Below are 57671 nucleotides of genomic sequence, written 5' to 3' on the forward strand. Positions count from 1 at the left end.
CTCTAGCTTTTACTGCCGAGTTGTTTTCCTCGTACTAATCGACGTACCCACATCCGCCCTGGGTGTAGGGCATTGAGCACGGTATGAGGCAGTGGTAATGGGTCGCCACAAATTTGAGATGCCAGTAGTTCGCCCAGTAGTGGGGCTGAACTTAACCCACGAGAGCCTAATCCTACGATGGAATACAAATTCGCATAGATAGGCACTGTTTCGGCAGTTGCTTGGTTATCTCTTAGATCTTTATACTGCTCAATCAACGCTTCATATCGACAAATATTCCCGACAAAAGGTAAGTGGTCACGACTGGCACAGCGCACACCTGCACGAGACTGATTAGCAGAGATATCAACGTTTTTAGGCCATTCAACATCTGGGATGCAATGCACTAAACGTTGCTTATTGTCTTGGTGTTCTGCTTTACAAAAGGCTAAGTCAGCGCTGTTACGACGGTAACTTGCGCCAATACAATGTGTTTTTGTGGCTGTATTTTGTGGTGTTAAATACCCGTCATAACACAGTACGGTTTTTAACGTTGATAATGTATCGTCGGTGGGGATGTGGCTGACTTGCCCGCGCACAGAATAAGCAGGGATCTGCTTGGCTTGTTCAAACTCAGAAAAACGATGACCATTGGCAATAATTACTGTGTTATGAGTAAATTGATTACCCGTTGAATCGGTTAATTGCCATTGCTCATTAGTCGGTTCTAAACCACAAATATCCACATCAGACTTTAACGCAAGTCGGCCTGTGTCTTGCGCTTGTTTTATTAAGGCTCGGGTCAGTTCTTGAGGGCATAACCAGCCACCAAATGGGTAGTAAACACTCGAAAAATTCGATGTTATTGCCGTTTTCTGTTTTGTTTGCTCTATATCTAATGCGTACACCAGCTCTTGAGGGAAGTTACCTGACAGCATTTTATTAATTTTGTTGGTGGATTTTTCATCCCATGCTAGCTGTGTAACACCGCACCAATCGTGTGAAAAGGTGCTATTCATTGCGGCTTGTTCAACAAATTGACGAGCATAGAAAAATGCAGGACCAAAGAATCGGGTTAAACAATCATTCGATCCATTGAGCAGTGGGTAAACAGCGCCTTGTCGGTTCCCAGATGCACCTTCAGCAGGTAAAGGATCGGCACAATACAGTGTGACATTCACCCCTCGTCGAATTAATGCGAGTGCTGTTGTCGCAGAAGCAACACCGCCCCCGATAATTGCCACGTCATTTGCATCAGTTGCAGAGGTACGTGTAAACCATGGCTTTGAATTGGCTTGGTATTGACGGTTTTTCACGCAGCCTACAAGTAAACAGTGTGTAGGGTAATTGCTATGATTATGGCTTTCTGTTACCTCAAAACCAGCTTCAGTGAGACTTTGTTCGAGCATGCCTTGTTGATGAGTGCTTAGATCAGACGTTATCGCCTTAATCGTGCCGCTTTCTCGAGTCAGTATTGCAATATTTTTTATTAATGCCGCCGTGCTTTCATTAGCTTGGTGTGTATCTGCTGCTTCTATTTGACTGAAGTCAGTAAACCAAGCATCTACAATTCCGTCATCATTCGTCCATACTTGAGGTATAGAGTCACTTATATCGCCAAACCATAAATCAAGGGTAATTAGACCATCATCAAGCACAATGCGATGGCAATCTGAAACCGCAGGAGGATAGTGAGCATGAAGTTGTTGTGAAAAGTGGGCGAACTCAGGCCACTTTTCAGTTGCTTTTATGAGGTCACTTTTTGTTAGCGGATGTTGTTCAAAGCTGATGAAATGCAGCTCTTTCACTGTCGCGGTAGGGTTTGCTTGACGAAATTGTGTAAATTGTTGGCAAGCAGTAAGAAAGCTAAGGCTAGTACCAAAGCCTGTTTCTGCAATCACAAAGCGACGGCGCGTAAAGGCTTTCCAGCGTTCTTGTAATCCATTTTGTGGTAGAAATATATCGCATACATGGGATGGCGATATACGATTATCATTAGAATTAAGAACAGTTTGTTCAATGTGCTTGTCAGACAAGGGGAAAGCCTCGGTTACTTTTACGATATGTTTCTGAGTTTCATCTAATTTTTCATCTGTTAGTTGATAATTAGTGAAAAATCAGAGAGTGTATACCGTTAAAAATGAACGTTAATAACGAAATTATCGGCGATTGTACCCGATTGAGGGGAAAGCTGACCACTTTCTGTGAATAAACCCGTTATTATCGTCAACGTTAAATGACAGTAGGAATTCATCATGAAACGAGCCGTAATTACAGGCATGGGTATTGTATCCAGCATTGGTAACGACGTAAAAGAGGTGTTGGCATCTCTTAAAAGTGGTAAGTCAGGAATTAACTTCTCTGAGCAATTCGCAGAAAATAAACTGCGTAGTAATGTTTGGGGCGATTTGAAAATGAATCCGGCTGAACACATCGATCGTAAAAAAATGCGTTTCATGGGCGATGCAGCAGCATTTGCGTATTTGTCGATGGAACAAGCAATTGAAGATTCAGGTTTATCTGACGATCAAGTTTCTAATGACCGAACTGGCCTTGTAGCGGGTTCTGGTGGTGCGTCATCTTATAATCAGGTGGCAGCAGTAGATATTATTCGTAATAAAGGTGTGAAGCGTGTTGGCCCTTACATGGTACCTCGTACTATGTCTTCAACTGTTTCAGCTTGCTTAGCAACACCGTTTAAAATCCGTGGCGTGAACTACACAATGAGTTCAGCATGTGCAACATCAGCACACTGTATTGGTCACGCGGTAGAGCTTATTCAACTGGGTAAGCAAGATGTTGTTTTTGCTGGTGGCGGTGAAGAGCTTGATTGGTCGTTAACAATGATGTTTGACGCAATGGGCGCTTTATCAACCAAATACAACGACGACCCTTCAAAAGCGTCTCGTACCTATGATGCAGACCGTGACGGTTTTGTTATCTCTGGTGGCGGCGGTATGTTAGTGATTGAAGAGTTAGAGCATGCTCTTGCTCGCGGTGCGAAAATCTACGGTGAAGTGGTAGGTTATGGTGCAACGTCTGATGGCTACGATATGGTAGCACCATCAGGTGAAGGTGCCGTTCGTTGTATGAAAATGGCAATGCAAGATCTTGATGTGCCAATTGATTACATCAACACTCACGGTACATCAACGCCAGTTGGAGACGTGAAAGAGTTGGGTGCAATTCAAGAGTTGTTTGGTGAAAATAGCCCAGCAATTTCGGCAACCAAGGCGATGACTGGTCACGCGTTGGGTGCTGCTGGTGTTCACGAAGCAATTTACTCTACGCTAATGCTGAATAATAACTTCGTTGCGCCAAGCATTAACATCGATAATCTAGACCCAGCAGCGGAAGGTTTGGATATCGTAACTGAAACCCGCGAAACTGAACTAAAGACAGTAATGTCAAATAGCTTCGGCTTCGGTGGCACTAACGCGACGTTAGTGATCAAAAAATACGAAGATTAATAATGTAAATTGGAAGTAAGAGTCTATACATAACGTTATAGATTCTTGTTTCTAAACACGATTTTCCGGGGTAGACACTGGCTAACCGTTTCTATTTTTACAGTAGAAGCGGAACCACTCAAAGAGACGGCTTTTAGCGGAGACATCTTTCGAGTGATTATATAGCCAGTGCCTTAAATAAACAGACGCAACATTAGTTAGCACGAATGATATTTTCTTTTTAGGGAAGTGTCTATCTCTAGCTGCTAATGCTTTTACCTGGATTTTTTCAACCCGGCTATATGCCGGGTTTTTTTATGGTTTTTATTCGGGGGCGTGTACTGTGTGAGGTTTGTGTAATAAATATTTTATTTCGCAATTATTTGAACACTTGTTTATTCCGATTGGTATTATGTCAATGGTGCCTTTTACCACATCAATCTCATTTCTTTTTCCGGAGATATAATGAAAATCCTTATCGATGAAAACATGCCTTATGCGGCAGAATTGTTTGGTCAGCTTGGTGATGTGATTACTAAGCCTGGGCGCACGTTGTCAGCCGATGATCTCATTGATATCGACGCATTAATGATTCGCTCTGTTACCAAGGTAACCCACAATCTAATCAGCAAGGCGAATAAGCTTAAATTTGTTGGTACAGCTACCGCAGGGCAGGATCATGTTGATCAGGCTTTACTTGCTGAACGAGGCATCATATTTACAGCAGCCCCTGGTTGTAACAAGGTCGGCGTTGCAGAGTACGTACTGAGTGCGCTTATGGTAATCGGTCAGCAGCAAGGCTTTTCAATTTTTGATAAAACCATTGGTATTATTGGTGCGGGTAACGTGGGCAGTTATTTGGCGCAATGTCTTGATGCGCTTGGCATTAGTTATTTACTGAATGATCCAATAAAAGAGCAAGAAGGGGATACACGACAATTTCATTCATTAGAGGCAATTCAAGCCCAATGTGATGTCATAACGCTGCATACCCCAATCACGAAAGATGGTGAATACCCAACCCATCATCTTATTAATGATGCTTTTCTTGACGCTTTGCAGCCTGATGCGATTTTGATCAATGCGGCACGTGGCCCCGTTACCGATAATCAAGCCCTCAAGAAAGCGCTTCAACTATCGAAATCTGGTTTAGGTAAAAAATTAACGGCGGTGTTAGATGTTTTTGAGTTTGAACCACAAGTCGATTTAGAATTGTTACCTTTGTTAGCATTTGCAACACCACACATAGCGGGCTACGGTTTAGAAGGCAAAGCTCGTGGGACTACTATGGTGTTTAATAGTTATTGTGCCTTTCTAAATATAGAGCAGGTGGTGGAAGCGTCTAGCTTATTGCCAATAGCCCCAGTGCCAAATGTATCGTTAAGCCGTAAGTGGGATGATGCGACGTTATTTAGCTTGATCCAGTTGATTTACGATATTCGAAAAGACGATGCCTTGTTTAGACGAAATATGTTAATGACAAAAGATAATGAAGCGCAAATGGCGATGGCGTTTGATCAGATGCGTAAAAATTACTGGGATCGACGTGAATATAGTGCGATTACAGTAACAGGTAAGGTCGGTTTTGGGGTAGAGTCGCTGGCTAAATTAGGTTTTACAGTCGTAGAGGACATTCAATGAGTCAGGAATTTGATATAGCAGTACTTGGCGCAACAGGCGCTGTCGGTGAAGCTATTGTTCAGGTGTTAGAAGATCGCAATTTTCCTGTTCGTAATCTTTACCTGTTAGCAAGCGAAAATGGCGCAGGTAATGCGTTACGTTTTCATGGCAAATCAAAGTTAGTGAAGAACGTTGACGATTTTGATTGGAGCCAAGTACAGATCGCATTTTTCTCTGCGGGTGAAGAAGCGTCTGAACATTGGGCGCCAATTGCGACTGATCATGGCGTCATTGTAATTGATAACACCTCACTTTTCCGTTACGACCACGATGTACCACTTGTGATCCCAGAAGTTAATCCTCATGCGATTGCTGATTACCGTAACCGTAATATCATCGCGAACCCAAACTGTTCGACAATTCAAATGCTGGTGGCGCTTCAACCTATTCATGAGGCTTACGGTCTTGAGCGTATTAACGTTGCGACTTATCAATCGGTATCAGGTTCAGGTAAGAAAGGGATTGATGAGCTTGCTGGCCAAACGGCAAAATTGTTAAATGGCCTTGCAGCAGAAACGAAAGTATATGATAAGCAGATTGCATTTAACTGTTTGCCACATATCGATGAATTTATGGATAACGGCTATACCAAAGAAGAAATGAAAATGGTGTCGGAAACACAGAAAATTTTGGGTGACGGCAATATCCGTGTTAACCCGACCTGTGTGCGTGTACCGGTTTTCTATGGTCATGCAGAAGCACTACATGTTGAAACAAGCCAACCTGTAAACATCGATGAAGCAATCCGTTTATTAGACGATGCAGAAGGCATTGAAGTGTTCCATAATAACGATTATCCAACGCAGGTGAGTGATGCGACGGGTAAAGATCATGTAATGGTGTCGCGTATTCGTGAAGATATCAGCCACCCATGTGGTCTAAACATGTGGGTTGTTGCTGATAATGTCCGTAAGGGTGCTGCGACCAACAGCGTTCAAATCGCCGAACTACTGATTCGCGATTACATGTAAATAGAAATAGATGTGGGTAGCACGTGATGTGCTGCTCACAACTTCATTTTCATGATCTTTTAGGTAAAAGCGCTTTGACTGCCTTGACATTCGTTGTGTACAAGCAACAATCGTTAAAATCGACTTCAGTTATTTTTTGAAATGCCGATAGAAATTTGGATGAAAGCTTTTGCTTTAATTATTAGAAATAGCTTTCAATTTCATACCCTGCCAGAGAGGATAGCGGGCAGTGCCTAACCTACCTAAATTCGTAACACGTTTCATTTTACCGGTTGCCTTCGTAACAACAGTTTTTCAACTACCGGTGCAAGCGAATACCGTACGTATCATTGGCCCATCTGATGATGATCAGCCGTTTACTGTTTCTGATCGTTATCGTGATACTGGGGTGGCAAATAGCTATTCCTCGAATCAATCCGCGTCAGCGAATAACCTTTATGGCCCAACAACAGCGAATGAGACGTTATGGGGAATAGCCTCTCGTTATCGTCCGAACAATTCAGTTTCTATTTACCAAGTAATTGGTGCTATTCATCGTGCAAACCCGCAATCTTTTGAAAATAACAATATTCACGGGTTAGTGCCTGGTAGTCAGCTAAGCATGCCAACCATGGCGCAGATTCAGCGTGAAGACGTTGCAAGTGTTAAGCGTCGTTTAGAGGCAGATCAACGTCGCCAAACACGCTCAGTCTCGACAACGTCTAGAACCACTAAAGCGGTAAAATCGTCGACGCAATCAACGGATCAGGTTGTCGCAACACCAATAGAAAAACCTGAAAAAGCAAAAGTGGAATCGGTTACGCCACCGAAAGCCCGTTCTACATCGAAAACCAGTGCATCGCAAAAAAGCACAACAGAACGGGCAGTGATACCTCCGAAACCTGAACCGACAGAGTTACAGGAACAGCTTGATGCCTCTGATGAACAGATGACTAAGCTGTTAGAAAGTAATCATTTGCTTCGTGTGCGTTTATCTGAGATGCAATATGAAGTCTCGGCATTAAAAAGCCAAATCACTGACGATGAAGCATTACGTGGTGAAATTATTGGTTTCCTTGAGCAGCAAAAAGAACAGGCTCAAGTACAAACAACAGATACAGAACCATCATGGTTTGATCAATTTATTTCTAATCCTTGGATGTTAGCAGCTGCAGGGTTGATCCCAGGTGGTTTGATTGCGGGTGCAATAGCATTCTTTATATTACGTCGCCGTAAGGATGACGAAGATTCAGATATTAAATCATTAGAAAATCAGGAAGGTAAAGAGTTACCTACTGCACCTACGCCATTAATGACAGAGGCAACAGACAGTGAATCTGATTTAATGTTAAGTGAAGATCAGGATATTGATGATCTATTTGCTTCTGATGAGTCTTTGTTTGGTAACCCTGAAGAAAGTTTGTTTGATAATGATACCAATCCTGCATTCAGTGAAATGCTAGATGATACGACAAGTTTAGATTTATCTTCTGAACTGGATGATGAGTTTGGTTTAGATCTTGATAGCAATAGTGGGCTTTCATCGCGAAGTATTTCCGTTAAAGGTGATGATCAGGCAATTGGTCTTGAAGATATGGAGCGTGCTCTTGATCAAATGGAGCCATCTTCAGAGCTAAGTTCAGATGAAGCTCTTGCCGCAATGTGGGAGAAATCACTGCAAGAGCAAGCGGATGATGAGCCTGATTTTGATTTATCTGATGATGCAGACAACGAATTTGATTCTGATTTGATGAGCAGTAATAGTATTGAGGATGGTTTATTAGATCAGTCGATTCTTGATGACCTATTAGCAGAAGTTGAAGCAGAAAATGAAAACGAAGATACAAAGAATAATACGACTGCGTTTTCAGAAACGCTAGAAGCGAATATAGAAGAAAGTGCAGCATCTAATGCTGAGCAAGTTGTCGATCAAAGTGAATTGGATGCCTTATTCGATTCGTTTGATAGTTCAGATACTGATTTGTCATCAATAAATGATAACAGTGATGAAGCAGAACAAGCTGCAGTTGATCAAGCGCTTGCTGACGCTGAAGCCATGTTTAACCCGGAAGTGGTTACTGAAAGTGACTATTTTTCAGCACAAGAAAGTGATGTAGTAAAAGAAAGCACAGCTAAACAGACTGATTTTGATTTGAACTCTGAAGCTGATGTCAGCGATGAACTGGTATTTGAAGAAGGAAGTACTGCATTACTTGATGACATTGTTGAAGATGATGAATTTAGCAGCGATATCGAAATTGAAGAAAATAGTACGGCATTACTCGACGAGTTGTTATCAGATGGCAGTACTGACGACGCAGAATTAACGTCAATAATTGAAATTGATGAAAATAGCACCGCCTTACTTGATGAATTAATTGGTGATGCTGAAGTAGATGCAGATGATGATATCGACGCCAATTCTTTTTATGAAGAAGAGTTAGAAGATAATACTGAACTTGACCAGCTGATCATCGATGAAAATAGCACGGACTTACTCGATGAAATCCTTGAACACAAAAATCACGTAGTAGATGCTGACGATAAGGTTGCCGCTGGTCATCTTACTGAGCCTAACTTGCTCGATGATAGTATTCAGGATGAATTCAGTGATCCTGAGTTTGAAAATGCATTATCAACACCTTTACAAGATCAGCAAGGTTTAGGCAAAGAAGAAGTAACCAATAAGCCTGATGCTGATTTTCCAGAATCAGAAGCTGCTGCATTTGACGCTATTTTGAATGAAGCTTTACAGTCTAATGATGTTAATAATTCTGTCGATGAAATTGATGCTTTGATTGCTGATGTTGACAGTGAAATCAATGAAATAGATAAAAATAAAGATGAATCTGACGGTAATGATGTTGAAACCATTGAGCGCAGTGTTACAGATTTACTTGAAGAGCTAGATGCCGCAGAAGCTCTTGTTGCTGAAAATGAAAGTGAAAGTAAAAGCGAAGAACATCCGATTGTCGATTTAGATGACTTTCCTATTTTTGATGAGGAAGCAGCATTATCTGAATTAGACGAAAGAGCACCAGCTAAAGATTCAAATCCGATTGGTTCTCAGATAGGGGAATCGCTCTCTGTTGAGGAGTTACCTGAATTTGATGAAGATACCGCTTTTAATGATCCTGAAGCTGATGCGTTAGAAGATGATCTTTCATTATTATCAGAAGATGATGAGCGCATTGCGCTCGATAACGTTGTTAGAAATTTGCAACAAGCGGTAGAAGCCTCTGAATCTTACGGTAATAACATTGCTCAACCGCCACGAGCTGAAGCATCCTTAGAGCATGAGCCAACATTTGAAGCTATTGATCCAACCACACTGCCTGAATTCAGTGAAGATGATGCATTACAAGCATCGCTTGAAGAACAGAATGAGCTTGAACAGTACGAGTTAGAACAAGGTCTTAAGGTTAAATCTCCCGTTACACAAACAGCTTCACAGAACGCAATTGATTCCCAAGTGAATGCACACGTTCCAGAACCTGTCGCAGATATGTTCGATGAAGATTTTGTTGACTCAGCAGGGTTAGACATGGAAGCGTTGCTTACTGAACCTGCAACTATGTTTACAGAAACGGTGGGTGAACAAGTCATCGCTGAACAGCAAGTTGAAGATAAGGTACTGAGCCCATCAAAACCTAATATTGAACTTGATGACCCTATAGTGCCAGAGCATACCAAACAGGATGCAAAAGTCAGCGTTAATCAAGAAATTGAAGCAGCAGAACGTGATGGATTGTTATTTGATGAGCCGTTAGATAATACAAAGCAAGATCTAGATTTGGATAGCTTTGATTTTATGAACAGTGACATGATCGAAGATGACTCTGATGATCTATTGCTACCAGAAGAAGACATTCCTGAAGAAGACATTGCCGTTTGGGCTGGATCAACACCTGAACCTGAATTGGAAAGTGAAGATTGGTCTGTTCAGCCCGAGATGCAGGTTGAAGATGTAACGTCATTCGATCCTGAATCATTAATTGCAGAAAGCGAAGAACCTGCTTTAACGTTTGCTGAGCCCGCCAGTGTTTTACTGGATGAAGAAGAACCGCTTGCTTCACCTTACATCAGCATTGATGAGTTAATGAAAGAAGAAGAACTTACTAACTCTGTTGATTTAGATACTGAGCCACTAAATCTTGATGTGGGATTAGATGAATTCCCTGATGTACTTGCTGGTATTGAATCTTACGATGTTGATAGTCATGGTGAATATTCAAGTAAATTGGATCTCGCAAAAGCCTATTTAGAAATGAATGATGCTGAAGGTGCAATAGGTTTACTTGAAGAAGTTGCCCAAAAAGGTGACTCAGTAAGTCAGCGCGAAGCAGCGAATTTATTAACACAATACAAGCGTTAACCCTTTAATATCCCCTTAGGCGAGCTATCAGGCGCCTAAGGGGCTTCTTTTCCTACACTCTATTCCTTATAATCCCTTCCTTTGAAATTGGCCATGCGCCGCTCTGAGAACGAATTTAATTATGCGAATAGCTTTAGGTATTGAGTATGACGGTGCAAAGTACTGTGGTTGGCAGCGTCAAGTCGATGTAGATAGCGTACAAGAACGCTTAGAAAAGGCGCTATCGCATATCGCAAATAAACCGATTGCCGTATTTTGTGCAGGGCGAACTGATACAGGCGTTCACGGTACGGGGCAAGTTGTTCACTTCGATGTTGATGTAGACCGTCAAATGGTTGCATGGACTATTGGGGTTAATGCACATTTACCTCGTGATATTTCAGTTCGCTGGGCAACGCCAGTGAGTGATGATTTTCATGCCCGCTTTAGTGCAACAGCTCGTCGCTATCGTTATATCATCTATAATAATGCACTACGCCCTGCTATTTTTGGGATTGGTGTTAGCCATTACCACGGGCATTTAGATGAAAAGAAAATGCACGAAGCTGCACAGTACTTAGTTGGGGAGCATGATTTTACGTCAGTACGTGCGAGTCAGTGCCAATCTCGTAGCCCATGGCGTGCCATGAAACATGTAAATGTTAGCCGTCAGGGTGATTTCGTCATCATTGATATTAAAGCGAATGCGTTTGTCCATCATATGGTACGTAATATTGCGGGTAGCTTAATTCGCGTTGGTCGTGGCCAAGAAACACCCGAATGGATGAAGTGGGTACTGGAACAAAAAGATCGCCGTGTGGCAGGTGAAACGGCAAAAGCCGCTGGATTATATTTGGTTGCCGTTGATTATCCTGAAGAGTTTGGTTTACCAAGTTCGCCATTAGGGCCTATTTTCCTGCCAGATTAAGCGTTTTTAGATGAATGTTATTACTGGATTACAGGTTAGCATCGTTCGTATAGTTGATAGAGCAGTATATGTTTTTTTGAATTAAGTACTGTTTTTTTGGGAGCTCGCATAAGGTACAACCAGTTTTTTATCTACAGACTGGCAACTTTGTGCTTTAATTCCCCTCTTATAATTATTGAATTTGTATCCTCGGCGTAAAATAGGCGGGGGAATTAAATTAAAGGTCATTCATGAGCTGGCTTGAAAAGATTCTAACTAAAAGCAATATTGTCTCTTCTCGTAAAGTGTCAATCCCTGAAGGGGTTTGGACTAAATGTACTTCGTGCGAGCAAGTGCTTTATCACGCCGATCTGGAACGTAACCTAGAAGTTTGTCCAAAGTGCGATCATCACATGCGAATGAAAGCTCGTCGTCGTCTTGAAACGTTTCTTGATACGGAGAGTCAAGTGGAGTTGGCTGCAGATCTTGAGCCAAAAGACATATTAAAATTCCGTGATTCTAAGAAATATAAAGATCGTATTTCTGCTGCTCAAAAATCAAGTGGCGAAAAAGACGCACTTATCGTTATGAAAGGAACATTGCTAGAGCAACCGATTGTTGCTTGTGCATTTGAGTTCTCTTTCATGGGCGGCTCTATGGGCTCCGTTGTTGGTGCTAAGTTTGTTTGTGCTGTTAATGAAGCCATCGAAAGTAATTGTGCATTAGTGTGTTTTTCTGCCAGTGGCGGTGCACGCATGCAAGAAGCATTGACGTCACTGATGCAAATGGCGAAAACGAGTGCAGCATTAGAGCGTTTATCTGCAAAAGGTCTGCCTTTTATTTCAGTATTGACTGACCCAACAATGGGCGGCGTATCAGCTAGCCTTGCAATGTTAGGTGATATCAATATCGGTGAGCCAAAAGCATTGATTGGTTTTGCTGGCCAACGTGTTATTGAGCAAACAGTACGTGAAAAGCTTCCTGAAGGTTTCCAGCGTAGTGAATTCCTGCTTGAACATGGTGCAATTGATATGATTGTTAACCGTCGTGAAATGCGTCAGCGTATTGGTGGTCTTGTTGCTAAAATGACCAACCATTCTTCACCTTTAGTTGTACCTATTGAACAACCTAAACTTGAAGAAAGTGCACCAGAGCAAACAAAAGAACAAGAATAAGCCATTCGTTTATTATTATTGTTCGAAAATTGTTTAGAATTGAATAGAAAGCGCCTGTTGAATGTATTTAACAGGCGCTTTTTTATATCAATAGTTTGAGGCCTTTTAACAAGAAAATGTTTTAAAATGCTAGCAGTAACAATTTATTAGTTTGTTTGGATTAATTTAACGACAGTTCAGTGTTAGATTAGACGCTCCAATGGGTATCAATAAGTGAATATATCACCAATGTCTGGATTGACTGCACCACATGCCACAGCCTCTTTGCCTTCATGGCTGACCTATTTAGAGAAACTTCATACCAGCGCGATTGATCTAGGGTTAGATCGTGCGTTTGCTGTCGCTCAAAAAGAGCAATTGATCAAACCAGCAGAACGCGTTATTACCGTTGCGGGAACGAACGGGAAAGGGTCTACCTGCGCTATTCTTGAAGCGATATTGATTGATGCAGGCTACAAGGTAGGTGTTTACAGTTCACCTCACCTTATTCGTTACAACGAACGTGTTCGTATTAATGGACAAGAACTTGATGATAGTTACCACAGTGCTGCTTTCGCTCATATCGAACAAGCCCGTGGTGACATCAGTTTAAGCTTATTTGAATTTGGCACATTAGCCGCACTGCATTTATTTAAGCAGCAGCGTGTTGATGTAGTGATTCTAGAAGTTGGCTTAGGTGGACGACTAGATGCAACCAATATTGTTGATCACGATGTGTCTGTTATTACCAGCCTAGCGGTTGATCATGTTGATTGGCTTGGTGATGATATTGAAATTATTGGCTTTGAAAAGGCGGGTATTTTCCGTTCTGAAAAGCCGGCGATTTGTGGGCAGCCGAATCCTCCAGCAAGTGTGCCAGCTCACGCCGATGATATTGGGGCTGAGCTTTATCAGGTTGGCTACCAGTTTAGCTATGAGCAGCAAGGGGATACTTGGAGCTGGAATTGTGGGGCATTTGATTTAACAGATTTACCTATTCCCGCATTACCACTTCCCAATGCTGCGACAGCACTAATGGCACTGGGTACTGCTGATCTTGAGATTAGCGATGAGAATATTGCAGCAGGCTTGGCTAAAGTATCGTTGCCCGGTCGTATGGAACGGGTGAATGAGTCACCACTCGTGTTGATGGATGTGGCACATAACCCTCATTCCGCTGAGTATTTTTCATCACAATTAACGCAGTTGAAAATACGTGAAAACAAAACGCGTATTCATGCGGTTGTGGCTATGTTGCATGATAAAGATATTGCCGCAACAATCGATGAGATGAAAGGGATTGTTGATACATGGTATCCCGCATCTTTAGAAGGTCCGCGTGCTGCTAAAGCAGATGAAATTCTCAGCCATTTATCTGTCGATGTCGCAGGCTTTGCCTCTCCTGAGTTAGCATTTGACGCTGCGTTAACACAAGCTGCACCAGACGATGTGGTAATCGTCTTTGGCTCGTTTTACACTGTCGGTCAAGTATCTAGTTATCTCTCTCATCGTTAGTTTCTTTGTGATTAATGAACAGAGACATTTTTCGCAGAAGATTTTTTGCGATTAGTCCCAGAATAAACAGGAGTATATGTGGCGAGTAAATTTCAAAATCGTCTTATTGGTACCATTGTTTTAGTTGCGATTGGTGTGATTTTTTTACCCGATTTATTTGATGGAAAAAAAGAGCATTACCAAGAGCAATTTGCCAGTATTCCTTTACAGCCTGAAATTGCTGATCAGGAGGAATACGCCGTTATTCCAGAACCTGAATTTGAAGACGTTATACTGCCGCAAGAGCCGGTATCTGCCGTTATAGGTGACGAAGGGTTTGAACTTACGTCTGATTCAAAAATGGCTGCTGTGGTAAAAAGTGCTGAACCTTTAACTGTGAAACCGCAGCCCGTTAAGTCACCAAAGATAAACAATATAAACAGCGGTTGGGTAGTGCAGCTTGGTGTTTTCCGTAATTTTGAGAACGCGCATAAGCTGGTGGCTGATTTACGCAAAGCGGGATTTCAAGCGCATGTATTTCCTAAACAACCCAAATCAGGTGACTTGGCAAGGGTGGTTGTTGGTCCAGATGTATCGAAAGATAAACTTTCTGACCAAGTTGTTCAATTGGAAAAATTAACCGGATTAAAAGGCCAGTTGGTCAGATTTAACCCACTAAATCCTTAGGTAAACGTTTGCGTTCTCATTTTTTCTGTTAGAATACGCATCAACAAGACGATATATATAAATGATGATCTGGATAGATTACGTAATTTTAGGCGTGATTGGCTTCTCTGCACTGGTCAGTTTGATCCGTGGATTTGTTAAAGAAGCCTTATCGTTAGTTATTTGGTTTGCTGCCTTTTTCATTGCAAGCAACTTCTACAATCAGTTGGCAGCTTACTTTACCAATATTCAGGACGACACACTGCGAAACGGTAGTGCAATTGCTGTCTTGTTCATTTCAACGCTGGTTGTTGGCGCGGTAGTGAACTACGTTATTGGGCAACTCGTACAAAAAACAGGTTTGTCAGGTACAGACCGTGTACTCGGCGTTGTATTTGGTGGTGTGAGAGGGGTACTTATTGTATCTGCCATACTATTTTTCATTGATACCTTTACTGGGTTTTCAAGTGCTGATTGGTGGAAATCGTCAGAATTGATTCCTCAGTTTGGTATGGTGATTGAATGGTTCTTTTCATATATTAAAGATACATCAAGTTTTTTACCCGGCGCACTGTAGCGTCGGCTTCTTATCAATTGTATGTGGCAACAGTGTTACTGATGCTATTGCTGCGCACAATCTGATATTTAATGCGTGACGAGGATTTAGGACATGTGTGGTATTGTCGGAATCGTGGGGTCTACCCCAGTAAACCAGTCTATCTATGATGCACTGACCGTGTTGCAACACCGTGGTCAAGATGCTGCCGGTATTGTTACTCTGGAAAGCAATCGTTTCCGTCTGCGTAAAGCGAATGGACTTGTTCGTGATGTGTTTGAAGCTAGACACATGCAACGTCTTCAAGGGAATGTGGGTATTGGTCATGTACGTTACCCAACAGCAGGAAGTTCTAGTGCTTCAGAAGCTCAACCATTTTATGTGAATTCACCTTACGGTATTTCTTTGGCACATAATGGTAATTTAACAAATGCTGCTGAAGTTAAAGAATCTTTATTTACCCATGCTCGTCGTCATGTGAATACAACATCAGACTCTGAAATTCTGTTGAATGTATTGGCCAATCAGCTAGAACTGTCTAACTCTTACCCTTTGAAACCTGAAGATATTTTCACTGCGGTACGTGAAGTTCATCGCAATGTAAAAGGTGCATATGCCGTTGTTGCGATGGTGATTAGCCATGGTTTAATCGCATTTCGCGACCCACATGGTATTCGCCCTCTATGTATTGGTAAGCGTGAAATTGACGGTTCAATGGAATATATGGTTGCTTCTGAATCTGTTGCACTTGATGCGGTAGGTTTTGACTTCATGCGTGATGTTGCGCCTGGCGAAGCCGTATACGTTACTTTTGATGGCCAATTATATACTGAACAATGTGCTGATAACCCTGTATTGAATCCGTGTATTTTTGAATTCGTCTATTTCGCTCGCCCAGACTCATTCATGGATAAAGTGTCGGTTTACAGTGCACGTGTGTGCATGGGGCAGAAATTGGGTGAGAAAATCAAGCGCGAGTGGGATGATCTAGATATTGATGTTGTTATTCCTATTCCAGAAACATCGTGCGACAGTGCATTAGAAATCGCACGTACAATCGACAAGCCATATCGTCAGGGTTTTGTGAAGAACCGTTATGTTGGTCGCACATTTATCATGCCTGGTCAGCAAATGCGCCGTAAATCAGTACGCCGTAAATTGAATGCGATCCGCTCTGAATTTAAAGGCAAGAATGTACTCTTAGTCGATGACTCTATTGTTCGTGGTACAACATCTGAGCAGATCATTGAAATGGCACGTGATGCAGGTGCTAACAAAGTGTACTTAGCATCAGCTGCACCAGAAGTACGTTTCCCTAATGTTTATGGTATTGATATGCCATCAGCAAATGAGTTAATTGCTCATGGCCGTGAAGTCGACGAAATCAGTAAAATGATTGGTGCTGATGGTCTTATTTTCCAAGATTTGGAAGATTTAGTGGCTGCGGTAGCTGAAGGTAACCCTGATATTAAATTATTCGAAACGTCGGTATTTAATGGCAGTTATGTAACGGGTGATATTGATCAACAGTACCTTGAATTTTTAGATTCGTTACGTAATGAAGACTCCAAAACTCAACGTGAAATTCAGCAAGATCTTGCTAATCTAGAGCTTCATAACGAAGGCGTTTAATCTGCGCTGAGTAATAAAGCTTAATATATAAAAAAGCGAAGCCAAGAGCTTCGCTTTTTTGTCTGTGGAATTTAGCTTGTCGTTTGAATAGAGGTGTTTAATGGCTAAATTGTGGACCTAAGCCGTATTCCCACAGGATTACCGAGCCAGCTAAAATTGATACTAATAAAACCAAACCACAGGTCACGATTGAGCTGGAATAAATGAAACCTCGTTCTTCTGGTATATGCATCAGAATTGGCACGCCGGTATATAACAGGTACACCGAGTAAGCAATACCCAGCAAACCAGCAATCATTAGAAACCAGATGTGCGGATATAAGGCAGCGATACTGATCATAAACAGTGGTGTGGCAGTATAGGCTGCAAGCTCAAGTGCTTGTGTATAGGTTGGTGTAGAACCAAAGGTATGACTCATCCAATACGATAAATAGGCGAGTGCAAATACCCCCACAACTAATGCGAAATACATAGCAATCGACATGCTAAGTGCACTTGTCTGGGTTAAGTAGATAGGTTGACCCACACCTATTTTCCAACCAATAAAGACACTAGAAATAAACGCAAATAGAGGTGGTAAGGTGGCAATAATAAGAATGTGGCTGAGACTTTTTGTAACTCCCTCATGTTCCTTGTCAATGGTGCGCCACTCTTGTTTGGGGTGGGCGTAAATTCCAAATAAATGTCCCAAAATCATAACGTTTCCTCGTTAAAAAGTGCTAGCAGCGCACATAACTATCGTTAGATATTCGATGTTGAAAGGCAAAGTCGAGCATTTCACTACTATTAACATTTAGTCGGAGATTGGAAAGTTAGCAAGGAATGGCGTTATTCACTTTTGGTATATATCTAGAAAGATCACTCTAATAACGTTGAAAGTGATTGACGTAACTTTGGCATAAAAAAAGCCAGTTATGGCAACTGGCTTTAATCAAAAATTGAAAATCACGATTAGCTTAATGCAAAAAAGTCGCTTGCAAATTCGATGAATAAACGAAGCTTTTCTGGTTGGTAATCTCGATGGTTATAAAGAATATAGACTTCACGAGGGTTCGCTGACCAGTTATCCAGAATGCGCACAAGCTCACCAGACTCAATGTATTGCTCTAGCATTACATCAGGCATAAGTGTGATACCTAAACCTGCACAGCATGCCTTACGAACGACATTAAGCTGATTTGCTTCAAAGTGACCACGTTCATTGATAGTAACGGTATCACCATTGTGATCTGATATACGCCAACGAAGCAGTGGATTGCCTTTTAGTAAGGTATGATCATGAAGGTCTTGAGCATGTTTAGGTTCTGGATTGTTTTTGAGATAGATAGGGCTCGCAACCAAAATATCTTTTACTGCACTAATACGGCGAGCGATAAGCGTAGAATCACGCTGTGGACCGACTCTAAACATAATATCCCAATCTGTGGGATCCAACTGCTCGGGCTCGCTGCTCATATGCAATTCAATATTGATAGCAGGGTGCTTTAGCATAAATGCATTCAACATTGGCTGTAGCAGCACTTTTGTTAAATTAGATGGTGCAGCTATTTTTAATTTACCAGCAGCACCTTTACATTCTTCACTAATGTGCTCCGTCGTATCAACAAGCTGTTGAAGTAGGGGAGCACAATCATCATAAAACTTTTGTCCAGCTTCTGTTAATGACAGTTTACGAGCGTGACGGTTGAGTAATCGAAGATTCAAACATTCTTCCAGAGCTTGAATACGACGGGTCAGAGTTGCTACCGGCACTTGTGTTTTACGAGAGGCACCAGTGTAGCTGCCATTCTCGACTACCATGCGGAATAAATTTAAATCATCAAGTTTCATATGCGATCATTTTTGAAAACTCATTACAAGGAATTGTATAACAAAATGTTTCAAAAGATGTCGCTTATCTCAAAGTTTTTAATTTAAATGATAGGTGAGCACTTTTATGCTTTCAATTTGTGTTTAAAATGTCTGTTTTTTTGATGTAGGCTGCAGAAATGAGTACTTTTTACTGTTCTTCATCCTCCCTTCCTGACGAATGGGTATTTTGATCCTATGCTTCTGATAGGAAGATTAATAACCTTACCACCTTAATGTACTTTATTATTGATATAGGGATTTGATTAAGCTGCAGTTAATCGAAACTCATTGGGTTGATTGAATTTCACGCTACTTGATGCTTTTCTGTGGAGGATGTACTCATTGCTTGAGGGAAAAGATGTACTCGTTGTTGAGGATGACCCCGTTTTCCGAAATATGATCTGTGGTTTTCTAAAGAGCCAAGGATGCATGGTGCGTGAAGCAGAAGATGGGTTAAAAGGTCTTCAAGCATTACGTGAAGTGATTCCTGATATATTGTTGTGTGATCTTGCGATGCCTATTTTATCAGGCATGGAATTTGTCGAAGAAATATCGATGCAGTATCCGATGGTACCTGTCATTGTTATTTCTGGTACAGGTGATATGGCTGATGTCGCGACGGCATTACGTCATGGTGTTAAAGATTTTTTGATAAAGCCTCTCGATAACATCATGGTATTAAAGGCGTCTCTTTTATCTGTGCTTAGGGCGCAAGACTCTTCTGAAGAAGGCAGAGACTTTACTAATCAATGGTTCGGTGCCGGAGAAGATAAAAGTGTTATTGATGAAGAGCTAGAATGGCACATAAAAGAGTTACAAGACAACCCAATTATTGCCAGAGAGTTATTAGTTGGATTAATGCCCGAAACTGAATCAAGCTTTGGTGATTGGCAACTCAACTATTGCGTGCTTCAATCTATTGATGTGCAACCTGTGTTGTTAGATTACACCTGGTTAATGGATGGAAGGTTAGCGTTTTATTTAGTGGACTCAGCCTCTGATAGTGAGCAAGGTACTGCAACCACATTACTTATTCGCGCATTGTTTAATGATTATATCCGCACTCAAATGGCAGATGAAAATAATTTAAATCATCTCATTCAGCTAATTGAAAAGGGGATGAAGCATTCTGACTATTCTTCACCGATTAAAGGTTTATTCGGAATATTTAGTGCTTATGATCGTAGCTTGAATGTTATTTCTGCAGGCTTAGGCGCTGTATTACAAACCAGTGAAGAAACCACATCTATCATGGCACAACCATGGCTTGGTCAAGGTGCCATAAATAATGACACTATTCATTTATCATTATCAGATTCTGGTGGCAGATTATCTTTAAGTGAAATAGATTCGGCAAGTTTCAGTGTGACACTGAAGCGACTGGAATCGTGATAAACGATATAGAGTAAGGGGCGAGGAAAGTGTCAGTATTATACCAAACGAAGTAGGGCGAGTAGTAAGAATCGGGATTCTAACACTCGCCCTAGTTTAAGCTAAAAACTATGAATTATGCTTCTACAGCTTTACCATTCACATCTTCAACTGCCTTTCCTTCTGCTCCATGCATCCAACGAACAAGTTGGTTTGAGCAAAGAAGCAGTAATACACCTGCAATTGTTGCAGCAATTGCGATACCACTGAATATAGCCATTGGACCTGATTCGCCCATTAATGAACCAATAATACCAGCGACATAGTTAGCAACCGCATTGAAGCCAAACCATGCGCCCATCATTAATGATGCTAAACGTAGCGGCGCAAGTTTAGTAACCATTGATAGACCAATAGGTGATAGGCATAGCTCTCCAAGTGTATGGAAGAAATATGCACCGACTAACCATAGCATTGATGTTTTCACTGTAATGTCGCCACCTTGCTGCATTACTGCGCCCATCATGAATACAAAGCCGATTGCAAGGAAGAATAAACCCATTGCGAACTTGACTGGAGAGTTCGGCTCTTTAGGACCCATCTTCACCCAAAGTGCTGCAATGATCGGTGCTAATGTAATAACGAAGAATGGGTTTAATGATTGGAACCAAGCTGCTGGCACTTCAAAGCTACCAATCATGCGATCAGTATATTGTTGTGAGAAGATGTTCATCAAACCGCCAGCCTGCTCAAAGCCAGCCCAAAAGATAACAACAAACAAGCCCATAATCATGATGACTTTTAGTCGGTCACGTTCTTGTGTAGTTAATGGCTCTTTTTTACCTGATTTATTCATTTCTGCAGCGCGTTTAGCGGCGGGTACTTTACCAATGTTACCAAGAATACGTTCAGCAAAAATAAGTTGAGTTACTAAGCTGATAACCATACCAATACCAGCGGTAAGGAAGCCGGCTTTCCAGCCATAATTCATTGATGCAGTACCAGCAATAATACCTGCTAATAAAGAACCAAGGTTGATACCCATATAGAAAATAGTAAATGCACCGTCACGACGATGATCGCCATCTTGGTAAAGATCGCCAACCATTGTTGAAATATTTGGTTTGAAAAGACCATTACCCACAATTAATAGCGCAAGGCCTAAATAGAATGCCGTTACTGCATTAGGGTCAATCATGCTGTGCGGTAATGCCAGTGTAAATTGACCTAAGGCCATTAATACACCACCAATAATAATTGAACGTCGTTGACCTAAGAAGTTATCAGCAATCCATCCACCAATTAAAGGGGTGATGTAAACAAGGCCGGTGTAGATGCCGTATAGGTTAAGCGCGTCTTGTGTCGACCATCCTAGGCCGCCGTTGATGGTTTTATCTGTAAGGTATAGAACTAAAATTGCGCGCATGGCGTAATATGAAAAACGTTCCCATAATTCGGTACCAAACAGAAGAAACAAACCTTTTGGGTGACCTAATAAGTCACCGCTACTACGATTGTTCATAATTATTCTCTATGTTTTATTATTTATGTGTTTGCTAATGCTGCTAGTTTTATAAAGCACAAATTTTTACTCTGCAAGTTTTCACAATCGCGAAATATAACGCCAACATTTTAACTTGTTGTTTTTTAAGGTTATGCGTGTATTTTATACAAAAGTGGAAACTAAGTTCTATCTAGTTTAAATGAAATGTAATCCTTATTAATAGTGATTTCTTAGACTATTAACCTTAATTTTTGTTTTTATGTGGTGTTATATATTAATATTTTTGATAATTCATATTTGTTACATTTGTAACATCTTGGGAGAGATGAAATCAAAAGTATCAAACTGGATACATATTTTGAGTTGTTCTTTATGGGGGAATTATTATAATTTGATGCAGCGTATATAGATTGCAGAGATTGTTATGAAAGATTGGTTCCTTCTTTACTGTAAGCGAAGTGAGCAAGAGCGTGCAGTTATAAATTTGGACAGGCAAGGTGTCGAATGTTATTACCCTCAGGTTAGCGTGAATAAAATTGTGCGTGGTAAACGAGTTGAAACCAGTGAGCCCCTCTTTCCTAGCTATATTTTTGTGTATTTTGACCCTGAACATTTAAGCTATACAACGGTACGCTCTACGCGTGGTGTTGCAGATTTCATCCGACAAGGTGCTAGACCGCAAATGGTTCAGCAAGAGTTGGTGTATGGTTTGATGATGAATGAAAACTGTGAAGATCACCAAGCTAAACTCTCTAGTTTACCTATTCCTGGTGAGTGCCTACAGCTAAAGCAAGGGCAATTTAAGGGGATAGAAGCAATCTACCAAGAAGCTGATGGTGAGAAACGATCATTTATGTTGATTAATCTATTGGGTAAACCTGTAAAAGTCAGTGTTGAAAATGAAGATATTGTAAAAGATTAATTCTTAATTCTTGAGAGGCCCGTAAGTTTCAAATGAAATTTACGGGCTTTTTTTATATAAGAAAGACAAAAAAGAGCAAGGCTTGTATAGTTGGGACATTAAGCTTGTATAAAGCAGTGACACATATTTAATTACCGCTTATAAAAATCAGCATGATGGCATTGGTGCTGATTTTGGTGTCACCAATATCTTTTGAAAATTAATGGAATTGATAATGACAAAGACTTCCCCTGTTCGTAAAGCCGTTATCCCTGTTGCGGGTCTTGGTACGCGTATGTTGCCAGCAACAAAGGCTATCCCGAAAGAGATGTTGCCTATTGTTGACCGCCCTTTGATCCAATATGTGGTCAACGAGTGTGTTGCGGCTGGTATTAAAGAAATCATCTTGGTTACTCACTCTTCAAAGAATTCGATTGAAAACCATTTTGATACCTCTTTTGAATTGGAAGCGACGTTAGAGAAACGTGTTAAACGTCAATTGCTTGAAGAAGTACAAAGTATTTGTCCAAAAGATGTAACGATCATGCACGTACGTCAAGGTCAAGCAAAAGGTCTAGGCCATGCAGTACTAAGTGCTCGGCCGTTAGTGGGCGATGAACCTTTTGCTGTTGTTTTACCTGATGTTGTTCTTGATGATGCTGCCAGTGATTTACGCACTGAAAATATGGCAGCAATGATTGCAGCGTTCAATGAAACAAAAGTAAGCCAAGTAATGGTAGAGCCCGTTCCGATGGCTGATGTATCGAGTTACGGTGTTGCTGATGTTAGCGGCGTTGACTTAAAGCCGGGTGAAACCGCAGCAATGACTAAAGTGGTAGAGAAACCAGCACTTGAAGATGCACCCTCAAACCTCGCCATTGTGGGGCGTTACGTACTTCCTGCTGAAATTTGGGGAATGCTAGAACGTACACCTGTTGGTGCTGGTGATGAAATTCAGTTAACAGATGCCATTGATATGTTGATGGAGTCTCAGCAAGTTAATGCTTTCCATATGTCAGGTAAGAGCCACGATTGTGGTACTAAGCTTGGTTACATGCAGGCTTTTGTTGAATATGGTATTCGTCATAATAGCCTTGGTGATGATTTCAAAGCCTATTTAAAAGATATGGTTAAAACACTTTAATCATGTAACACATGTTTTCCTTGAATTAAACACGCTGAGAACACTCTGAATCCTGAGTATAGAAATAGAGTTATAAAAAAACCGAGGTAACACCTCGGTTTTTTATTGCCTTTTACTAGAGACTAGAGACTAGAGACTAGAGACTAGAGATTTAGCTATGATATTGCTCGCAAGCTAATAGTGTGTTCTCGATTAATGTAGCAACTGTCATTGGACCCACGCCGCCAGGTACAGGGGTAATGTGTTTCGCTTTTTCACGTGCAACGTCATATTCCACATCACCTGCTAGCTTACCGCTATCTAAACGATTGATACCCACATCAATAACTGTCGCTCCTTCTTTAATCCAATCACCAGGAATGAAGCTAGGCTTGCCCACGGCAACAACCAAAATATCGGCTTGCCTTACATGATGTTCAAGATCTTGAGTGAAGCGGTGACATGTGGTTGTTGTGGCTCCTGCTAGTAGCATCTCTAATGTCATTGGTCGACCGACAATATTGGATGCGCCAACAATAACAGCATGTTTACCACGTACGGGAATATTGTAACGCTCTAGCAGAGTGATAATGCCTTTTGGCGTACACGAACGAAGTTTAGGGATACGTTGGCTTAAACGACCCACATTATATGGGTGGAAACCATCGACATCTTTTTCCGGGTCGATATGCTCAAGTATTTTGGTGGTATCAATTCCTGCAGGCAGTGGTAGCTGCACTAAAATACCATCAATTTCTTTATTGGTATTTAGCTCGTTAATTAGTGCTAAAAGTTCTACTTCTTTTGTGTTTGCAGGCAGATCGAATGATTGGGATACGAAGCCAACCTCTTCACAAGCTTTACGTTTGCTGCCAACATAAATTTGAGAGGCTGGATCTTGCCCTACAAGTACCACGGCTAAACCAGGTGCCCGTAACCCAGCTTCAACGCGTGCTTTAACGCGCGCGGCTACTTCCTGTCGAACAGTTTGGGCTATTAATTTGCCATCAATAATTTGAGCTGCCATGTTTTTCCTTTTGGGTAGGGCTAAGAATAAGCAACGTAATTGTCTCAGATAATGTGAACCAGGTCTACTGCGCAAACGTTTGCTTTTTTTGTTCAAGCGCTTGTCGATCATTAATCGCTAAATGAGAGACATGCCATTGGCTAAAATTACTTCGGAGACAGAAGATAGGGGCGATATTCTAGACTTGAATTAAACCATGTTGTTGGAACTTTGACCGCTCAGCACTTAAAGTGGAAAAATTCAGGAAAAAGCATTGACCTTGTATCGTAGCGACGTATAATTCTGCCCCGTAACGCAATGTTACGTCAGTGATTTCGTTTTTAGTTATCACCGAAATTAGTTATTAAAAATAGTACAGAGCGCCCTTAGCTCAGCTGGATAGAGCACGTCCCTTCTAAGGATGTGGTCGCAGGTTCGAATCCTGCAGGGCGCACCACTTCTTGCTTGCTCATCTCTTTTTTCCATCTCTTTATGAACGTCGTATGATTAAAACATAATTTTTATCGTCTGATTTTATCTTTTCAATATATTATGATTAAGCCGCGTTACACGATCTACGTTGTTTAGCTATAAAACTATTAATAAGTTCGTTTTTTGAACGATAAATTCGCTTCGATGAAATTGAATATTTTGACTAATCTTTATACTTATCTTGTTTCTCGTTCGGTTGTTTTTGCGCCTTTTACGTTGAAAAATCATGCTTAAAGCAGATTTTTTACTTTTCACCCTTGAAAATCGATTTTTTGCCCCTATCTTGTCCTGAAGTTGCATTTGATTGCGGTTTGACATTATCTGCCTCGACGGCAAGTGCTCATATCGTTATAATAGCGCGTTAAATTTCTAGTCCTGTGGCTTTTTGCCCTTTTGAAGATGGTTCATCTTTGGAATTGTTAAGTCAGAAGTACTAGAAATTAGCAGAATTAGAGGTGCTATGGTTTTAGCCGTAGCACGAAAGGATGCCACCGTCTTAAAAGACTGTTCGGCGACATCACTCAGGAAAACTGAGTAAGATTTGAGGTTTAATAAAATGCAAGTTACCGTTGAAACTACTGAAGGCCTAGAACGCCATCTAACTATTACAGTTCCTGCTGCTAACATTGAAAACGCAGTAACTGCAGAGCTGAAAAAAATTGCTAAAAATCGTCGTTTCGATGGTTTCCGTCCTGGTAAAGCACCGATGAAAATGGTTGCTCGTATGTTTGGCGGCTCTGTTCGTCAAGATATCCTAGGCGAAGTAATGCAGCGTCACTTTATCGAAGCTATCGTTAAAGAAAAAATCAATCCAGCGGGTGCACCTACTTTCACTCCAGTAGACATCGCTGAAGGTAAAGATCTTGTATTTAAAGCTTCTTTCGAAGTGTTCCCTGAGATTGCTTTAGCGGGTCTAGATAAAATTGCTGTAGAAAAGCCAGCAGTTGAAGTTAAAGACGAAGACGTGACTAATATGCTTGATACGCTACGTAAGCAGCAAGCAACTTGGTCTGACGTTGATGCAGCAGCAGAAGCTGATAGCCGCGTAACGATCGATTTCATCGGTTCTATCGACGGTGAAGAATTCGAAGGCGGTAAAGCAGACGGTTTCGCTCTAGCAATGGGCCAAAACCGTATGATCCCTGGCTTTGAAGACGGCATCGTTGGTAAAAAAGCAGGCGAAGAATTTACTCTAGAAGTTACTTTCCCTGAAGAATACCATGCTGAAAACCTAAAAGGTAAAGCAGCATCTTTCGCTATCACTCTACATAAAGTTGAAGCGCAGGAATTACCTGAGCTAACTGAAGAGTTCATTGCTAAATTTGGTGTTCTAGACGGTTCTATTGACGGTCTGAAAACTGAAGTTCGCAAGAATATGGAACGTGAACTTAAGCAAGCTGTTAAAGGTCGCATTAAAGAGCAGGTTCTTGACGGTCTTGTTGAGCAGAACGACATCAATGTTCCTGCTGCGCTTATCGACCAAGAAATCAATGTTCTACGTCAGCAAGCTGCACAGCGTTTTGGTGGCGATGCTAAGAACACGCCTGAACTACCACGTGAGCTTTTCGAAGAACAAGCTAAGCGTCGTGTAGTTGTTGGTCTTCTAATCGGTGAAGTAATCAAAACTGAAGAGCTAAAAGCAGACGAAGATCGCGTTAAAGCAATCATCGCTGAAATGGCTTCTGCATACGAAGATCCAACAGAAGTTGTTTCTTACTACGAGCAGAACGAAAAGATGATGAGCAACATGCGTAATGTTGCACTAGAAGAGCAAGCTATTGATGCGCTTCTTGCTAAAGCTCAGGTTACAGAAAAAGAAGTTGGTTTTAACGATTTAATGAACCAACCAGCAGCTTAATTTGCTGAAATTGCTGTAGAGATTTGACTTTGTTTCGAATCATCTGCTAACAATGGTCCGTGTGAGTCATTTCATTCGGGCCATTTATTTTAGGGAAATAACGTTATGAGCTACCAAGAAAGAAACGCAATGTCTCCAATTACGGATGCGCTGGTTCCAATGGTGGTCGAGCAGACTTCTCGTGGTGAGCGTTCTTACGACATCTATTCCCGATTACTAAAAGAGCGTGTGATTTTCTTGACCGGTCAGGTTGAAGATCATATGGCTAATTTAGTGGTTGCACAGCTATTGTTTCTTGAATCTGAAAACCCAGATAAAGACATCTTCCTTTACATCAACTCTCCAGGTGGTTCTGTTACTGCTGGCATGTCAATTTATGACACAATGCAGTTCATCAAACCTAATGTGAGCACTGTATGTATGGGGCAAGCATGTTCAATGGGTGCATTCTTACTAGCTGGTGGCGCAAAAGGTAAGCGTTACTGCCTGCCTAACTCTCGCGTTATGATTCACCAGCCGTTAGGTGGCTTCCAAGGGCAAGCATCGGATATTCAAATCCATGCACAAGAAATTCTAACTATCAAACAACGTTTGAATAACCTACTTGCTGAGCATACCGGTCAACCTTTAGAAATTGTTGAAGGCGATACAGACCGTGATAACTTTATGTCAGCAGATCAGGCGGTTGAATACGGTTTGGTTGATTCTGTTTTGACGCAGCGTGATTAATTCTTTCTGATGGTTTTGTTGTGCAGCTTTACTGCGTAACGGAGCAAAATCGTAAGAATTGTTATACACTCAAAACAAAGCAATGATGGGTGAAAACCCAAAATGAGGTTAGCGAATGACAGATAAGCGAAAAGAGACTGGTAGTGGAAAACTGCTGTATTGCTCTTTCTGTGGAAAAAGTCAACACGAAGTTCGTAAGCTAATCGCTGGCCCTTCTGTGTATATTTGCGATGAGTGTGTCGATCTTTGTAACGACATCATTCGCGAAGAAATCAAAGAAGTGATGCCTAAGCGTGATGGCAATGAACTTCCGACTCCGCAAGAAATTCGTACAAACCTGGATGATTATGTTATTGGTCAAAACCATGCGAAAAAGGTTTTGGCTGTAGCGGTATACAACCACTACAAACGTCTTCGTAATGGCGACACTACAAGTGACGGTGTTGAGCTAGGTAAAAGTAATATTCTACTTATCGGACCTACTGGTAGTGGTAAAACGCTTCTAGCTGAAACGTTAGCACGTATGCTAGACGTTCCATTTACAATGGCTGACGCAACGACGCTGACTGAAGCGGGTTATGTTGGTGAAGATGTTGAAAACATCATTCAGAAGTTGCTACAGAAATGTGACTATGATGTAGCTAAAGCTGAGCGCGGTATTGTTTATATCGATGAGATCGATAAGATTTCTCGTAAGTCTGATAACCCATCAATTACGCGTGACGTATCTGGTGAAGGTGTTCAGCAGGCGCTATTGAAATTGATTGAAGGTACAGTGGCTTCTGTTCCACCACAAGGTGGACGCAAGCATCCTCAACAAGAGTTTTTACAAGTTGATACTTCTAAGATTCTATTTATCTGTGGCGGTGCATTTGCCGGTTTAGATAAAGTTGTTGAGCAGCGTGTCGCAACGGGTACGGGTATTGGCTTTGGTGCTGATGTTCGTTCAAAGAGCGAAGAGCGTACAATCAGTGACTTATTTAAGAAAGTAGAACCAGAAGATTTGGTGAAGTACGGTCTTATTCCAGAGTTTATTGGTCGTTTGCCTGTAACCGCAACGTTGACTGAACTTGATCAAGATGCGTTGGTTCAAATTCTTCGCGAACCCAAAAATGCATTAACTAAGCAGTACGCTGCGCTACTTGAGCTTGAAAATGTTGAGCTTGAGTTCCGTGACGATGCATTAGTTGCGATTGCACGTAAAGCAATGGACCGTAAAACTGGTGCCCGTGGCTTACGTTCAATTGTTGAGGCTGTTTTACTTGATACAATGTATGAACTGCCATCGGCTGTTGGTGTAAGTAAAGTTGTTATTGATGAGTCTGTTATTAATGGCGAGTCAGAACCACTTATGATTTACGAAAACACCGAAAATCAGGCAGCTGGTGCTGAATAAGTGTCTAATAACTGCACATAATGAATAAAAAAAGGAGGCTTTGGCCTCCTTTTTTGTTTTCTGTTACTTCTCCCGTTGAATAATAGTGGGTTACCCCCATATACTCATTAAAGAGACTAAAAGGAAGAGAGAAGCATATGAACCTGGAGCGTTCCGAGCGCCTTGATATTCCGGTTCTGCCACTGCGTGATGTGGTGGTATACCCTCACATGGTGATTCCATTGTTTGTGGGACGGGAAAAATCAATTCGTTGCCTTGAATCAGCAATGGATAACAATAAACAAATTCTACTGGTAGCTCAGAAAGAAGCTGCCACTGATGAACCTGCAATCACAGATTTGTACAATGTAGGTACAGTTGCCACTATTTTGCAGTTATTGAAATTGCCAGACGGTACTGTGAAGGTTTTGGTGGAAGGTCAGCAGCGTGCTGCGGTTGAAAATCTTGTCGATGATGAGTTTTTCAGCGCACAAGCTGAATTTTTGGTTACACCAGAAATGGATGAAAGAGAGCAGGAAGTACTGGTACGTACTGCTATCAACCAATTCGAAGGCTTTATTAAGCTGAATAAAAAGATCCCACCAGAAGTGCTAACGTCCTTAAATGGTATTGATGAAGCGGCTCGCCTTGCTGATACCATTGCTGCGCACATGCCTTTGAAGTTGGCAGATAAACAGAAAGTACTCGAAATTATCGATATCACAGAGCGTTTAGAGTTCTTGATGGCGATGATGGAATCTGAAATCGATTTGCTTCAAGTTGAAAAACGCATTCGTGGACGCGTTAAGAAGCAAATGGAAAAGAGCCAACGTGAGTATTATTTAAACGAACAAATGAAAGCCATCCAAAAAGAATTGGGTGAGCTTGATGATGCACCAGATGAATTTGAATCTTTAAAAATAAAGATTGAAGCGTCTAAGATGCCAGCAGAAGCGAAAGAGAAGACAGAACAAGAGCTTCAAAAGCTTAAAATGATGTCTCCTATGTCTGCGGAAGCGACTGTCGTGCGTGGTTACATCGATTGGATGCTGAGTGTGCCTTGGCATAAGCGTTCTAAAGTGAAGCGCAACTTAGCAAAAGCTGAAGAAGTACTGAATGCTGATCACTATGGCTTAGAACGCGTTAAAGAACGTATTCTCGAGTATTTAGCGGTTCAAAGCCGTATTAATAAACTGAAAGGTCCAATTCTTTGTCTTGTTGGTCCTCCTGGTGTTGGTAAAACGTCATTAGGCCAGTCTATTGCCGCCGCAACAGGGCGTAAGTATGTACGAATGGCGCTAGGCGGAGTTCGTGATGAAGCTGAAATCCGTGGTCACCGTAGAACGTATATTGGTTCTATGCCGGGTAAGCTAATTCAAAAAATGGCGAAAGTCGAAGTAAAAAACCCACTGTTTTTATTAGATGAAATCGACAAAATGTCATCTGATATGCGTGGCGACCCAGCTTCTGCCTTGCTTGAAGTATTAGACCCTGAGCAAAATAACGCCTTTAACGATCATTACTTGGAAGTTGATTACGATCTCTCTGATGTAATGTTTGTCGCAACGTCTAACTCTATGAACATTCCAGGTCCGTTACTTGACCGTATGGAAGTTATTCGTCTGTCGGGTTATACCGAAGATGAGAAGTTAAATATTGCAAAAAACCACCTGCTCGATAAGCAAATTCAACGTAATGGCTTAAAAGTGGGCGAGATTGAAGTTGAAGATTCAGCGTTAATCGGCATTATACGTTATTACACGCGTGAAGCGGGTGTACGTAGTCTTGAGCGAGAAATTTCAAAGCTTTGTCGTAAAGCAGTAAAAGAAATTTTATTGAATAACGACGTTAAGAAAGTCACGATTAATCAAGCTAATCTAAAAGACTACCTTGGTGTTCAGCGTTGTGATTACGGTAAAGCCGATGAAAGCAATCGTATTGGTCAAGTGACGGGTTTAGCGTGGACTGAAGTCGGTGGTGATTTATTGACTATCGAAACAGAGTCAATGCTAGGCAAAGGTAAGTTGACCTACACTGGTTCACTCGGTGATGTAATGCAAGAGTCGATTCAAGCAGCGATGACCGTTGTAAGAGCACGTGCAGAGCGTCTAGGTATTGCTACCGACTTTTACGAGAAGCGTGATATTCACGTTCACGTACCAGAAGGTGCAACACCAAAAGATGGCCCTAGTGCGGGTGTCGCAATGTGTACGGCACTTGTTTCGAGCTTAACTGGTAACCCTGTTCGTGCGGATGTTGCAATGACAGGTGAAATTACCCTACGTGGTGAAGTATTGCCAATCGGTGGCTTGAAAGAGAAGCTGTTAGCAGCCCACCGTGGTGGTATTAAAACAGTCATCATTCCTAAAGAGAATGAACGTGACTTGGAAGAAATTCCAGCTAACGTAATTGCTGATTTGGTCGTGCGGCCAGTACGTTGGATTGATGAAGTGCTAACAATTGCATTGCAGAATAATCCAACAGGTATTGAACTGGTAAATGGCCCAAATAGTGATGTGCAGCAAAGTTAAGTAAAGAAAAGACGCTTTCAAGTGCGAAAAGCCTTGTCAGCGTTTTTTTGTCTGGCTATAAGTTAGGTCTAATTCGCTGTTAGCTCAATAATATCAATGCATACACCCAAACTTGGGTTGTTGTATTGGCATAATAAAGCTTGATAAATATTTTGGTTGTCCGCTGTGAAAGCTCAAACAAAATGGGTTTTTGCAAACAAGGTTGCTTACGGACAATGTTCATAGAGGGGATGAAATCGTGAACAAAACTCAGTTAGTTGATAAAATCGCAGAAAGTGCAGATATCTCAAAAGCGTCTGCTGGCCGTGCTCTAGATGCATTCATTGATGCTGTATCTGGTACATTGAAAGATGGTGATCAGGTTGCTCTAGTCGGTTTTGGTACCTTCTCAGTACGTGAGCGTGCAGCACGCACTGGTCGTAACCCTCAAACGGGTGAAGAAATCCAAATTGCAGCAGCGAAAGTACCAGGCTTCAAGCCAGGTAAAGCACTTAAAGATTCTGTAAATTTATAAGCGTCTGCAATATTAGCTCTGTAATAGAGTTGGGCAATTAGCCTTGTGTTTACGTTGTGTGAAATTACAGCACAAAGATTATTGTCGGTTGTTTATACAATTAGGCAAATCTGATGAGGCGCATCGTGTAGATGCGCTTTTTTTACTTTATACTGGTGTGATTTATATCAGATGATATTGCGGTAGACGATTAGCTAGATTCGTTGATTGTTAGCGCAGGCATTACTCACAGTACCATATCAGCTAGACATGTAGGAGATACGGCAGATTATGATGGAACGATTGCGCGAAGGCGTTAACAGTATTTGGGTTAAGGTTATTCTTGGCTTAATTATTTTTTCTTTTGTTTTTGCCGGGGTCGGTAGTTATCTAGCCGGTGGTAGCCAGCCAGCTGCAGCAAAAATTAATGGCACTGAAATTAGCCAAAACGAATTTGAACAGGCTTACCAAAATGAGCGCAACCGAATGCAGTCACAGCTTGGTGACTACTTCTCGACGCTACTAGGTGATCCTGAGTATGTTAAACAGTTCCGTCAAAGCGTTCTTGATCGCATGATCAATGATGTATTGATTGAACAACGTGCTACAGAGCTTGGTCTTCGCATTAGTGATGAGCATATCCGTAAAACGATTACCTCAATGCCTGAATTCCAGCGTGATGGTAAGTTTGATAATGACTCGTACACCATGTTATTGCGCCGTTCAGGTTTCACTCCTGATCAGTTCGCGGAATACATGCGTACAGACATGCTGCGTACACAATTCTTAACTGCAATTCAAGGTAGTGACTTTGCTCTAGATAGTGAATTAACTGCACTTCGTAAGTTAGAAGCTCAACAACGTGTGGTTCGTAGCCTAACATTAGACCTTGCTGATTTTACTAAAAATGCAACGGTGACTGATGAAGAAGCTAAAGTATTTTACGAGCAAAACCCTCAAATGTTCACTCGTCCTGAACAAGTGAAAGTTGCGTATATCGAGCTTTCTGGTGAAGGTTTAAAAGATACGCTTGATGTATCTGATGAAGATGTAAAAGCGTATTACGAAGAGCATAAAGATAAGTACAGCTCCATTGAGCAACGTCAAGTTAGCCACATTCTAGTACAGGGTGATAATGCGGATGCGAAAGCAAAAGCTGAAGCACTTAAAGCAGAATTAGATGCTGGTGCTGATTTCTCTGAGCTAGCGTTGTCATCATCTGATGATACTTACAGTGCTAAAGATGGCGGTAAGCTAGATTGGTTTGAACGTGGCGTGATGGATCCTGCATTTGAAGATGCAGCATTTGGTCTAGCTAATAGCGGTGATGTCTCTGGTGTTGTTAAATCGTCTTTCGGTTACCACATCATCAAATTAGACGCAGTTAAAGCAAGCCAAGTTAAACCATTTGCAGATGTTAGTGCAGAAATCATTGTAGAGCTTCGTGAACAGCAAGCTGCTGAACACTTCTACGATATGCAGACAAAGTTAGCGGAAACAGCATTCGAGATGCCTGATTCGTTAGACGACGCTGCTGCTGCCGTGAATGCAACGGTTCACACAACAGATTTCATCTCACAAACTGATGCACAAGGTGTATTGGCTACTCCTGCAGTTATGCAAGCATTGTTCAGTGCTGAAGTACGTGAAGATGGTTTAAACTCTGATGTTATTGAGATTGCACCTGAACACGTGGTGGTTGTACGTGTTGATGATTCTCGTGACGAAATGGTATTAGCATTTGATGAAGTTTCTGCAAAAGTGAAAGCACAACTTGCAAGCCAGAAAGGCGAGCAGAATGCACAAATTAAAGCAGACGACCTTATTGCAGCACTTCGTGCAGGAAGTGCAGATGTGCTTGAAGCTGAAGGTTTGAGCTTCGGTGAAGAGCAAACTATCAGCCGTTCAGGTCCTGACCGTATGGTTTCTCAAGTGGCGTTTAGTTTAACTAAACCTGTTGATGATAAATCGGTATATGGCATGACGCGTGATGCTACTGGTAACGTTCAAATTATCGCCCTTGATAAGGTGATTGATGTTGATGTTGCTAAAGAGGCAATCAGTGGTGATTTTGCTAAACAAGTTGAGCAAATGAATGCGCAGCAAGATGTTGCTGCAACACTTCAAGCGCTTCGCGATACTGCAGAAGTAAGTTATCCATAATTGGATATATCTGCAAATTAACTGAAATTGATATTTCTATTAACGGGTCGCCATTGTGCGACCCGTCGTTTTTATATTGTAAAAACGCTTTTAAACCTTTTTCTTCGTTCTTTTCCCATTATTCTTCCTCTCAGTTACAACCAATGTGGTTTATCACCAAAGTACTCAATTGAATATTTAAAGGAATAGAAATGAAGACGATTATTAAAATGGCACTATTTTCAGTTTTGTTACTCTTAGCGCCTTTAAGTCAGGCTGCGACTGAACACGAAGGGATTGAAATAAAAGTTAACATTAATAATGCAAACGCAGAAGAATTAGATAAATTGTTGATTGGTATTGGTCCAGAAAAAGCCGAAAGTATCATTATCTACCGTAAAGAAAAGGGTGATTTTCAGACTGCAGATGATTTGATTAATGTGAAAGGTATTGGCCTTTCAATTGTTGATAAAAACAGAAAAAGAATAGAATTATAAATGACTTGCAGATAACACGAGAAGGAGAGAGGTGTAGTACTCCTTCATGAATGACTGTCCTGTCTCTATAGATCTCCTGGTCGTTTGTAAGCTAGCTTTTCGCCTGCTTAGAGCCCAACAAACTCTCGCTGAAACGAGCATATTGAGGTAACGAGGGTATCAGCCTTCCTTGGCGCCATACTTAAAAAATACAATGACTTACTTATTATTCAAGACATCACTACTTCTTTGCGTTAAATAGTGCTTGGTCAGTTTTATCTTTTTCTGACCAAAAATTAATATTGAATTGGGCATCTTCAGATAACTCGACACGATGCCAGTATTCAGGAGGGCTAGTCGCAAACTGCCCAGCGCGAATAACTACGATGGCTTCTGGTTTTGTCGCATTTACATCTGCAAAACCATAATAAGTGACAGTGCCTTCCATTACACAAAGCTGACCGAAAACACCTTCAGCGGTATTGTGATGAGAAAGCAAAGCGGCTGGTACATTATCTTTGGTAAAGAAAGGAGTCGAACGTTGTATTTTCCAATTGTTCGGAATGCGTAAATGGCTCATGGTTAACCTCTCTGATAACAAAATTTTATTGATCATAGAACGTGATTTGTTTGATCAATTAAGATGCATTAATAATACACCTTAAGGCTCATTGGTCAATAATGATTCTCATTTGCCTTGTTTTTGAGACGTATTAATTAGGGCGGTTATGCTGTTTTTTAGGATCTTGTTGAGAAGAAAAAAAGTTAATAAAGCCTGATGATGTACCTATTAACGCACCTATTAAGTGTGCTTCGGTTGCCACGCGAGCCCCAATGAGGGCTTCTGAGCTGGCGGAACCGCCGTAGGTTTGCTCCCAAGCGATCTTGATGATTAACCCAACCAATAATAACCAGCCACCTTTAGTTTTTGTTCGTATATCATTAATCGCTCCCCAAGCGAATATGCCATGCAGTACGCCAGATAATCCAGCGTACCATTGCATGTTAGTGGCGAATATTCCGCCGCCTATTCCGATAGAAAGCACGATGATTAAAGCGGTGTAACGCTTAGCATTAAAATGGGCACGAAAAATAAAACTAATGATCAGGAGTGCTAATGCATTCATTAACAAATGTGCCCAATTGGTATGCGTTAGATTTCCTGTTAATATCCGCCATATTTCACCCTGAAGAATCGCATCACGATCCCAAGCAAGCCAAGGCTGAAGCATAGGCACTTGTGTAACAATGCAGACTGTGATGACGAGAAATAAATACGTACGAATAGACAAGGCAACCTCATGAGTCGATATTGTGAACAGTGTAAAAAGGCTAAAAAAGCCTGTATTTGTCGCTGGATTCAGGTCATTGATGCTAAAACTGAATTGTGGATTTTACAACATCCATCTGAGATTAATCGAGCGATTGGCACTGCGCGAATACTTACTTTGTCATTACCGAACGCACATCTATGGGTGGGTGAAGATTTTTCTGAACACGATGAAATAAATACCTTACTTAGTGATAAAAATAGAGATGCATGGATAATCTACCCTGGGAAAGGGTCTGTCCCTATCTCTCAGTTAGCAGCTTCGTTACCAGAACACACTGATACGGTGGAAGTGGGCTCGTCGAATAAGATCCGAACATTCATCTTATTAGATGGAACGTGGAAAAAAGCGTTTAAGATGTGGCAATTATCAAATAACTTACAACAATTACCCACCGTTAATCTCGATAATGCCGACAATGGTAATTATCGTATCCGTAAATCACCTAAAGAGCAGGGTGTTTCAACGGTAGAGGCGGGCTACTTGGCGTTAATTGCGATTGAGGAGCCCTCTGAAAAGTTTCAACCATTAATCGATACTTTCAATAAGATGATTGATTTTCAGATTCAACAGATGCCTGAAGGGCTTTATCAGAAAAATTATGGCGCTTCTAGCGACTAGAGGCTTGTATTCTTAGGTTATCTCAAGGTGCTGAAACAAACATCTTGAGATAACGAGGTATACCGTTAACCTTGCCGTTTATCGACTATAAACCATGCCCTTCATTGCCAATCGCAATTGTAGCTGTAGGTTGGAAAAGGGTGCTATACAGGCGTTGAGCAAACCCATCGGTCATTCCTGAAATGTAATCAGCAATTATACGGTGTGAATTTTCATTTTTCTCGACGGCATGTAACCAACGTTCTCGGGTGTTCTCTGGCAGCAAACGTTCTGGATCTGATGCAAAGGCATCGAACAATTCCATCACTAACTGCTGGCCTTTGTATTCAGATAATTGAATTTCTGGCTTTTGCACCACATAAACGCTGACAAATTGCTTTAATACATCAAGTGCACGCTCCATTGGTTCAGTTAGAAAAGCGTTCCATTTCAGTAATGGTTCTTCAAAGCAATGAATGCCATCTTGAATTGTTGGGCCAATATGAATGGATGTAAGCAGAGCATTTACCATTGCACCAATTGCATCTTTGCGTTGGTAATGAGTGCCAAACAAGTTTTCACTCAATAGCGTGATGCGTTCTTCTAACCAAGTGTCACCACATTCTGCCAACTTACTGGCGACAGCATTTTGCCATTGCTCTCGGTTTACAATCCCCATCACGATAGCATCTTCTAAATCATGCACACCATAAGCGATATCGTCTGCCAGTTCCATGATAGAGCAATCAAGCGACTTGAAGCGGGTTTTCTGGTGTTCGAGTGGTGATGATCGTTCAGCGCGCATCTGCTTAAACAATGCTTTGTCGTGATCAGACAAGGCTTCAAGCACCCATTGGAATGCCTTATTATCATCACTGTAAATCCCTTTAGCTGGGTGCCAGTCTTTGGATTTAAGGTGACGGAAATTACTGACGTCGTTAGGGCGATCTGTGGCTTGAGTCTCTTGAATATAAGCCGGATATTTAAGTAAACCCAGTAGGCTACGTCTAGCGAGGTTCATTCCGTGGTGTTCGGTGTAGGGCTCTAGCAAGGTAACAATACGAAATGTTTGAGCATTACCTTCAAAGCCGCCGTGATCGCGCATCATGTAATTTAAAGCGACTTCACCACCATGACCAAAGGGAGGATGGCCAATGTCATGAGCAAGACAGATACTCTCCATTAAGCTATTTGACGGCAATAAATCACGAAAATCTGGTTGTTTGATTTTTAATTGAGCAACAATACCCGTACCGATCTGCGAAGCTTCTAAGGAATGCGTGAGACGAGTGCGATAGAAATCATGATTGCCCGCACCGTGTACTTGCGTTTTTGCCTGTAAGCGACGAAAAGCGGCAGAATGCAGAATGCGGGCGCGATCTCGTTGATACACAGAGCGATGATCGTTACGGCGCATTTTTTGTTCGTTACTCTTTCGTTGTTCCCAATCGGGTGATAAAACAAAAGTAGTCATTAACTGATGTCATCCAGTGTTAAATTAAAGCTCTCTACAAACGTGTTAAGGAAATATTCCATTTCAGGTGTAGAACGTGTTTGTAAGGTTTTTTCTAGGCGCTTTTTTGCTTGGGTAAATTCGTGATTACCAGCATTGAGCTCTTCAAGGCACTTCAGATAGGCGCATAATGAATCCGCTTGTTTCACTATCACATAGTCATCTTTATTGATGCAATGGCTATCAAGCAGTGGCGCATAATCTTCCTGAAATTCTTCTGGTAACATAGATAACAATTTTTGCTCTGCTGCCAATTCGATTTTTTTGTATTCCTCTGCAATCGCAGGGTTGTAATACTTGATCGGGGTTGGCATATCTCCAGTCAATACCTCGCTGGTATCGTGAAACATACCTAAAAGTGCAATACGCTCTGGGTTGGTATTGCCATCAAATTTTTTATTTTTTATCAGTGCGAGAGCGTGAGCAACAAAAGCAACTTGAAGGCTATGTTCTGAAATGTTTTCAGTTGATACACAACGCATTAGAGGCCAACGCTGAATTAGGTTCATGCGTGCTAGGTGCGCGAAGAAATGACTTTTTTCCATATCGGATGATCCTATTTCAGAAAAGAAAGACCAGTGGCTTGGGTATAATATTAAAGGTAACAGAAATAGCTAAAAGCAGGTAAACAAAAGCCCCAGTAATAACTGAGGCTTATAATCTAAAATGATGCTGGTGCCGAGGGACGTTAAACGACTGGGTCGATAATAACGGTCAACTTTTTCGGCTATACCTGTTACTGGTGCTGCCTGTTATTGATCATGTTGCTATTGACGATAGTTATGCAAGAAGCGCTCTAGTCGACCAATTGCCATTTCTAAATCATCGACACGGGGTAAGGTCACAATCCGGAAATGATCCGGTTTTACCCAATTAAAGCCCGTTCCATGGACGATAAGCACTTTTTCTTGTTGTAAGAAGTCCAGTGCCATGCGTTGATCATCAACGATGTTGAATTTTTTCTGATCTAACTTCGGAAATAGATATAGCGCCCCTTTGGGCTTCACACAAGAAACGCCAGGGATTTGAGTGATCAAGTCGTAGGCCTTGTCACGCTGCTCTAATAAACGGCCACCCGGTAAGATAAGCTCATTAATACTCTGATAGCCGCCAAGCGCAGTTTGAATAGCATGTTGCATGGGTACGTTGGCACATAGACGCATAGACGACAGCATCTCTAACCCTTCAATATACCCCTTAGCTTCATGCTTAGGACCAGATAGCACCATCCAACCTGCGCGAAAACCACACACGCGATATGATTTCGAAAGGCCATTAAATGTGATGCAGAAAACGTCTGGCGCAAGTGGTGCGATAGAAGTGTGTTGAGCACCTTCATATAAAATCTTGTCATAGATTTCATCTGCAAAAATGATCAGCTTATGCTTACGTGCAATCTCAACGACTTCGAGCAAGAAATCACGGCTATAAACAGCCCCCGTTGGGTTATTTGGATTGATTAACACGATTCCGCGGGTATTAGGGGTGATTTTCTTTTTAATATCGTCAAGATCTGGATACCAATCTGACTCTTCATCACAAATATAATGTACTGGGTTACCGCCAGACAAAGAAACTGCCGCGGTCCATAATGGATAGTCAGGCGAGGGAACTAAGATTTCATCATTGTTGTCTAGTAAAGCTTGCATCGCCATAACTATTAATTCAGAGACACCATTACCGATATAAACATCTTCAACATCAAGATCGAGTAAACCGCGTTTTTGGTAATGCTGAACAATGGCTTTACGTGCAGGATAAATGCCTTTTGAATCACAATACCCTTGAGATGTCGGTAAGTTACGGATCACATCAACCAGAATTTCGTCTGGGGCATCGAAACCAAATGGGGCGGGATTACCAATATTAAGCTTTAAAATTTTATGGCCTTCCTCTTCCATGCGCTTGGCATGCTTCAGAACGGGGCCACGTATGTCATAGCAGACATTATTAAGCTTGGAGGACATCCCGATGTTATGCATTGTTGTTTTCCTGCGAATTATTGTTTTATAGTGCCAAATTACACTATAAAACAGTATGAAAGGAATACCCGGCAGGTAAAAATCACGCTAAACAATATTTTGTACAATATAACTCTGTTTGTGGGAGTGTGATCAACTGCTTTATGCTTTGTCGTTTAGATAGAAACACCGTTTAAAGCTATAAAGTAAAAACTCCAACCTGTGTGTTTTGATGATTTACCATATTATTTGCTGAAAAATCATCATTTCCAGTCAATATACTGTTGGTGTTATCAATTACTGCAGAGCTTAATTCCCTTTGCCTGATCAAAGCAGCTGTTGTTCTCTATCCACTTTATTATATTGAAGCAAAATATGACCGTAAAAAAGCTGTCTGAGAAGGTATACATTTTGTAATGAAATAATGCCTGATAAACGTTCGATATTTATATTGAGTGGTTACATCAATAGTCAGCGCGTGATTAGTGGGGTAGAATACCTGTTCATTATGAGGTTATAGATTTAACTATCATAAGGGTAGGATTGTGTGCTCAATGATAGGCACATTTTACAATCAGCCAGGGATGACCGTTATGGTGCAATAGAGCTGAGTGAGGTTACCTTGACCGCATTACAAACTGCAGTTGATCTTTTAATTCAGAAAATTCAACAATCTTCAGATACAACCCAACGATTAATGGTATCGCTGGATTTACCAGCCAATACTGATCTAATTGATTGGATGGATTCCCAACCTTTATTTCCCAAGTTTTATTGGCAGTCTCGAGATTGCCGTGAAGAGGTTGTAGCATTAGGACAAGTCAAAACATTTACCGATCCAATGGTGGCAGAGAAAGTACTTGCTGATGAACAACGTATTTGGGGAGGGCGTTCATTCGATGGACGGACTAACCGTAACCGTCGTTGCCTTTCTTCTTTTTTCTTTTTACCTCAACTTGAAGTTATCCGTATGGATGGTAATTGGCAGCTTGCTGTTAATCTGTCTACTGATAAAGAAAAGATGCTAGAAGCTTTAAATAAAATTTCATCAACGGCAACAGAAGTAGCAGAGATCAATAGCCATATTATTGGTCGAACACATGCTCCAGATTATTCGGGCTGGTCATCAATGATCGCTCAGGCGTTAGATTCTATTTCACAAAAAGTGTTTGAGAAAGTAGTACTTGCACGCCGTACAACACTGACGCTAGATGCACCAATTGCCCCTGCGCAATTATTAAAGGCGAGCCGTAAAAGTAACAATCATAGCTTTCACTTTATGATGGCGCTTGATGCTAAACATTGCTTTGTTGGTTCAACGCCCGAGCGATTATTTCATCGCCATGATCGTGAATTAAAAACGGAAGCTTTAGCTGGCACGATTGGACGTGGCTTTGATGCTTCAGAAGATCTTCGTTTAGCGAATTGGCTAATGACTGATAATAAAAACGGCTACGAAAACCGTTTAGTGGTTGATGATATTGTGAGTCGCTTGGTGCCTCGTTGTGAGTCGATGAACGTAGCACAAACTCCAGAACTGATTCGTCTACGTAAAGTTCAACATTTAAAACGTGGCATTGACGCTCAGCTTCACGAGCAAGTGTACAGTGCAGATCTACTTGATAGCCTTCAACCTACCGCTGCCATTGCAGGTTTACCACGAGATAAAGCATTAGCATTTATCAGTGAGCATGAACCGTTTGCACGAGGTTGGTATAGCGGTGCTGTTGGTTTCTTAAGCCGTCAGCGTAGTGAGTTTTGTGTTGCCATTCGTAGTGCGTTAATGATGGGCGATGAAGTTCATTTGTTTGCAGGGGCCGGCATTGTTCCTGGTTCGACAGCAGACAGCGAGTGGAAAGAATTAGATCGTAAAACTGCAACGTTGTGCAGTTTATTAGAATCAGGTCAACCTGATAATGAGTCAAAGCTGGAGCGAAAGACAGCATGACGACAGGATCTATGGCCTCTCAGGTTAATTACCGTGCAGCATTAAATACACTCTGGGCGAGTTTAATGTTGGAGGAATTAGTTCGTCTAGGGGTGAAACATATTTGTATTGCTCCTGGTTCTCGTTCAACACCACTAACGCTAGCGGCTGTTACGAATAATAAGCTTACTATTCATACACATTTTGATGAACGTGGCTTAGGCTTTCTAGCGCTCGGTATTGCGAAAGCTTCACAAGAGCCTGTTGCTGTCGTGGTCACATCTGGTACGGCGGTTGCCAATTTACTGCCAGCTGTAGCAGAAGCCGGCCTTACTGGCGAAAAGTTGGTATTGTTAACATCAGATAGACCCGTTGAGTTGATCCAATGCGGTGCTAATCAGGCCATTGTTCAGCACGGTATTTTTTCGCAGCATGTGACCGCTTTTCATGATATCCCCTCACCGACGTTAGACATTTCCCCCGCTTGGCTATTGTCGACTATTGATGAAGCCATGCAACTGCAACAGCGGCAAGGTCGTGCGGTGCATTTCAATTGTCATTATCCTGAACCTCTATACGGGGATGATGCCGATTTTTCTGATTACCTTGCCCCCGTTACTGGCTGGCAAGGTGATGAGTTACCGTATGTATCGCACCAGCAAGCTTTAGTTCCTCACATTGCGATAGATAAACAGCAATGGCAATCATTAATCCAGCGTAAAGGTGTTGTGATTGTAGGGCGTATTGCGCCAGAAGAACTGGGTCAAGTAACCTTGTTGGCTGAAAAACTGGGGTGGCCATTATTAGTCGATCCACAAGCTGGTGGCAGTAGTGCATGGGCTGGCTTTGATGTTTGGCTGCAAAATGCCGATTGTCAGACATTTCTTCAGCAAGCAGATACGGTTATTCAGTTTGGTGCTCGTATTGTTTCTAAGCGTCTATTGCAGTTTATTGCGACGAGTACCATCAATAACTATTGGTTGATTGATCCTCGTGCAGGGCGTTTAGATTCAACCCATTGTCGTAGTTTGCGTATCCAAGCACCAATTAATGAATGGACAACGTGTGCGTTGCACCTTACTGAAAACAGTGTGCACGCTGGTTGGGCTATGCCTTTACAAGTTGCATCTGAACGTTATTTCGAAATGCTGGTTGAATATTCAGATCAACTTACCGAGTTATCTTTAGCGGTAAATTTAGGGGCATGGTTACCTAATAAAACCGAATTGTTTTTGGGTAATAGCTTAATTATTCGTTTGTTGGATATGGTGGGTAAATTACCCTCAACAGCGACATTCGCCAACCGTGGGGCGTCAGGCATTGATGGTTTGATAGCGACTATAGCTGGCGTTAATAAAGCCAGACAAGCACCAATGGTAGGATTGTTGGGTGATACATCACTGTTATACGATCTTAATTCATTAGCGTTACTGCGTGATGTATCTCAACCCGTTGTGATCATCGTAACGAATAATGATGGTGGTGGCATTTTCGATTTATTGCCGGTACCAGAGCTTCAACGTGATGAGCTCTATCGTATGCCGCATGGGCTTGAATTTAGCCACGCTGCAGCAATGTTTGGTTTAGCTTATCACAGCCCAGAATCATTGCCTCAAGCCGAAGAACAATGCCTGTACGCATTAACCCAGCTAAAAACCACGATCATTGAAATTAAAACCCCAGCAGGTGAGGCGGGTGAAATGATAAAAGCATTATTTGGGAAGGTTAAAAATGCGGCTTTACTCTGAAACCTTTGGTTCGCTAAACAATAAATCAAAGCCCACCTTAGTGTTTCTACATGGTTTATTAGGGTCGGGTAAAGATTGGAACCAAGTGGTGAATGCATTATCGTCAGAGTACCCTTGCATTACGATCGATTTACCTGGGCACGGTAAAAGCCAGATGGTGCAAGCCATCAACTTTGATCACGCTAATCAGCTTATTCTTCAAACCTTGCAACATCGTAATATTGAACAATATGTATTGATTGGCTACTCAATGGGTGCACGATTAGCGATGTACCATGCGGCCTCTATACATTCTAATGCCATCCCGCATTTCGGCGCGAAGTCAGCGTGCAAAAAAACACCACAATTAATGGGTATTGTTATAGAAGGTGGGCATTTTGGGTTGCCACAAGCAGAATGTGCGACAAGGTTTGCAAATGATCAAAAATGGGCGCAGCGTTTTACAGATGAGCCACTGAGCCTCGTTTTACCTGACTGGTATCAACAAGCAGTATTTTCGTCACTGAATCATGACCAAAGACAAAGCTTAGTACTGAAACGCAGTGGTAATCTTGGTGTTGGTGTTGCACGTATGCTGCTGGCTACATCATTAGCGAAGCAGCCACATTTACTACAAATAATGGAAGCATTAGTTTTGCCGACCATTTATGTGTGTGGCGAGCGAGACAAAAAATTTAAACGCCTGGTCGAAGACACCCAGTTACAGTATCAGGTGATCGTATCGGCGGGGCATAATGTGCATGTTGAGCAACCTTATGCATTCAGCATGGCAATCAATAATTTTGTAAAACAGATTGGAATTAATCATGGCTAAAACCGTAGATCTGACAGAAGACGTTATGCGTAGCGCGAAATTATATCAATACCAACTGCCAATGGATTCAGGTGTAATTCTTCGCACTCAACGCTTAGCAACACGTGAAGGTTGGATCGTTGAATTACGTGATGGCGATAAAGTCGGTTTCGGTGAGATAGCACCTTTACCTGAGTTTAGTCATGAAACAGTCGAGCAAGCCGGCGAGCAAGCCAAACAGTTACTTGAACGCTGGATTCAAGGTGAAACTATCGATTTATCACAAGCGCTGCCATCGGTTGCGTTTGGTTTGAGCATGGCAATGTTAGAGCTGGCTTCAGAGTTACCAACGAAAGGTAATTATTTAGTTGCGCCACTATGTTCTGGCGATCCTGATGATTTGATCGTTCGCTTGAACGAAATGCCAGGCGAGAAAGTCGCGAAGATTAAAGTCGGTATGTATGAAGCGGTGCGTGATGGCATCGTGGCAAATATGTTTATTGAAGCGATTCCTGATGTACGTTTGCGCCTAGATGCAAACCGTAAGTGGACGCCAATTAAAGCCCTGCAATTTGCGAAATATGTGAAGCCTGAACATCGTGCTGGTATTGCGTTCTTAGAAGAGCCGTGCAAAACACCAGAAGACAGTTTAGCGTTTTCTTTAGAGACAGGGATCAACATCGCATGGGATGAAACCGTGCGGGATGAAGGCTTTGAGGTTAAAGCTGAACCTGGTGTAGTTGCAATTATCATTAAACCAACGTTAGTGGGCTCTGTGCAGCGTTGTATGGACCTAGTTAAGCAAGCGCATGCGATAGGGCTTACGGCTGTTATTAGCTCTAGTATGGAGTCTAGCCTTGGCTTAAACCAGTTAGCTCGCTTTGCTGAATGGCAAACACCGGGTGTTATTCCTGGTTTAGATACAATGCAATTATTTAAGGCGCAACTTGAAACGTCGTGGCCTGATTGTGATTTACCGAAAACAGCGTTGTCTGATTTAGAGGTGGTATGGCAGAAGTAACTCAATACTTCGCCACATGGCCTTGGCAACATTGGGCAGAGGAGCGACCGTCAGCGGTCGCTCTTTCTTTTGGTGCGCAATGTGTCGACGGTGAATGTATTGGCGAGCAACGATTCAGCTGGGCGGAAATGAGCCATCGCGTTGATGAGTATGCACAAGGTTTAATTGAACAAGGCGTCAAGCGCGATCAAATGATTGCGATCGTTGCGCCTAATTCGATTCAGGTTATATGGCTTATTTTAGCTACGCTACGCATTGGTGCCCGCTATGTTGGGTTAAATCCGAAAAATACAGAAATAGAGTTAAATGAACAACTAGCTCGATTAAAAAATGATTATATTTGGTATCCGGCACGTACTGTTCATCAATTCACAACCGGTAAACGCCTGCATTTATTGCAGCCAGAACAACCTCGTATTGTGCCTGTTACTTGGCAGCAAACACGTGCTGCAACCCTAACGTTAACATCGGGCTCAACTGGTGTACCCAAAGCGGCTGTTCATACTGCCGAGAATCACCTTGCTAGTGCTGAAGGGTTACTTGAAGTTATGGATTTTGGCATCGATGACAGTTGGTTGTTATCTTTGCCTTTGTTTCATATTTCAGGGCTCGCTATTCTTTGGCGCTGGTTATACCGAGGTGCCAAGCTGGTGGTTACTGAACCTGCTTGTTTTGAGCATTCACTGACAATGGTGACACATGCTTCTCTCGTTCCGACACAGCTTCAGCGTTTATTAACCTCTAAGCACAGTGAAGGCAATGGTACTCAAGCCTTAAAGCAAGTGTTATTGGGTGGTGCGGCTATTCCTGTTAGCTTGACTGATGCCGCTGAACGTATTGGTATTAGCTGTTGGTGTGGTTACGGCATGACAGAGATGGGGTCGACCGTCACTGCAAAAAAAGCCGATGCGAGTGGGGGCGTAGGCACGGTTTTAGGCAACCGTCACTTTATGATTAAAGACGGTGAAGTGTATGTTCAAGGGGCAACCTTATGTCTGGGATATTATCGTAATAAAATGATCTTTCCAGCCAGTGATGGTAAATGGTTTGCCACCCGTGATTTAGGCGAATGGCAAGGTAATGAACTGCACATTTTAGGGCGTGCTGATAACATGTTTATTTCTGGCGGTGAGAATATTCAACCAGAAGACGTCGAAAAAGTATTAATGACCCATGCTGGTGTTAGGCAAGCCTTTGTGTTGCCAGTAGATGATGTGGAGTTTGGGCAACGCCCAGTAGCAATCGTCGAGATTGAGACAGAATTATCAAGTGATGTTATTGCATCGCTAGAAAATCACATGGCAGATAACATCGTGAGTTTTAAGCGACCGATTCGTTACCTAGCATTGCCAAAGGAACTAGCAATATCGGGTATTAAAGTGTCACGTAAGCAGTTAAATGAGTGGTTAGCGCAGCAGCTTTAAATGATGTGATATAAAAAACAGGGCGATGATCAGTGTTTTTGATCATCGCCCTTTTTTGTATTATTTCGCTATCTATTGATTATTGCCACGTAAGGCAACGATTTGTTCTCGCAATTCAGAGCTATGAATATTATTTGATGGTGAAATTGGCTTTCCTGCGACTACAGTAACCTTTGACCAAAAACGTTTTGGTACCTTCAATAGAGCACAACCTCGTTCGCGGCTGAAAAGACTGCCCCATAACCCTTGTAAAGCAACGGGAATGACGGGTACTGAAGATCGCTTAATAATGATATCGATACCACGTAAGAATGGGCCGACTTCACCGTCGTAGGTGAGTTGCCCTTCAGGGAAGATACAAACAATATCGCCATTTTCTAAATATTGGGTGACTTGAGAAAAAGCCCTATGCACTGAATGACGTTCATTGGGATCAACAGGAATCACTTTGCAAGCTTTACAAAATACCGAGATAAATGGCAGGTTAGAAATATCTTTATCCATTAGAAAACGAATAGGGCGAGGGTAAGCTCCCGCTAATAATAACGCATCCATGTAACTGACATGATTGCAGACAATCAGGGCACCGCCTTGCAGAGGAATATTATCTAAGTCCTTGTGCTTCACTCTATACATAGTGTGTGTAACGAGCCACACCAGAAAGCGCCAGAAGAAATCAGGTACTTGTACGTATAGATAAATAACAACAATAAAGTTAGTGATTGATAGAAACAGAAAGAACTGTGGAATACTAAATTCTAATATCGACAAAAAGACAATCGATAGAATGGCACTTGCCACCATGAATAGAGCATTCCAAATATTATTTGCAGCAATAATCTGTGCGCGTTCATCTTCTTTTGCTCTGCTTTGCATCATGGCGTAAAGAGGTACAATGAACACCCCACCAGAAACACCTAACAGCGTTAATGCGATGAAAATATGGAAAAGCTCAGGGTGAGAAATGAACTCAATAAAACTGTTTGATACAGGTATCACATCTGGCGAAGCAAAGAAAAGAATTGCACTGAATAAAGTAATACCAAAACTACCTAAAGGAACAATACCAGGCTCAATTCGGTGGCCAGACAGACGGTCACATAATAGTGAGCCTGTAGCGATGCCAATTGAAAATAATGCGAGTAAGAAGGAAACAGAAGCTGCGCTACCGCCAAGGTGAATTTTAGCAAAGTTAGGGAATTGCGTTAGGTAACATGCCCCTAAAAACCAAAACCAACTAATGCCTAATACGCACTGAAAAACGGTTTTGTCTTTTTTGGCTATTGCTAATGTATGGCGTGTTTGTTTAATCGGTTGCCATTTAAATTCAATATTAGGGTTACTCGGCTTCGCTTCAGGTATTTTACGGGACGTGGCATATCCTAAAACAGCAAAAGAGACGACACTAATTGCTGCAATTAAGGGCGCATCTTGCTGGTTGGCTATAACGCCAGCTAACAATGTACCCAGTAGAATTGCCAGAAAAGTACCGGTCTCGACCAATGCATTACCTGAAACAAGTTCTTCTTTTTTTAAATGCTGGGGTAAAAGTGCATATTTAGCAGGACCAAAAAATGCAGACTGGGTTCCCATCAAAAACAATAGAATCAGCAGCATCATGTAACTTTCGGTGAGAAAGGCGATAGCGGCTAAAGCCATAATAATAATTTCAGCAAATTTTACGATACGCATAATTTGCGCTTTATCGTATTTATCGGCTAATACACCTGCTGTGGCTGAAAAAAGGAAAAAAGGGAGAATGAATAAGCCAGCCGCGAGGTTAATGATCAGATCTGAATCGAGGGGCAATGTACCAGGAGCAGAAAATGCAATAAGAATGAGCAAGATATTCTTATAGACATTATCGTTAAAAGCCCCAAGAGCCTGCGTAAGAAAATAGGGTAAAAACCGCTGCTTAGTTAAAAGGCGCGATTGGGGCTGAACACTCATCAAATACTCCGCTTATACGTGCCAAGCGTTTAAATAGGTGTTTAATAAGTTGTCTATTAGTGCTTTTGCGTCAACCGGAACGGAAGTAAACAATTTATCATCAACACTTAATAACGTAATACCATGAACACCAGCCCATAAAACCCGGCTTGCTTCTAAGATATCGGCATCTGATTTCTGAGGCGTGATTTGACGAATAAGGGTTTCAAGCATACTTGTCATGCTATTAATTCGTTCAGATTGCCATTCAGGAAGTTCATCGCCATTCATTGTGTGTTGGAAAATTAACTGCCAGCGGTAAGGGTGTGATGCTGCAAATTCTTGATAGCAATAAGCGAGCTTACGAAGTGCATCTTCAGGTGACGTTGCAGAGTTCATTTGTGCTTCTGCTTCTGCAAATAACTCGTCAAGTGTTTGTGCTACAGCATGAAGCAGTAGTAGGTTGTAGTTACCAAATACATTCACTAATGTGCTGGGTACATAGCCAATCATGCCTGCTACTTTTCGTAAACTTAGTTCGTGATGCGGGTGTTCATTTAAAAAAAGCTTCACTTGCTCTAGTGTCATGCTTACCAACTCTTCACGAGTGTGGTCATTTCGTCTTGCCATTGAATAGTACTCTTAATGATTTATTTGTTTTTTATTATTATAAATGAAGAAAAAGGCAACATAGCCATCGTGTATAAGCTGTTTAATTATAGAACGATGTTCGATATTCTAGTTGTTCACCTGTGATTTGGTCAAGTAATTAGCCAACTCTGATGGCGAATAAAGGTCTATATGTGATAACACTCTCAATTAGGGTGTTATCAAAAATATAGCCCAACAAAAAAACATGATTTTATTGAATGTTTATGCGTTACGTTCTGAATTTTTGACTGAAATCTGATCGTTCAACGTCCAGAAGTCGACAAGAATACCGATTAAAAAGAAACCAAAAGTACACAAATATAGAATGCCAGTAAGCCATTTACCCATGTACATTCGATGAAGACCAAATACGCCTAAAAACGTTAATAACAGCCACCCGACGGTATAATCAATGTTACCTGCTTGGAAGCGAAAATCCGCTTCGCGATCCATCGCGGGGATTAGAAATAAATCGATCAACCAGCCTATCCCGCACAAACCTAATGTTAAGAACCAAATTGTGCCAGTAACAGGCTTACCATAGTAAAATCGGTGAGCACCTGTGAAGCCAAAAATCCATAATAAATAGCCAATTAACTTACTATGTGTATCTTGCATAAATATTCCCGTTGTTGTTCTTATTTAGAGTGGTTACGCTACAAGGTTATATACTTGTTATATTCATTTTTTGACAAAATTTATAGAGAAAAGTGCAATAAAAAATTCTTTTGAAACAACATACTACTCTTTTATCTTTATTTATGGTTGGTCACTGTCAGATCGTACAGATAAAAGTGAACATTAATCTTTTTTTGTTAATGTGTTTCGATAAAATTATTAATCCATCCGTTTGTTATATTTAATAATCATGAGTTAAAAAGTCTATTATTCAAATGGTTGAACGTATTTTTACATTTTCATTATTATTAGTAACAATTTGTAGGTGAGGATTGATTGACTTTCTAAGGTATACAGATAGGATGCAATCAGAACATCGCAAAGGTAATAATAATATGAAACGCTTCTTTACTCTGTTTGCTTTGATCGTGGCGGTGTCGTTTTCGGCTCCTCACGCAGAAGCAAAGAAATTTGGTGGTGGCAAATCGTTTGGTAAAAGCTTTAAAACAGCGCCAGCGAAACAGCAACAGCCACAACAAACAAATACAATTAATAAACAAAACCCAACGGCTGCACAATCAGGCAAGAAAGGTCTGATGGGTGGTTTGATGGGCGGGTTATTGGCTGGTGGTCTACTTGCAGCATTTTTTGGTGGTGCGTTTGACGGCATTCAATTCATGGATATTCTTATCTTTGGTCTGATTGCATTTGTCATCTTCAAACTATTCAAAACAATGCGTGGCGCTAAAGGGACACCAACGGGTCATCGTGAAGCGTATGCAGGGAACTCTCCGCAGCAGCAGAACAATACTCAACAACGTCAACAAGCATCTGAAATGAATGCTGCCCCTCAGCAATCTGGTTATGCATCAACAGATAGTGATGTGCCGTTTAATTTACCACCTAATTTCAATATGAATGCGTTCCTGAGCGGTGCTCGTGATCACTATCGTATTTTGCAAGGTGCATGGAACCATAACGAACTTGATAAAATTCGTGAATATGTTTCACCTGCTTTATTAGCCGATTTAACGGCAGAGCGCGCAAAACTTGAAGGTGAGCAGCATACAGAAGTGATGTATGTTGATACTGAAATGGTACGCGCTGATTTTGATGCGAATTTAGCACAGCTAAGTATTCAATTTTCAGGTCGTTACAAAGATCGTAATGAAGAGCATGAAGCTGACATTACCGATGTTTGGCATTTAGAGCGTGATTTACGTACGCCTAATGCACCTTGGCTGATTGTTGGTATTCAAGCTTAAGCATTGAATTAGCGACGTAACTGTATAAAAAGAAGCCGCTTTAATCGAGCGGCTTTTTTGTACCTGTAATTTGCGTGTGTGTGCAATTTTTATATGTTTTATTCAGAGGCATTTAAGGCGTATGAGAAAGCAGTGAAATTGTATTGAAGCACTTTTTTTTCGTACCACGAGAGAATGATGAACAGATAGTCATCGGATTTAAAAAGTAGAGTCAGTAACTTTGAGTAGATGATTGAATTCACTGTTATGCGCATTGCGCACTTGCCATAAACAGGAGTGGTGGCATAGTGAGCAACAGGATAATGAATACGATGGGTATAAATATCCAAATATTTGAACTAGGTCGTGATATCTGCTTTAAAGGTTCCCAGAGATTGATCTCTACACCTACTTTTATTCATATCAGGCGCTATTATTAAGCAAGTTGGTATTTAAACAAAACAGACCAAGTCTCGATTGGTAGTAAAATTATATAGAGGTGACTATGCCATATACTGCAGAACTTGTTGATGAAATGAACCTTCTTGTTAGGTTTCCAATGCACAGCGATTTGGAAGGAATCAAGGTCCGCGGTGATGCTGCGCCTGAAGTGGTAGCAGCAGCAAAACGTTTGTTTACTAAAGGTTTGGTAACGCAAGAAGATGGTGGTTATTTAACATTCTCAGGTCATCAAGCCGTAGAGCATGCTAAATCAACTATTCGTATTTTAACGGGTACCGTAGCCGTTTAATACACTTCAACAATTAGAGCAAAACTTGTCATTAAGTTATGTTTTCTAATTCCGTAATAATAGCTAAAGCTTGCTCATTTGATGTACCACATATATCTGGGCAAGCTTTAAAATTATGGCATACCGCTGGCCGTTCTGGCTGACCAAAAATGTTGCAAAGATTCTTCTCGTTTAACTGAATGCAGCGAACACCTGCCGGCTTACCATTTGGCATGCCGGGAATAGCAGAAGAGATACTTGGTGCAATACAACAAGCACCACAACTTAAGCGACATTCCATCTCATATCCTATACTTCACGAAGATATATCGTTGGGTTTTACAACCAATCACGACATTTACAAAAGGTTGCGCAAGTTACCACTCATCGTTCTCAGGGTCAAAATTTCATGCTTTTTAATGGTGTAAATAATAATGCCTCTTATTACAGCCATTCTTCAGACTTAATCAGTAGTATTCGCTTGCACTTTAATCATTAGACAGCTATAAAACCGCCTCCTTAGCTATATAGGCTAGGGTTAGGTAATGAATAGGTTGGGTAGTATGGTACGTTTTTGGGAAGATAAAGAATTAGCAATAATGACAGATCAAGAGTGGGAATCTCTCTGTGATGGTTGTGGTAAGTGCTGCTTGCATAAATTAATTGATGATGCGACAGATGATATTTATTTTACCAATGTTGCGTGTAGCTTACTGGATAACAACACTTGTTCTTGTAAAGACTATCAGAACCGTTTTGAGTCTGGTGAAGAGTGTTTAAAGCTAACACGTGAGCGTATCGACGAGTTTGTTTGGCTACCAGAAACGTGTGCATACCGTTTGCTCGCGGAAGGTAAACCTTTACCTGAGTGGCACCCTTTAATTACAGGTTCTAAAAAGGCGATGCACAAAGCGGGTGAGTCGGTAAAAGATCAAGTTGTCTATGAAATTGACGTCATTGATTGGGAAGATCACATTACCAACCACCCAAACCGTTAATCGCGTTATTGAATTCTAATAAAACCCCGATAATGATGACTTATTATAAGTTACGCATTATCGGGGTTTTGTGTTTCTAAGACTCATAGAAAGTCTTACAAATTAAGATCGAATACTTACGTCACTAATAAGGCTTGAGTATGCGCTACTGCCTGAGCCCGTTGCAAAATTTCAACAATAGGCGCTGCTTTATTTAAACTGCGAATGTCGACAAATAAGTCTTTCGCCTCAGGATATTCATGGCGCAGGTAGGCAAACCATTGTTTAACACGGTTTGGGTAGTAGAGCCCTTTATCACCTTTGATTTCAAATTCAGAAAACTTAAGCAATAGCTGAATAACATGGCTCCATGGCATATGTGCTTCATTGCGTTTTATGACATTACACAGGTTGGGCAAATTGAGTGCACCACGGCAAATCATTAATGCATCTGTTTGAGTAACGTTTAAGCATGCTTGTCCGTCTTGGTAATTCCAGACTTCACCATTGGCAATAATGGGTATAGAACTTTTTTCTTTTACTTGACGGATATAGTCCCACTTTATTGTTTCGGCTTTATAACCATCGACTTTTGTACGGGCATGAATAGCAATTTCATCACCACCAGCCTGTGCTACGGCATCGACAATTTCAAAGCAGTGCGTTGGGTCATCCCACCCTAAACGGACTTTTGCTGTTACAGGTTTCGTTGGGCAAACAGCACTACGCACTTCTTTGACTATTTGGTAAATCTTCTCGGGTTCTTTAAGCAGTACTGCACCACCGCGATTCTTATTTACCGACTTCGCTGGGCAACCAAAATTAATATCGATACCCGCTGAGCCAAGATTACTTGCGCGGTATGCATTTTCAGCCATCCATACAGGCTCTTGACCTAACAGTTGAACACGCACAGGTGTACCTGATGTTGTTTTTCCACCATGGTGAAGCTCTGGACACAGGCGATAAAAAACGCTACTTGGTAATAAGCTATCAATAATCCGAACGAACTCTGTGACGCAAAGATCGTAATCATTGATGTTTGTTAGCATCTCTCGCATTAAAGGGTCTAAGACACCTTCCATTGGACCTAAAATTACTCGCATATCACCCGTGGCTTTATCTGTGTGGCTACAATAAGTGTAAGGTGCGAGATTTTAGTGCCCAAAGGCGTGCTTGTCATCTAATCTTATGCGTTAAGCCGATTTATTCTTATTGTTCTTGTGTGATGATTTTTTTCTTATTAATGCTTTTCCCGATATTACCTGTGTTTTTTTGCTATCGGTATACTCAGGTTCCAAACTTAGGGTAAGCATGTTGCGGGCAACATCTTCAGCAGGAATGGGCTCTAAATTACCAAGAGGCCCCATCATAAGTGGGTGGATTATTTCAAATAAGCGTTGAACAATAATTTCATCTTTACGGGGGGTAGAACGTTCGCCCGTTAATGGCCCGGGTCTAACGAATATGCAGCGAGCAAAGCCTATCTTGCTGAGTGCTTGCTCCATTTTACCCTTACAGCGTAAATAGTGGGACGGTGACCACGGGTGAGCACCGAAACTGGATACAACAGTAATATTTTTTACGCCCAATAAATGCATAGTATTAGCCACATCTTTGACTAATTGATAATCAATAGCTTCTAAATCTTTACTGCTGCCAGCTTGCTTCTTCGTCGTACCTAGGCAGATGTAACCGTATGTTGGTGTATGATCTGTCTCATTCCATGCTGTTACCCGTAGTTCTGGGTGAACAATTTGCGTAAGGTTTTTACTGTGAAAAGGCAGTTCACGGCGTGACAAAGAATAAACGATATTAAAATGCTCGCAGGCCAGTAATTGATGAAGAAGTTCATCTCCTACTAGTCCACTAGCACCTGCAATAATCGCACTCGCTTTTTCTTGACGCATTATTTTGCTTCCTAACAACCAAAAAGAAAAATGTATGAAGTTATTTGGATATATATCCACGTTACCTCAAGAAGCTCGTTTCAGCGAGAATAAAACCAGTTTTGCCTTTATCTTCATCAAATATCAACACTATTTATGTAGAATTGCAGAGTTGGTTGAAGATAAAGTTTAGTTACACGCTTTGGTTTAACTATTTGTTAACGTTAGTGATGGAGTTATTAACGTAGAGTTTGCTGTCCTGTACCTCGCATCCTCAGGTTGTTGAGGTATAATCGGGCTATATTGAGAACCGTATGATAGAACCGGAAAATAAAATGACAGACTTAATGACACTACCCGCTGATTGGGATGGCATGCCTGCCGCATTCATTGAAGGCGCACTTTTGGCTGCGAATGCAAACCCAAAGCCACTGGTTCCTGAAGCATGGTTACCAGTACTTATTAATGGTGGTGTGGTTGAAGAAGATCAAAAAGATGTGACCGATGAACAGAAAAAAGCAATTCTTAGTCACTTTCAAATGCAGTATCAGTACATCAAAGCAGGTGAATACGAATTACCAAAAAGTGTAGCGTGGAATGCAGAAGATGGCGTGAGCGAATCTTTAGGGCATTTCGCTGAAGGCTTTCTAAGTGTATGGCCTCAAATCGAACCAAATTGGGCCGATCAAGCTATTTCAGATGGCACCATGCGTATGTTATCTGCGCTTATTACAACGATGATGTTACTGCTTGATGAAGAAGACACATTAGCGCAAATGAAAGAGGCTGGAATGACAAGTCTACCAACGCCGAGCGATCTTTATCCTCAGGTATCACTGATGATTGGTGAAGTGGTAATGGCTGCTGATGAAATGCAGCAAGGTGCGGGTGCGCAGGCGGTAAACCCCTATAAAGAAACAGGCCGTAATGATGCTTGTTTGTGTAATAGCGGTAAAAAATTCAAGCAATGTTGTGGTAAGTAATACTCTACAGGCTCTCCTATTTTTGAGGCCTTAGACGCTTAACACAGCACATTAAAAAAGGAGAACGTGATGTTCTCCTTTTTTGTTTAAACCGTATTTAATGGTGCTTTAACTGGTTATTTACATATCCCGAATGGTATTCGTCTTCTTACTAAAAAACTGAGCAATAACGATCAATGCTAATGCGACTAAATTACCTGCAAAGATAATAACGAGCCATTGCGGCATTGATTGCCCAAGGAAAGTCCAAACGACTTTTGCACAATCACCGTAAGCTTCGAACATCCATGGAACCCATTTATTCAACGGTGCCCAGCTAGGGAATTGTACAAAGAGATCACAGGTCGCAAAAGGTGATGGGTTAAACTGATAACCAACATGCTCAATCGATAACTGTAAGCCTCGTATAGCACTGTAACCCCATGCGATAAGCCCAGCCCAACGAATGATGGCATATTGTGGAGCAATAGCGCCTAAGAGTGCTGCAAACGCAATACCCATCATGGCAACGCGTTCATAAATACACATTACGCAAGGCTCGAGCTTCATGCCGTGCTGGAAAAAAAGAGCACTGCCCTCGAAAAAGACAATACACAGAAGTAATAGTAACCAGGATATACGGCTTTTTGAGAATGTATTTAGAAATTGCATGTGATGATCTCTAAGCTGATTGAAGTCAAAAGTATAAAATAAAGCCCTGACTAATCAGGGCTTTTACATTTCTATCGGACACTTATAATTGACAAAAATTCAATTAATGTCCAGCAGGTGCAATTGTAGACATGACTTCACCCGTATTATGAACCAGCCAGCCCATGTCGTAGAACCACTCTGTCATTGGCAGAAGCATAAACTCGATACCTGCTAAGCCAACCAGTGCAAGTACAATAGTATAAGGCAATGCCATATATACCATACGACCATACGAAAGGCGGATTAAAGGAGCAAGAGCCGAGGTTAATACGAACAAGAATGCGGCCTGACCATTTGGTGTTGCCACTGACGGTAGGTTTGTTCCCGTGTTAATAGCTACAGCTAACATGTCAAATTGATCACGAGTAATCGCGCCATTGACTAAGGCTGCTTTGACTTCATTAATGTAAACCGTACCAACAAAGACATTATCCGACACCATAGAAAGTAAACCATTGGCGATATAGAACATCGTCATCTGTGCATTACCGTTAAGCGTCAGCACCCAAGAAATAATGGGTGTAAATAACTGTTGATCAATGATTACAGCAACAATTGAGAAGAAAACGGCTAATAATGCGGTAAACGGTAATGCTTCTTCAAATGCCTTACCTAAAGCATGCTCTTCAGTAACACCTGTAAACGATGTAGCAAAGATTATAACAGTCAAACCAATCAAGCCTACTGCTGCTAAGTGCATGGCTAGGCCGACAATTAACCATACAGCGATCACTGCTTGCGCTGTTAATTTAGCGTAATCGATATTTGTACGGCTTTTGCGTTCTTCGTTATCATAATCGACCAAAATTCTACGTACGTTTTCAGGCAAAAGTGTTCCGTAACCGCAAATTTGGAATTTTTCAACTAAAGCGCAGGTCAATAACCCACACATGAAAACAGGAACAGTCACTGGTGACATGCGAAGAATAAACTCACCAAATAACCAACCTGCTTGATCGGCAATAA

Annotated in this window: 49 protein-coding genes and 1 tRNA gene (1 of these 50 only partly in view); 32 read left to right on the forward strand and 18 right to left on the reverse strand. The window is 41.5% G+C overall.

Annotation, left to right across the window (positions count from 1 at the left end; genetic code table 11):
* Positions 1-2: 2 nt before the first annotated feature.
* On the reverse strand, positions 3-2015 hold the full coding sequence (gene mnmC, locus C9J48_RS17965; protein WP_006232964.1) for a bifunctional tRNA (5-methylaminomethyl-2-thiouridine)(34)-methyltransferase MnmC2/FAD-dependent 5-carboxymethylaminomethyl-2-thiouridine(34) oxidoreductase MnmC1: 2013 nt from the start codon (positions 2013-2015) through the stop codon (positions 3-5).
* 219 nt (positions 2016-2234) lie between these two features.
* Between mnmC and fabB the strand changes: the two genes are divergently transcribed.
* The 10 genes from fabB (at position 2235) to purF (ending at position 16821) form a co-directional block, all read left to right on the forward strand.
* The gene (fabB, locus tag C9J48_RS17970; RefSeq protein ID WP_006232965.1) at positions 2235-3449 is read left to right on the forward strand and encodes a beta-ketoacyl-ACP synthase I; all 1215 of its coding nucleotides are present in this window, start codon (positions 2235-2237) and stop codon (positions 3447-3449) included.
* 444 nt (positions 3450-3893) lie between these two features.
* Entirely contained in the window at positions 3894-5069 is a 1176-nt protein-coding gene (locus tag C9J48_RS17975; protein WP_006232966.1) for a 4-phosphoerythronate dehydrogenase, read from the forward strand.
* Positions 5066-6079: an aspartate-semialdehyde dehydrogenase gene (locus C9J48_RS17980; protein WP_006232967.1), complete on the forward strand. Its 1014-nt coding sequence runs from the start codon at positions 5066-5068 to the stop codon at positions 6077-6079. The genes C9J48_RS17975 and C9J48_RS17980 overlap by 4 nt, the downstream gene beginning before the upstream one ends.
* 229 nt (positions 6080-6308) lie before the next feature.
* Positions 6309-10433 (forward strand): FimV/HubP family polar landmark protein, encoded by a 4125-nt coding sequence (locus C9J48_RS17985; protein ID WP_006232968.1) that lies wholly within the window; start codon positions 6309-6311, stop codon positions 10431-10433.
* Between the two features lie 121 nt (positions 10434-10554).
* The gene (gene truA, locus C9J48_RS17990; protein WP_006232969.1) at positions 10555-11340 is read left to right on the forward strand and encodes a tRNA pseudouridine(38-40) synthase TruA; all 786 of its coding nucleotides are present in this window, start codon (positions 10555-10557) and stop codon (positions 11338-11340) included.
* 230 nt (positions 11341-11570) lie between these two features.
* Positions 11571-12494: an acetyl-CoA carboxylase, carboxyltransferase subunit beta gene (gene accD / locus C9J48_RS17995; RefSeq protein WP_006232970.1), complete on the forward strand. Its 924-nt coding sequence runs from the start codon at positions 11571-11573 to the stop codon at positions 12492-12494.
* A 228-nt stretch (positions 12495-12722) separates the two neighbouring features.
* Positions 12723-13988 (forward strand): bifunctional tetrahydrofolate synthase/dihydrofolate synthase, encoded by a 1266-nt coding sequence (gene folC / locus C9J48_RS18000; RefSeq protein WP_006232971.1) that lies wholly within the window; start codon positions 12723-12725, stop codon positions 13986-13988.
* 78 nt (positions 13989-14066) lie between these two features.
* Positions 14067-14654 (forward strand): SPOR domain-containing protein, encoded by a 588-nt coding sequence (locus tag C9J48_RS18005; protein WP_006232972.1) that lies wholly within the window; start codon positions 14067-14069, stop codon positions 14652-14654.
* A gap of 64 nt (positions 14655-14718) precedes the next feature.
* Positions 14719-15210 (forward strand): CvpA family protein, encoded by a 492-nt coding sequence (locus tag C9J48_RS18010; protein ID WP_006232973.1) that lies wholly within the window; start codon positions 14719-14721, stop codon positions 15208-15210.
* A 93-nt stretch (positions 15211-15303) separates the two neighbouring features.
* Positions 15304-16821, forward strand: coding sequence for an amidophosphoribosyltransferase (purF, locus tag C9J48_RS18015; protein WP_006232974.1), 1518 nt, complete (start codon positions 15304-15306; stop codon positions 16819-16821).
* 97 nt (positions 16822-16918) lie between these two features.
* Here purF and C9J48_RS18020 read toward each other — a convergent pair whose 3' ends face one another.
* Entirely contained in the window at positions 16919-17518 is a 600-nt protein-coding gene (locus C9J48_RS18020; protein WP_006232975.1) for a Yip1 family protein, read from the reverse strand.
* Between the two features lie 254 nt (positions 17519-17772).
* Entirely contained in the window at positions 17773-18651 is an 879-nt protein-coding gene (locus tag C9J48_RS18025) for a LysR family transcriptional regulator (RefSeq protein ID WP_006232976.1), read from the reverse strand.
* Between the two features lie 363 nt (positions 18652-19014).
* Here C9J48_RS18025 and C9J48_RS18030 point away from each other — a divergent pair, with 363 nt between their 5' ends.
* A complete protein-coding gene (locus C9J48_RS18030; RefSeq protein ID WP_036804138.1) occupies positions 19015-20064 on the forward strand; it encodes a response regulator in 1050 nt (349 codons plus the stop codon).
* A 115-nt stretch (positions 20065-20179) separates the two neighbouring features.
* On the opposite strand, the gene C9J48_RS18035 is transcribed toward C9J48_RS18030, so the two are convergent.
* Entirely contained in the window at positions 20180-21565 is a 1386-nt protein-coding gene (locus C9J48_RS18035) for a peptide MFS transporter (RefSeq protein WP_006232978.1), read from the reverse strand.
* Positions 21566-21971: 406 nt separating this feature from the next.
* Between C9J48_RS18035 and rfaH the strand changes: the two genes are divergently transcribed.
* On the forward strand, positions 21972-22469 hold the full coding sequence (gene rfaH / locus C9J48_RS18040) for a transcription/translation regulatory transformer protein RfaH (protein ID WP_006232979.1): 498 nt from the start codon (positions 21972-21974) through the stop codon (positions 22467-22469).
* A 214-nt stretch (positions 22470-22683) separates the two neighbouring features.
* Positions 22684-23592, forward strand: coding sequence for a UTP--glucose-1-phosphate uridylyltransferase GalU (galU, locus tag C9J48_RS18045; RefSeq protein WP_006232980.1), 909 nt, complete (start codon positions 22684-22686; stop codon positions 23590-23592).
* A 151-nt stretch (positions 23593-23743) separates the two neighbouring features.
* On the opposite strand, the gene folD is transcribed toward galU, so the two are convergent.
* Entirely contained in the window at positions 23744-24598 is an 855-nt protein-coding gene (gene folD, locus C9J48_RS18050; protein WP_006232981.1) for a bifunctional methylenetetrahydrofolate dehydrogenase/methenyltetrahydrofolate cyclohydrolase FolD, read from the reverse strand.
* Between the two features lie 359 nt (positions 24599-24957).
* Between folD and C9J48_RS18055 the strand changes: the two genes are divergently transcribed.
* The 8 genes from C9J48_RS18055 (at position 24958) to C9J48_RS18095 (ending at position 34694) form a co-directional block, all read left to right on the forward strand.
* Positions 24958-25034: transfer RNA gene (locus C9J48_RS18055), tRNA-Arg, on the forward strand.
* A 591-nt stretch (positions 25035-25625) separates the two neighbouring features.
* On the forward strand, positions 25626-26927 hold the full coding sequence (gene tig / locus C9J48_RS18065) for a trigger factor (protein WP_006232983.1): 1302 nt from the start codon (positions 25626-25628) through the stop codon (positions 26925-26927).
* Between the two features lie 105 nt (positions 26928-27032).
* Complete coding sequence (gene clpP / locus C9J48_RS18070) at positions 27033-27656, forward strand: ATP-dependent Clp endopeptidase proteolytic subunit ClpP (RefSeq protein WP_006232984.1); 624 nt, start codon at positions 27033-27035, stop codon at positions 27654-27656.
* 115 nt (positions 27657-27771) lie between these two features.
* Positions 27772-29052 carry an ATP-dependent protease ATP-binding subunit ClpX gene (gene clpX / locus C9J48_RS18075; RefSeq protein WP_006232985.1) on the forward strand — a complete coding sequence of 427 codons (1281 nt, stop codon included), beginning with the start codon at positions 27772-27774 and terminating at the stop codon, positions 29050-29052.
* Between the two features lie 137 nt (positions 29053-29189).
* Positions 29190-31562 (forward strand): endopeptidase La, encoded by a 2373-nt coding sequence (lon, locus tag C9J48_RS18080; RefSeq protein ID WP_006232986.1) that lies wholly within the window; start codon positions 29190-29192, stop codon positions 31560-31562.
* A 238-nt stretch (positions 31563-31800) separates the two neighbouring features.
* Positions 31801-32076 (forward strand): nucleoid-associated protein HU-beta, encoded by a 276-nt coding sequence (hupB, locus tag C9J48_RS18085; RefSeq protein ID WP_006232987.1) that lies wholly within the window; start codon positions 31801-31803, stop codon positions 32074-32076.
* 270 nt (positions 32077-32346) lie between these two features.
* Positions 32347-34218 (forward strand): peptidylprolyl isomerase, encoded by a 1872-nt coding sequence (ppiD, locus tag C9J48_RS18090; protein ID WP_006232988.1) that lies wholly within the window; start codon positions 32347-32349, stop codon positions 34216-34218.
* 191 nt (positions 34219-34409) lie between these two features.
* Complete coding sequence (locus C9J48_RS18095; protein WP_006232989.1) at positions 34410-34694, forward strand: ComEA family DNA-binding protein; 285 nt, start codon at positions 34410-34412, stop codon at positions 34692-34694.
* Between the two features lie 220 nt (positions 34695-34914).
* On the opposite strand, the gene C9J48_RS18100 is transcribed toward C9J48_RS18095, so the two are convergent.
* Both C9J48_RS18100 and rrtA read right to left on the reverse strand, forming a co-directional pair.
* Positions 34915-35253, reverse strand: coding sequence for a TehB family protein (locus tag C9J48_RS18100; protein WP_006232990.1), 339 nt, complete (start codon positions 35251-35253; stop codon positions 34915-34917).
* 133 nt (positions 35254-35386) lie between these two features.
* Positions 35387-35965: a rhombosortase gene (rrtA, locus tag C9J48_RS18105; protein ID WP_107281207.1), complete on the reverse strand. Its 579-nt coding sequence runs from the start codon at positions 35963-35965 to the stop codon at positions 35387-35389.
* Positions 35966-35974: 9 nt separating this feature from the next.
* Between rrtA and C9J48_RS18110 the strand changes: the two genes are divergently transcribed.
* Positions 35975-36625: a tRNA-uridine aminocarboxypropyltransferase gene (locus C9J48_RS18110; RefSeq protein WP_006232992.1), complete on the forward strand. Its 651-nt coding sequence runs from the start codon at positions 35975-35977 to the stop codon at positions 36623-36625.
* Positions 36626-36710: 85 nt separating this feature from the next.
* On the opposite strand, the gene C9J48_RS18115 is transcribed toward C9J48_RS18110, so the two are convergent.
* The 3 genes from C9J48_RS18115 to C9J48_RS18125 form a co-directional block, all read right to left on the reverse strand.
* Entirely contained in the window at positions 36711-38078 is a 1368-nt protein-coding gene (locus tag C9J48_RS18115) for an anti-phage deoxyguanosine triphosphatase (RefSeq protein ID WP_006232993.1), read from the reverse strand.
* The gene (yfbR, locus tag C9J48_RS18120; protein ID WP_006232994.1) at positions 38078-38662 is read right to left on the reverse strand and encodes a 5'-deoxynucleotidase; all 585 of its coding nucleotides are present in this window, start codon (positions 38660-38662) and stop codon (positions 38078-38080) included. The genes C9J48_RS18115 and yfbR overlap by 1 nt, the downstream gene beginning before the upstream one ends.
* A gap of 222 nt (positions 38663-38884) precedes the next feature.
* On the reverse strand, positions 38885-40099 hold the full coding sequence (locus tag C9J48_RS18125; protein ID WP_006232995.1) for a pyridoxal phosphate-dependent aminotransferase: 1215 nt from the start codon (positions 40097-40099) through the stop codon (positions 38885-38887).
* Between the two features lie 586 nt (positions 40100-40685).
* Between C9J48_RS18125 and C9J48_RS18130 the strand changes: the two genes are divergently transcribed.
* Genes C9J48_RS18130 through menE form a run of 5 tightly spaced genes read left to right on the forward strand, consistent with a single transcriptional unit; the run spans position 40686 to position 46991 of the window.
* Entirely contained in the window at positions 40686-42026 is a 1341-nt protein-coding gene (locus tag C9J48_RS18130) for an isochorismate synthase (RefSeq protein WP_181320825.1), read from the forward strand.
* Entirely contained in the window at positions 42023-43753 is a 1731-nt protein-coding gene (menD, locus tag C9J48_RS18135) for a 2-succinyl-5-enolpyruvyl-6-hydroxy-3-cyclohexene-1-carboxylic-acid synthase (RefSeq protein WP_006232997.1), read from the forward strand. Before C9J48_RS18130 ends, menD begins: the two co-directional genes overlap by 4 nt.
* Positions 43737-44567, forward strand: a complete 831-nt coding sequence (menH, locus tag C9J48_RS18140; protein ID WP_006232998.1) for a 2-succinyl-6-hydroxy-2,4-cyclohexadiene-1-carboxylate synthase — start codon at positions 43737-43739, stop codon at positions 44565-44567. Before menD ends, menH begins: the two co-directional genes overlap by 17 nt.
* A 25-nt stretch (positions 44568-44592) precedes the next feature.
* Positions 44593-45567, forward strand: coding sequence for an o-succinylbenzoate synthase (gene menC, locus C9J48_RS18145; protein WP_006232999.1), 975 nt, complete (start codon positions 44593-44595; stop codon positions 45565-45567).
* A complete protein-coding gene (gene menE / locus C9J48_RS18150; protein WP_006233000.1) occupies positions 45555-46991 on the forward strand; it encodes an o-succinylbenzoate--CoA ligase in 1437 nt (478 codons plus the stop codon). Before menC ends, menE begins: the two co-directional genes overlap by 13 nt.
* 72 nt (positions 46992-47063) lie before the next feature.
* On the opposite strand, the gene C9J48_RS18155 is transcribed toward menE, so the two are convergent.
* From C9J48_RS18155 to C9J48_RS18165, 3 genes are all read right to left on the reverse strand, one after another.
* Entirely contained in the window at positions 47064-48941 is a 1878-nt protein-coding gene (locus tag C9J48_RS18155; protein WP_006233001.1) for an MFS transporter, read from the reverse strand.
* A 12-nt stretch (positions 48942-48953) separates the two neighbouring features.
* Positions 48954-49550, reverse strand: a complete 597-nt coding sequence (locus tag C9J48_RS18160) for a TetR/AcrR family transcriptional regulator (protein ID WP_006233002.1) — start codon at positions 49548-49550, stop codon at positions 48954-48956.
* A gap of 243 nt (positions 49551-49793) precedes the next feature.
* Positions 49794-50189 carry an NINE protein gene (locus C9J48_RS18165; RefSeq protein ID WP_006233003.1) on the reverse strand — a complete coding sequence of 132 codons (396 nt, stop codon included), beginning with the start codon at positions 50187-50189 and terminating at the stop codon, positions 49794-49796.
* A gap of 395 nt (positions 50190-50584) precedes the next feature.
* On the opposite strand from C9J48_RS18165, the gene C9J48_RS18170 reads away from it, so the two are divergent.
* Together C9J48_RS18170 and C9J48_RS18175 are read left to right on the forward strand one after the other, a co-directional pair.
* Positions 50585-51454 carry a Tim44 domain-containing protein gene (locus tag C9J48_RS18170; RefSeq protein ID WP_036804150.1) on the forward strand — a complete coding sequence of 290 codons (870 nt, stop codon included), beginning with the start codon at positions 50585-50587 and terminating at the stop codon, positions 51452-51454.
* Positions 51455-51938: 484 nt separating this feature from the next.
* On the forward strand, positions 51939-52184 hold the full coding sequence (locus C9J48_RS18175; RefSeq protein ID WP_006233005.1) for a TIGR02647 family protein: 246 nt from the start codon (positions 51939-51941) through the stop codon (positions 52182-52184).
* Positions 52185-52215: 31 nt separating this feature from the next.
* Here the strand turns inward: C9J48_RS18175 and C9J48_RS18180 are convergent, their stop codons facing one another.
* Positions 52216-52464, reverse strand: a complete 249-nt coding sequence (locus C9J48_RS18180) for a YkgJ family cysteine cluster protein (protein WP_006233006.1) — start codon at positions 52462-52464, stop codon at positions 52216-52218.
* Between the two features lie 262 nt (positions 52465-52726).
* Between C9J48_RS18180 and C9J48_RS18185 the strand changes: the two genes are divergently transcribed.
* Entirely contained in the window at positions 52727-53161 is a 435-nt protein-coding gene (locus tag C9J48_RS18185) for a YcgN family cysteine cluster protein (RefSeq protein ID WP_006233007.1), read from the forward strand.
* Positions 53162-53277: 116 nt separating this feature from the next.
* Here the strand turns inward: C9J48_RS18185 and dusC are convergent, their stop codons facing one another.
* Together dusC and C9J48_RS18195 are read right to left on the reverse strand one after the other, a co-directional pair.
* Positions 53278-54246, reverse strand: coding sequence for a tRNA dihydrouridine(16) synthase DusC (gene dusC / locus C9J48_RS18190; RefSeq protein WP_006233008.1), 969 nt, complete (start codon positions 54244-54246; stop codon positions 53278-53280).
* Positions 54247-54336: 90 nt separating this feature from the next.
* A complete protein-coding gene (locus C9J48_RS18195; protein WP_006233009.1) occupies positions 54337-55050 on the reverse strand; it encodes a Rossmann-fold NAD(P)-binding domain-containing protein in 714 nt (237 codons plus the stop codon).
* Positions 55051-55084: 34 nt separating this feature from the next.
* Between C9J48_RS18195 and C9J48_RS27960 the strand changes: the two genes are divergently transcribed.
* Positions 55085-55222: a hypothetical protein gene (locus C9J48_RS27960; protein WP_006233010.1), complete on the forward strand. Its 138-nt coding sequence runs from the start codon at positions 55085-55087 to the stop codon at positions 55220-55222.
* A gap of 142 nt (positions 55223-55364) precedes the next feature.
* On the forward strand, positions 55365-56012 hold the full coding sequence (locus C9J48_RS18200; RefSeq protein ID WP_036804153.1) for a YecA family protein: 648 nt from the start codon (positions 55365-55367) through the stop codon (positions 56010-56012).
* 120 nt (positions 56013-56132) lie between these two features.
* On the opposite strand, the gene dsbB is transcribed toward C9J48_RS18200, so the two are convergent.
* Positions 56133-56663, reverse strand: a complete 531-nt coding sequence (gene dsbB / locus C9J48_RS18205) for a disulfide bond formation protein DsbB (RefSeq protein ID WP_006233012.1) — start codon at positions 56661-56663, stop codon at positions 56133-56135.
* Between the two features lie 103 nt (positions 56664-56766).
* Positions 56767-57671 carry the 3' portion of a Na(+)/H(+) antiporter NhaB gene (nhaB, locus tag C9J48_RS18210; protein ID WP_006233013.1) on the reverse strand. It continues 685 nt past the right edge of the window, so 905 of the gene's 1590 nt are visible here — the last part of the coding sequence; its start codon lies beyond the right edge, outside the window — the gene reads right to left on this strand; the stop codon is at positions 56767-56769.

The sequence above is a fragment of the Photobacterium profundum genome (assembly GCF_003026285.1).
Lineage (GTDB): Bacteria > Pseudomonadota > Gammaproteobacteria > Enterobacterales > Vibrionaceae > Photobacterium > Photobacterium profundum.

What these genes read in the sequence shown, in the direction of transcription:
- fabB (WP_006232965.1), top strand. Translation starts at nt 2,235, where the DNA reads ATGAAACGAGCCGTAATTACAGGCATGGGTATTGTATCCAGCATTGGT.
- C9J48_RS17975 (WP_006232966.1), top strand. Translation starts at nt 3,894, where the DNA reads ATGAAAATCCTTATCGATGAAAACATGCCTTATGCGGCAGAATTGTTT.
- C9J48_RS17980 (WP_006232967.1), top strand. Translation starts at nt 5,066, where the DNA reads ATGAGTCAGGAATTTGATATAGCAGTACTTGGCGCAACAGGCGCTGTC.
- truA (WP_006232969.1), top strand. Translation starts at nt 10,555, where the DNA reads ATGCGAATAGCTTTAGGTATTGAGTATGACGGTGCAAAGTACTGTGGT.
- accD (WP_006232970.1), top strand. Translation starts at nt 11,571, where the DNA reads ATGAGCTGGCTTGAAAAGATTCTAACTAAAAGCAATATTGTCTCTTCT.
- folC (WP_006232971.1), top strand. Translation starts at nt 12,723, where the DNA reads ATGTCTGGATTGACTGCACCACATGCCACAGCCTCTTTGCCTTCATGG.
- C9J48_RS18010 (WP_006232973.1), top strand. Translation starts at nt 14,719, where the DNA reads ATGATCTGGATAGATTACGTAATTTTAGGCGTGATTGGCTTCTCTGCA.
- purF (WP_006232974.1), top strand. Translation starts at nt 15,304, where the DNA reads ATGTGTGGTATTGTCGGAATCGTGGGGTCTACCCCAGTAAACCAGTCT.
- C9J48_RS18020 (WP_006232975.1), bottom strand. Translation starts at nt 17,518, where the DNA reads ATGATTTTGGGACATTTATTTGGAATTTACGCCCACCCCAAACAAGAG.
- C9J48_RS18025 (WP_006232976.1), bottom strand. Translation starts at nt 18,651, where the DNA reads ATGAAACTTGATGATTTAAATTTATTCCGCATGGTAGTCGAGAATGGC.
- C9J48_RS18035 (WP_006232978.1), bottom strand. Translation starts at nt 21,565, where the DNA reads ATGAACAATCGTAGTAGCGGTGACTTATTAGGTCACCCAAAAGGTTTG.
- rfaH (WP_006232979.1), top strand. Translation starts at nt 21,972, where the DNA reads ATGAAAGATTGGTTCCTTCTTTACTGTAAGCGAAGTGAGCAAGAGCGT.
- galU (WP_006232980.1), top strand. Translation starts at nt 22,684, where the DNA reads ATGACAAAGACTTCCCCTGTTCGTAAAGCCGTTATCCCTGTTGCGGGT.
- folD (WP_006232981.1), bottom strand. Translation starts at nt 24,598, where the DNA reads ATGGCAGCTCAAATTATTGATGGCAAATTAATAGCCCAAACTGTTCGA.
- tig (WP_006232983.1), top strand. Translation starts at nt 25,626, where the DNA reads ATGCAAGTTACCGTTGAAACTACTGAAGGCCTAGAACGCCATCTAACT.
- clpP (WP_006232984.1), top strand. Translation starts at nt 27,033, where the DNA reads ATGAGCTACCAAGAAAGAAACGCAATGTCTCCAATTACGGATGCGCTG.
- clpX (WP_006232985.1), top strand. Translation starts at nt 27,772, where the DNA reads ATGACAGATAAGCGAAAAGAGACTGGTAGTGGAAAACTGCTGTATTGC.
- lon (WP_006232986.1), top strand. Translation starts at nt 29,190, where the DNA reads ATGAACCTGGAGCGTTCCGAGCGCCTTGATATTCCGGTTCTGCCACTG.
- ppiD (WP_006232988.1), top strand. Translation starts at nt 32,347, where the DNA reads ATGATGGAACGATTGCGCGAAGGCGTTAACAGTATTTGGGTTAAGGTT.
- C9J48_RS18095 (WP_006232989.1), top strand. Translation starts at nt 34,410, where the DNA reads ATGAAGACGATTATTAAAATGGCACTATTTTCAGTTTTGTTACTCTTA.
- C9J48_RS18100 (WP_006232990.1), bottom strand. Translation starts at nt 35,253, where the DNA reads ATGAGCCATTTACGCATTCCGAACAATTGGAAAATACAACGTTCGACT.
- C9J48_RS18110 (WP_006232992.1), top strand. Translation starts at nt 35,975, where the DNA reads ATGAGTCGATATTGTGAACAGTGTAAAAAGGCTAAAAAAGCCTGTATT.
- C9J48_RS18115 (WP_006232993.1), bottom strand. Translation starts at nt 38,078, where the DNA reads ATGACTACTTTTGTTTTATCACCCGATTGGGAACAACGAAAGAGTAAC.
- yfbR (WP_006232994.1), bottom strand. Translation starts at nt 38,662, where the DNA reads ATGGAAAAAAGTCATTTCTTCGCGCACCTAGCACGCATGAACCTAATT.
- C9J48_RS18125 (WP_006232995.1), bottom strand. Translation starts at nt 40,099, where the DNA reads ATGCATAACATCGGGATGTCCTCCAAGCTTAATAATGTCTGCTATGAC.
- menD (WP_006232997.1), top strand. Translation starts at nt 42,023, where the DNA reads ATGACGACAGGATCTATGGCCTCTCAGGTTAATTACCGTGCAGCATTA.
- menH (WP_006232998.1), top strand. Translation starts at nt 43,737, where the DNA reads ATGCGGCTTTACTCTGAAACCTTTGGTTCGCTAAACAATAAATCAAAG.
- menC (WP_006232999.1), top strand. Translation starts at nt 44,593, where the DNA reads ATGCGTAGCGCGAAATTATATCAATACCAACTGCCAATGGATTCAGGT.
- menE (WP_006233000.1), top strand. Translation starts at nt 45,555, where the DNA reads ATGGCAGAAGTAACTCAATACTTCGCCACATGGCCTTGGCAACATTGG.
- C9J48_RS18155 (WP_006233001.1), bottom strand. Translation starts at nt 48,941, where the DNA reads ATGAGTGTTCAGCCCCAATCGCGCCTTTTAACTAAGCAGCGGTTTTTA.
- C9J48_RS18160 (WP_006233002.1), bottom strand. Translation starts at nt 49,550, where the DNA reads ATGGCAAGACGAAATGACCACACTCGTGAAGAGTTGGTAAGCATGACA.
- C9J48_RS18165 (WP_006233003.1), bottom strand. Translation starts at nt 50,189, where the DNA reads ATGCAAGATACACATAGTAAGTTAATTGGCTATTTATTATGGATTTTT.
- C9J48_RS18170 (WP_036804150.1), top strand. Translation starts at nt 50,585, where the DNA reads ATGAAACGCTTCTTTACTCTGTTTGCTTTGATCGTGGCGGTGTCGTTT.
- C9J48_RS18175 (WP_006233005.1), top strand. Translation starts at nt 51,939, where the DNA reads ATGCCATATACTGCAGAACTTGTTGATGAAATGAACCTTCTTGTTAGG.
- C9J48_RS18180 (WP_006233006.1), bottom strand. Translation starts at nt 52,464, where the DNA reads ATGGAATGTCGCTTAAGTTGTGGTGCTTGTTGTATTGCACCAAGTATC.
- C9J48_RS18185 (WP_006233007.1), top strand. Translation starts at nt 52,727, where the DNA reads ATGGTACGTTTTTGGGAAGATAAAGAATTAGCAATAATGACAGATCAA.
- dusC (WP_006233008.1), bottom strand. Translation starts at nt 54,246, where the DNA reads ATGCGAGTAATTTTAGGTCCAATGGAAGGTGTCTTAGACCCTTTAATG.
- C9J48_RS18195 (WP_006233009.1), bottom strand. Translation starts at nt 55,050, where the DNA reads ATGCGTCAAGAAAAAGCGAGTGCGATTATTGCAGGTGCTAGTGGACTA.
- C9J48_RS27960 (WP_006233010.1), top strand. Translation starts at nt 55,085, where the DNA reads ATGAAGTTATTTGGATATATATCCACGTTACCTCAAGAAGCTCGTTTC.
- C9J48_RS18200 (WP_036804153.1), top strand. Translation starts at nt 55,365, where the DNA reads ATGACAGACTTAATGACACTACCCGCTGATTGGGATGGCATGCCTGCC.
- dsbB (WP_006233012.1), bottom strand. Translation starts at nt 56,663, where the DNA reads ATGCAATTTCTAAATACATTCTCAAAAAGCCGTATATCCTGGTTACTA.